36 protein-coding genes and 3 pseudogenes (1 of these 39 running past the window's edge) are annotated in these 57,671 nt (G+C 70.5%); 22 read left to right on the top strand and 17 right to left on the bottom strand.

What is annotated here, in order from left to right; all coding sequences use genetic code 11:
• Together A5680_RS21030 and A5680_RS21025 are read left to right on the top strand one after the other, a co-directional pair.
• Window positions 1–119, top strand: the final stretch of a protein-coding gene (locus tag A5680_RS21030) for an NAD(P)H-dependent glycerol-3-phosphate dehydrogenase (protein WP_055403307.1). Its footprint begins 901 nt before the window's first position; the window shows 119 of its 1,020 coding nt (coding positions 902–1,020); its start codon lies off the left edge, out of view; it ends in the stop codon at window positions 117–119.
• Window positions 120–193: 74 nt separating this feature from the next.
• The gene (locus tag A5680_RS21025) at window positions 194–1,306 is read left to right on the top strand and encodes a D-alanine--D-alanine ligase family protein (protein WP_055403306.1); all 1,113 of its coding nucleotides are present in this window, start codon (window positions 194–196) and stop codon (window positions 1,304–1,306) included.
• Between the two features lie 106 nt (window positions 1,307–1,412).
• Here A5680_RS21025 and A5680_RS21020 read toward each other — a convergent pair whose 3' ends face one another.
• Entirely contained in the window at window positions 1,413–1,985 is a 573-nt protein-coding gene (locus A5680_RS21020) for a DUF3515 domain-containing protein (protein WP_067822749.1), read from the bottom strand.
• A gap of 142 nt (window positions 1,986–2,127) precedes the next feature.
• On the opposite strand from A5680_RS21020, the gene A5680_RS21015 reads away from it, so the two are divergent.
• From A5680_RS21015 to A5680_RS20995, 6 genes are all read left to right on the top strand, one after another.
• Window positions 2,128–3,090, top strand: a complete 963-nt coding sequence (locus A5680_RS21015) for a thiamine-phosphate kinase (RefSeq protein ID WP_067822745.1) — start codon at window positions 2,128–2,130, stop codon at window positions 3,088–3,090.
• 29 nt (window positions 3,091–3,119) lie between these two features.
• Window positions 3,120–3,803: a uracil-DNA glycosylase gene (locus A5680_RS21010; RefSeq protein ID WP_067822742.1), complete on the top strand. Its 684-nt coding sequence runs from the start codon at window positions 3,120–3,122 to the stop codon at window positions 3,801–3,803.
• A 5-nt stretch (window positions 3,804–3,808) separates the two neighbouring features.
• A complete protein-coding gene (locus A5680_RS21005; protein WP_067822805.1) occupies window positions 3,809–4,729 on the top strand; it encodes an NADP-dependent oxidoreductase in 921 nt (306 codons plus the stop codon).
• A 104-nt stretch (window positions 4,730–4,833) separates the two neighbouring features.
• Entirely contained in the window at window positions 4,834–6,198 is a 1,365-nt protein-coding gene (locus A5680_RS21000) for an HNH endonuclease signature motif containing protein (RefSeq protein ID WP_067822739.1), read from the top strand.
• The gene (locus tag A5680_RS25915; protein WP_156675195.1) at window positions 6,170–6,415 is read left to right on the top strand and encodes a hypothetical protein; all 246 of its coding nucleotides are present in this window, start codon (window positions 6,170–6,172) and stop codon (window positions 6,413–6,415) included. The genes A5680_RS21000 and A5680_RS25915 overlap by 29 nt, the downstream gene beginning before the upstream one ends.
• A gap of 12 nt (window positions 6,416–6,427) precedes the next feature.
• Complete coding sequence (locus A5680_RS20995; protein ID WP_067822736.1) at window positions 6,428–7,078, top strand: nitroreductase; 651 nt, start codon at window positions 6,428–6,430, stop codon at window positions 7,076–7,078.
• Window positions 7,079–7,081: 3 nt separating this feature from the next.
• Here the strand turns inward: A5680_RS20995 and A5680_RS20990 are convergent, their stop codons facing one another.
• Genes A5680_RS20990 through A5680_RS20980 form a run of 3 tightly spaced genes read right to left on the bottom strand, consistent with a single transcriptional unit; the run spans window position 7,082 to window position 9,638 of the window.
• Window positions 7,082–7,909, bottom strand: coding sequence for an oxidoreductase (locus A5680_RS20990; protein WP_067822733.1), 828 nt, complete (start codon window positions 7,907–7,909; stop codon window positions 7,082–7,084).
• Window position 7,910: 1 nt separating this feature from the next.
• Window positions 7,911–9,155, bottom strand: coding sequence for a DUF1214 domain-containing protein (locus A5680_RS20985; protein WP_067822730.1), 1,245 nt, complete (start codon window positions 9,153–9,155; stop codon window positions 7,911–7,913).
• A 39-nt stretch (window positions 9,156–9,194) separates the two neighbouring features.
• Entirely contained in the window at window positions 9,195–9,638 is a 444-nt protein-coding gene (locus A5680_RS20980; protein ID WP_055403298.1) for a nuclear transport factor 2 family protein, read from the bottom strand.
• A gap of 97 nt (window positions 9,639–9,735) precedes the next feature.
• Between A5680_RS20980 and A5680_RS20975 the strand changes: the two genes are divergently transcribed.
• Window positions 9,736–10,626, top strand: coding sequence for an SDR family NAD(P)-dependent oxidoreductase (locus tag A5680_RS20975; protein ID WP_067822802.1), 891 nt, complete (start codon window positions 9,736–9,738; stop codon window positions 10,624–10,626).
• 2 nt (window positions 10,627–10,628) lie between these two features.
• The gene (locus tag A5680_RS20970; RefSeq protein ID WP_067822727.1) at window positions 10,629–11,450 is read left to right on the top strand and encodes a mycofactocin-coupled SDR family oxidoreductase; all 822 of its coding nucleotides are present in this window, start codon (window positions 10,629–10,631) and stop codon (window positions 11,448–11,450) included.
• A gap of 126 nt (window positions 11,451–11,576) precedes the next feature.
• Here the strand turns inward: A5680_RS20970 and rpmB are convergent, their stop codons facing one another.
• A complete protein-coding gene (rpmB, locus tag A5680_RS20965) occupies window positions 11,577–11,771 on the bottom strand; it encodes a 50S ribosomal protein L28 (RefSeq protein ID WP_067749870.1) in 195 nt (64 codons plus the stop codon).
• A gap of 254 nt (window positions 11,772–12,025) precedes the next feature.
• Between rpmB and A5680_RS20960 the strand changes: the two genes are divergently transcribed.
• From A5680_RS20960 to A5680_RS20950, 3 genes are read left to right on the top strand one after another with little or no spacing between them, the layout of a single operon-like run.
• Window positions 12,026–13,717 carry a DAK2 domain-containing protein gene (locus A5680_RS20960; RefSeq protein ID WP_055405549.1) on the top strand — a complete coding sequence of 564 codons (1,692 nt, stop codon included), beginning with the start codon at window positions 12,026–12,028 and terminating at the stop codon, window positions 13,715–13,717.
• 2 nt (window positions 13,718–13,719) lie between these two features.
• Window positions 13,720–15,939 (top strand): ATP-dependent DNA helicase RecG, encoded by a 2,220-nt coding sequence (gene recG / locus A5680_RS20955; RefSeq protein ID WP_067822724.1) that lies wholly within the window; start codon window positions 13,720–13,722, stop codon window positions 15,937–15,939.
• A complete protein-coding gene (locus A5680_RS20950) occupies window positions 15,936–16,649 on the top strand; it encodes an HNH endonuclease family protein (protein ID WP_055405551.1) in 714 nt (237 codons plus the stop codon). Before recG ends, A5680_RS20950 begins: the two co-directional genes overlap by 4 nt.
• A 3-nt stretch (window positions 16,650–16,652) precedes the next feature.
• Here the strand turns inward: A5680_RS20950 and A5680_RS20945 are convergent, their stop codons facing one another.
• Window positions 16,653–17,495 carry an aldo/keto reductase gene (locus tag A5680_RS20945; RefSeq protein ID WP_197281299.1) on the bottom strand — a complete coding sequence of 281 codons (843 nt, stop codon included), beginning with the start codon at window positions 17,493–17,495 and terminating at the stop codon, window positions 16,653–16,655.
• A gap of 6 nt (window positions 17,496–17,501) precedes the next feature.
• Window positions 17,502–17,680 (bottom strand): annotated as a pseudogene (locus A5680_RS26365) (oxidoreductase); the annotation flags it as partial.
• Between the two features lie 247 nt (window positions 17,681–17,927).
• On the opposite strand from A5680_RS26365, the gene A5680_RS20940 reads away from it, so the two are divergent.
• The 6 genes from A5680_RS20940 (at window position 17,928) to A5680_RS20915 (ending at window position 22,957) form a co-directional block, all read left to right on the top strand.
• Window positions 17,928–19,043: an alpha/beta hydrolase gene (locus tag A5680_RS20940; protein ID WP_067822721.1), complete on the top strand. Its 1,116-nt coding sequence runs from the start codon at window positions 17,928–17,930 to the stop codon at window positions 19,041–19,043.
• Window positions 19,044–19,116: 73 nt separating this feature from the next.
• Window positions 19,117–19,881, top strand: coding sequence for a DsbA family protein (locus A5680_RS20935; protein ID WP_055404737.1), 765 nt, complete (start codon window positions 19,117–19,119; stop codon window positions 19,879–19,881).
• A 56-nt stretch (window positions 19,882–19,937) separates the two neighbouring features.
• Window positions 19,938–20,510 (top strand): vitamin K epoxide reductase family protein, encoded by a 573-nt coding sequence (locus A5680_RS20930; protein WP_369817846.1) that lies wholly within the window; start codon window positions 19,938–19,940, stop codon window positions 20,508–20,510.
• A gap of 10 nt (window positions 20,511–20,520) precedes the next feature.
• Complete coding sequence (rsmD, locus tag A5680_RS20925) at window positions 20,521–21,075, top strand: 16S rRNA (guanine(966)-N(2))-methyltransferase RsmD (RefSeq protein ID WP_055404739.1); 555 nt, start codon at window positions 20,521–20,523, stop codon at window positions 21,073–21,075.
• 77 nt (window positions 21,076–21,152) lie between these two features.
• Window positions 21,153–21,635, top strand: a complete 483-nt coding sequence (gene coaD, locus A5680_RS20920) for a pantetheine-phosphate adenylyltransferase (RefSeq protein ID WP_055404740.1) — start codon at window positions 21,153–21,155, stop codon at window positions 21,633–21,635.
• Window positions 21,636–21,703: 68 nt separating this feature from the next.
• Entirely contained in the window at window positions 21,704–22,957 is a 1,254-nt protein-coding gene (locus A5680_RS20915; protein ID WP_067822716.1) for a trans-acting enoyl reductase family protein, read from the top strand.
• A 1-nt stretch (window position 22,958) separates the two neighbouring features.
• Here A5680_RS20915 and A5680_RS20910 read toward each other — a convergent pair whose 3' ends face one another.
• Both A5680_RS20910 and A5680_RS20905 read right to left on the bottom strand, forming a co-directional pair.
• Entirely contained in the window at window positions 22,959–23,651 is a 693-nt protein-coding gene (locus tag A5680_RS20910; RefSeq protein ID WP_067822713.1) for a flavodoxin, read from the bottom strand.
• Window positions 23,652–23,733: 82 nt separating this feature from the next.
• Window positions 23,734–24,906: a permease gene (locus A5680_RS20905; RefSeq protein ID WP_082970441.1), complete on the bottom strand. Its 1,173-nt coding sequence runs from the start codon at window positions 24,904–24,906 to the stop codon at window positions 23,734–23,736.
• Window positions 24,907–25,210: 304 nt separating this feature from the next.
• On the opposite strand from A5680_RS20905, the gene pks2 reads away from it, so the two are divergent.
• The gene (pks2, locus tag A5680_RS20900; RefSeq protein ID WP_067822710.1) at window positions 25,211–31,480 is read left to right on the top strand and encodes a type I polyketide synthase; all 6,270 of its coding nucleotides are present in this window, start codon (window positions 25,211–25,213) and stop codon (window positions 31,478–31,480) included.
• 9 nt (window positions 31,481–31,489) lie between these two features.
• Here the strand turns inward: pks2 and A5680_RS20895 are convergent, their stop codons facing one another.
• From A5680_RS20895 to A5680_RS20860, 8 genes and pseudogenes are all read right to left on the bottom strand, one after another.
• A complete protein-coding gene (locus A5680_RS20895; protein WP_067822795.1) occupies window positions 31,490–32,755 on the bottom strand; it encodes an acyltransferase in 1,266 nt (421 codons plus the stop codon).
• A 16-nt stretch (window positions 32,756–32,771) separates the two neighbouring features.
• The gene (locus tag A5680_RS20890) at window positions 32,772–33,575 is read right to left on the bottom strand and encodes an ABC transporter permease (protein ID WP_067822707.1); all 804 of its coding nucleotides are present in this window, start codon (window positions 33,573–33,575) and stop codon (window positions 32,772–32,774) included.
• Entirely contained in the window at window positions 33,572–34,387 is an 816-nt protein-coding gene (locus A5680_RS20885) for an ABC transporter permease (protein WP_067822704.1), read from the bottom strand. The genes A5680_RS20890 and A5680_RS20885 overlap by 4 nt, the downstream gene beginning before the upstream one ends.
• A complete protein-coding gene (locus A5680_RS20880) occupies window positions 34,384–35,385 on the bottom strand; it encodes a daunorubicin/doxorubicin resistance ABC transporter ATP-binding protein DrrA (RefSeq protein ID WP_067822701.1) in 1,002 nt (333 codons plus the stop codon). Before A5680_RS20880 ends, A5680_RS20885 begins: the two co-directional genes overlap by 4 nt.
• 10 nt (window positions 35,386–35,395) lie before the next feature.
• Complete coding sequence (locus tag A5680_RS20875) at window positions 35,396–39,802, bottom strand: type I polyketide synthase (RefSeq protein WP_067822698.1); 4,407 nt, start codon at window positions 39,800–39,802, stop codon at window positions 35,396–35,398.
• Window positions 39,799–45,180: a type I polyketide synthase gene (locus tag A5680_RS20870; RefSeq protein WP_067822695.1), complete on the bottom strand. Its 5,382-nt coding sequence runs from the start codon at window positions 45,178–45,180 to the stop codon at window positions 39,799–39,801. Before A5680_RS20870 ends, A5680_RS20875 begins: the two co-directional genes overlap by 4 nt.
• Entirely contained in the window at window positions 45,177–51,665 is a 6,489-nt protein-coding gene (locus A5680_RS20865; protein ID WP_067822691.1) for a type I polyketide synthase, read from the bottom strand. Before A5680_RS20865 ends, A5680_RS20870 begins: the two co-directional genes overlap by 4 nt.
• A pseudogene (locus A5680_RS20860) lies at window positions 51,662–53,449 on the bottom strand (beta-ketoacyl reductase); the annotation flags it as partial. The gene A5680_RS20865 and the pseudogene A5680_RS20860, both read right to left, overlap by 4 nt.
• A 55-nt stretch (window positions 53,450–53,504) precedes the next feature.
• Between A5680_RS20860 and A5680_RS20855 the strand changes: the two are divergent.
• Both A5680_RS20855 and A5680_RS20850 read left to right on the top strand, forming a co-directional pair.
• Window positions 53,505–54,977: pseudogene (locus A5680_RS20855) on the top strand (beta-ketoacyl reductase); the annotation flags it as partial.
• Window positions 54,974–57,671 (top strand): type I polyketide synthase (locus tag A5680_RS20850; protein WP_156675192.1); only part of this gene is annotated, 2,698 nt, incomplete at its 3' end. The pseudogene A5680_RS20855 and the gene A5680_RS20850, both read left to right, overlap by 4 nt.

The following is a 57,671-nucleotide window of genomic DNA, read 5'->3' as shown; positions in this document are numbered from 1 at the left end:
CGTCGAGTTACGACGTGGAGATGCCGCTCACCGACGCCGTGCACCGGGTCTGCCACAAGGGGCTGTCGGTGGACGAGGCGATGGCCCTGCTGCTGGGCCGCAGGACCAAGCCCGAGTGATCATCGACCGAAAACCCCAGCTAGCGACCCGCCGCCCGGCCCGAGCGCCGCGCAACCGGTAGCCTCTTTAGGTTGTGAGTGCCAGCGGGAACCGCGTGCGCGTCGCCGTCGTCTTCGGCGGGCGCAGCAACGAGCACGCCATCTCGTGCGTGTCCGCGGGCAGCATCCTGCGCAACCTCGACCCGCAGCGGTTCGAGGTGGTCGCGGTCGGCATCACCCCGGAAGGGTCCTGGGTGCTCACCGACGGTGACCCGGACGCGCTCGCCATCACCAACCGGCAACTGCCAGAGGTCACGGCTCAGTCGGGCACGGAGCTGGCCCTGCCGGCGGACCCGGGCCGCGGCGGCCAATTGGTCTCCCTGTCGCCCGGGGCCGGTGAGGTGCTGACGTCCGTCGACGTGGTGTTCCCGGTGCTGCACGGTCCCTACGGCGAGGACGGCACGATCCAGGGCCTGCTGGAACTGGCCGGGGTGCCTTACGTCGGCGCGGGCGTGCTGGCCAGCGCGGCGGGCATGGACAAGGAGTTCACCAAGAAGCTGTTCGTCGCCGAGGGGCTGCCGGTGGGCCCGTACGCGGTGCTGCGCCCGTCGCGCTCGACCCTGCGGCCCGAGGAGTGCGAGCGGCTGGGCCTGCCGGTGTTCGTCAAGCCCGCCCGGGGCGGCTCCTCGATCGGGGTCACCCGGGTGTCGAGCTGGGACGAGCTGGCCGCCGCCGTCGCTTTGGCACGCCGCCACGACCCGAAGGTGATCGTGGAGGCGGCGATCACGGGCCGCGAGCTGGAGTGCGGAGTGCTCGAAATGCCCGACGGCACAATCGAAGCCAGCACATTGGGCGAGATCCGGGTGGCCGGGGTGCGGGGACGTGAGGACTCGTTCTACGACTTCGCCACCAAATATCTCGACGACGCAGCCGAATTGGACGTGCCGGCCAAAGTCGACGACGACATCGCCGACGCCATCCGGCATTTGGCGATCCGGGCGTTCAAGGCCATCGACTGTCAGGGTCTGGCCCGCGTCGACTTCTTCCTCACCGACGACGGGCCGGTGCTCAACGAGATCAACACGATGCCGGGGTTCACCACGATCTCGATGTACCCGAGGATGTGGGCGGCCAGCGGCGTGGACTATCCCACCCTGTTGGCGACCATGGTGGAAACGGCGTTGGCGCGCGGGGTGGGTTTGCGCTAGTGGCGATCGCGAGCGCGGCGTGGCCGGGCGAAGCGGGTCGCCACCATTGGATTAGTGGCGATCGCGAGCGCGGCGTGGCCGGGCGAAGCGGGTCGCCACCAAATGGCTAGTGGGCTGGCCCCGGGTTGATCGGCACCGCCGCAATGGTGTGATCGATCAATTCGGAGAGTTGCTGAATGGGCGTCGGGCCCGACCCCGACGGCAGCGTGAGCGCCACATACACCGGCCGGTCCACGGCATACCAGGTGGATCGGCCCGCGTCACCGGCGGATTGCTGCTCGGGACGCACCTCGAACCACTGCACCCGGTCGACGACCTGAATCGGGGACCCGACCACGAACTCGGCGGGGCGGTCGAGCCCGCAGCGCAGCACCACGGGCTGACTGTCGGGCCCGGCGCGCCACGCGGTGGCGCCCTGGGGCGCCGGCTGCGCGATGGGCGCGCGTTGATAGTCGCCGAGTCGCTGCGGCAGGGCCCCGGCCAGTGCCCGGCACGCGGGGCTGTCGGCCTGCGGCGCCGGGGCGGCCGCCAGGGCGACCGGTTGCGGCGGCGCCTGGCGGTTGGCCGCGATCACCAGTATCGCGCCGATCGCCACGACGGCCACGGCGACCGCGGCGATGATCAGCGCGGTCGGCGGTCCCTCGTCCCCGGCGGGGCCGGTATCGGCGTCGGTCGTCACCGCCCGCGCACCTCCTATCTCTGGCACGACGGCGCGGGGCTCTACACTGGCGCGGGCCGCTCGCGCGGGCAGTTACTGAACTTACCGCAGGTCGGAGAGCGGATAGCGGGCCGCACGGGCCCGGACGCGCGGAGGAGGTGGCGTGCCCGACGACGCATCGAATCCCACCCTGCAGCAACTCGGTGAGTTCACCGTCATCGATCGGCTGGTGCGCGGCCGCCGACAGCCGGCCGCGGTCGCGGTCGGGCCCGGCGACGATGCGGCCGTGGTGCAGGCCCGGGACGGGCGCCTCGCGGTGTCGACCGACATGCTGGTGCAGGACCGGCACTTTCGCCTGGACTGGTCGACGCCCCACGACGTCGGCCGCAAGGCCATCGCCCAGAACGCCGCGGACATCGAGGCGATGGGCGCGCGCCCAACGGCGTTCGTGGTCGCGTTCGGCGGGCCCGGTGACACCCCGGTAGCGGAGGTGGACGCGCTGGTCGGCGGGATGTGGGACGAGGCCCAGCGCATCGGCGCGGGCATCGCCGGCGGCGATCTGGTCAGCTGCCCGCAGTGGGTGATTTCCGTGACGGTACTGGGCGAGCTGGACGGCCGCGCGCCGGTGCTGCGGTCCGGCGCCAAGGCGGGCTCGGTGATCGCGGTAGCCGGTGAACTGGGTCGCTCGGCGGCGGGGCTTGCCTTGTTCGGCAAGGGGATTGAGGGTTTCGACGCGCTGCGCCGGCGGCATCTGGTTCCCCAGCCGCCCTACGGGCAGGGGGTGGCCGCGGCGGCCGGGGGAGCCCAGGCGATGATCGACGTCTCCGACGGCCTGGTCGCCGACCTGCGCCACGTCGCCGAGGCGTCCGCGGTGACGATGGACCTGTCGACCGCGACGCTGGCGGCGGACCGCGACGCACTGAGCGCCGCGGGCGCCGCCGTCGGCGCCGACCCGTGGCCGTGGGTGCTGGGCGGCGGCGAAGACCACGCCCTGGTGGCCTGTTTCGCCGGACCCGCACCGGCCGGATGGCGCATCATCGGGCGGGTGCTCGAGGGCAAGCCCGATGTGGTTGTCGACGGGCGCGAGTGGACGGGTTACGCCGGCTGGCAGTCGTATGACCGTTAGGGTGGCGCGGTGAGTGAAATGGGGCCGCGATGACGGCGCGCCCGTTGGCGGAACTCGTCGAGCACGGTTGGGCGGCCGCGTTGCAGCCGGTGGCCGATCAGGTGGCCGCGATGGGCCAGTTCCTGCGGGACGAGATCGCGGCCGGGCGCAGGTACCTGCCGGCGGGTCCGAACGTCTTGCGGGCGTTCACCTTTCCATTCGACGATGTCCGGGTGTTGATCGTCGGGCAGGACCCGTACCCGACGCCGGGACACGCGGTGGGACTGAGCTTTTCGGTGGCCCCCGACGTGCGCCCGCTGCCGCGCAGCCTGGCCAACATCTTCGACGAATACGCCGCCGACCTCGGTCACCCGGCGCCGTCGTGCGGCGATCTGACGCCGTGGGCCGAGCGCGGCGTGATGCTGTTGAACAGGGTGCTCACCGTGCGACCCAGCAATCCGGCCTCGCATCGGGGCAAGGGCTGGGAGGCGGTGACCGAGTGCGCCATCCGCGCGCTGGCCGCGCGCTCGCAGCCGCTGGTGGCCATCCTGTGGGGTCGCGACGCCTCGACGCTCAAACCGATTCTCGCCGAAGGCAATTGCGTGGCGATCGAGTCGCCCCACCCCTCACCGCTGTCGGCGTCGCGGGGGTTCTTCGGGTCGCGTCCGTTCAGTCGCGCCAACGAGCTCTTGACGGGCATGGGCGCCGACCCGATCGATTGGAGGCTGCCGTGACCGAGATGACCGCATTGCGGGCCCACCACCGGGGCGGCCCGGAACAACTCGTCGTGGAGCGCGCGCCCGTACCGGCCCCGGCCGCGGGCGAAGTCCTGGTGGCCGTCTACGCCGCGGCCATCACGTTCGACGAGTTGACGTGGGATGAGACCTGGACCCGGGTGAACCAGACACCGGTCATCCCGTCCCACGAGGTGTCGGGCGTTGTCGGCGAGGTGGCGCCGGGCGTGACGGATTTCGCGCCCGGCGACGAGGTGTACGGGCTCATCGACTTCGACCGCGACGGCGCCGCCGCCGAATTCGTCTGTGTGCCGGCGGCGGACCTGGCCGCCAAGCCGTCGACGGTGTCGCACGCCGTCGCCGCCGCGCTGCCGCTGGCCGGTCTGACGGCCCTGCAAGCGTTGGTCGACCACGCCGGCGTGCGGTCCGGCGAGGCCGTGTTGGTGCACGGCGGCGCGGGCGGCGTGGGCGCGCTGACGATCCAGCTGGCCGCGATGCTGGGCGCGCGCGTCACCGCGACGGTGCGCAGTGACGCCGGCGATCTCGTCCGCGGATACGGGGCCACCCGCGTGATCGACGTCCGCACCGAGGCGTTCGACGACGCGCTCTACGACGTCGTGATCGACACCGTCGGCGGCCAGACGCTGGAGCGTTCGTATCCCGTGCTGCGCCGCGGCGGGCGGCTGATCACCCTGTCGGCGCCGCCGCCCGCAGGTCGAGACGACGAATATGGCATCACGGCAACGTTTTTCATCGTCACACCCAATCGCGATCAGCTCGCCGAGCTCGCCGCGCTGGTCGACAGCGGACGGTTGCGCGTGGATATCGCGCAGACGTTCCGCCTCGACAGGGGGCGGGAGGCGTTCGAAAGCCGCAACCACCCGGGCCATCGCCCCGGCAAGACGGTCATTGTCGTCCGCGATTAGCGCGGTTCCTATTGCGCGGTTTCTTTGTAATCCCTTGTGCCACTTTGGTTTCACTAGTCACAGAGCGGGCATTTTTGTCGGTGGGTGTTCCTAGAGTTTGAGGCATGGGTGTCAGCAGTCGTGAGGAGATCGTCGAGGTCATCGACGCGCTCGGTGGCGACGCTGACCGCTTGTGTGAGCTGTCCTTTGACGTCCTCACCACGCCGGAGCGGCTGCGCGCCTTGGAGCGGGTGGAAAGCGTGGCACGCCGGCTGCGGGCGCCTCAGCATGCGTTGATCAATCAGCTTTCCGCGCAGGCCAGTGCCGAAGAGTTGGGTGGCTCGCTGCGTGTGGGGCTGGCCGACCGGTTGCGGATCACCAAGGCCGAGGCGGGCCGGCGCATCGAGGAAGCCGCCGACCTGGGCGAGCGCCGGGCGTTGACCGGTGAGCCGTTGCCGCCGAAGTTGAGCGCGACCGCGGCCGGTCAGCGCGAGGGGCTGATCGGCGAGGGGCACGTCAAGGTGATTCGCGGCTTCCTGGCCCATCTGCCGGCCGAGGTCGACGCGTTGACCCGGCAGACCGCCGAAGCCGACCTGGCTGTCAAGGCCGCCGGCTATCGGCCCGACGAATTGGCCACCTACGCAAAGCGGTTGATGGATTGGCTGCACCCCGATGGGGAATTCAGCGACGCCGAGCGGGCCCGCAAGCGCGGCATCACCCTGGGCGCACAGGAGTGCGACGGCATGTCGCGCCTCAGCGGCCTGGTGACCCCGGAGTTGCGGGCCGCTATCGAGGCAATGCTCGCCAAGCTGGCCGCCCCGGGCGCGTGCAACCCCGAGGATGAGACGCCGATCGTCGACGCGACACCCGACCAGGACGCGGTGCGTCGCGATATTCGCAGCCGGGCCCAGCGCAACCATGATGCCTTCCTGGCCGCGCTGCGCGGCCTGCTGGCCTCCGGTGATCTGGGTCAGCACAATGGCTTGCCGGTGTCGATCGTGGTCACCACCACGTTGCAGGATCTTGAGGCGGCCGCCGGCAAGGCGCTGACCGCCGGCGGCACCTTGGTGCCGATGGCGGATGTGATCCGCTGGGCCGGCCACGCTCACCACTACTTGGCGATCTTCGACAAGAGCAGGTCGTTAGCACTGCACCACACCAAGCGGTTGGCTTCCCCGGCGCAGCGAATCATGTTGTACGCCAGAGACCGTGGGTGTACCAAGCCGGGGTGTGATGCGCCGGCATACCACAGCCAGGTCCACCACGTCACGGGCTGGCAAGCCACCCGCCGCACCGACATCGACGACCTGACCCTGGCCTGCGGGCCCGACAACCGACTCGCCGAAAAGGGCTGGACCACCCGCACCAACGCCCGTGGCGAAACGGAATGGCTCCCGCCCGCGCACCTGGACCGTGGGCAACCTAGAACCAACAACTTCCACCACCCCGAAAGATTCCTCCGTGACACCGACGACGACGAACCCGTTTGACGTAACGACCCGTTTCGCGCGGCTTCGCCGCCCTCACGATCGGCGCGGCCTGTGGCGGCGACCCGTATCGCCCGGCTTCGCCGCGCTCACGATCGCCGTGGCCTGGTGGCGGCGACCCGTTTCGCGCGGCTTCGCCGCGCTCACGATCGGCGTGGCCTGGTGGCGGCGACCCGTTTCGCCCGGCTTCGCCGCGCTCACGATCGCCGCGGGCGCCTGACACCATGAAGCGATGTACGACTTGGAAGACACCATCCGGGAGCGGCATTCGACGCGGCTGTTCCTGCCCGACCCGGTGCCGCGCCACCTGGTGCGGGAATCGCTGGAGCTGGCCATGCGCGCGCCGTCGAACTCCAATGTGCAGCCATGGCACCTGGTCTTCGTCGCCGGCGCCGCCCGCGACCGGTTGGTGACCGCGATGCTGGAAAAGGCCCGCGCCGAACCGCCCCGGGTACCGCAGCTGCCCGCCGAGTTCGCCCATTTCCGCAGCGACACCGGCGCGCACGTGTACGGCTCGATGGGCATCGCCCGCCACGACAGCGAGGCGCGGCGCATCGCCGTGCTGCGCAACTGGGAGTTCTTCCGCGCCCCGCTGGGTGCCATCGTGTGCATGCATCGCGACCTCGGCTACGCCGACAGCATGGGAGTGGGTATGTTCCTGCAGACCTTGCTGCTCGCCCTGACCGCGCGCGGACTGGGAACCTGCGTGCAGGTGGCGATCGCCGGTTACCCCGACGTGGTGCGCGAGCAGCTGAACATCCCGCCGGCGCTGAACATCCTGTGCGGCCTGTCCATCGGCTACTCCGACCCCGATTTCCCCGCCAACAAGTTACGCATCGGGCGCGACGCGGTGGACGAGCACGCCGTGTTCCTCGACGAGTGAGGACTAATCCGCGAAGTTCACGTCCTTCGTGACGGATTTCCACTCTTCGATCGATGACGAGAGCGCGGCGATCTTGTCGCGCATGGCTTTGAGCACGTCGCGACCCAACAGCAGCCGCAGCGGCGGCTCGTCGAGGGTGGTCACCATGAGCACGGCTTCGGCGACCTTGCGCGGGTCGCCGGGGAGATGATCGGCGAACTGCTTGATCAGATCCTTGCGCGCCGCGACGTCGACGTAATCGGCTATCGGCGTGGCCGACTCCTTCATCGATCGCGTCGCCCAATCGGTGCGGAAGGCACCCGGCTCGATCGCGGTCACCCTGATGCCCAGCGGGCGCACCTCGGTGGCGAGGGCCTCGGTGATCGCCTCGAGCGCGAACTTGGTCGACGAGTAGTAGGCGTTGGGCGGGTTGGCCACCAGGCCGGTCATCGACGACATGTTGATGATGTGCCCGGAGCCGCGCGCACGCATGCCCGGCAGCACCGCCTTGATCATGTTGACCGCACCGAAGTAGTTGACCTCGAACAGCTTTCGGACCTCGGCGTCCTCGCCCTCCTCCACGGCGGACAGGTATCCGTGACCGGCGTTGTTGACCAGCACATCGATGCCGCCGAACGCGTCGTCTGCGGCCGACACCGCGGCCGCGATCTGCTTCGGGTCGGTGACGTCGAGCGCGACGGCCAGGGCGCGATCCCCGAACTCGTCGGCGAAGTCCCGCACCGCGTCGGCGCGCCGCGCGGTCACCACCGTGCGGTGTCCCGCTTCCAGTGCCGCGCGGGCGATTTCGCGGCCGAAGCCGGTGGAGCAGCCGGTGACAAGCCAGCGCGCCATCTCAGGCCGGCCCTTCGGGCAGGCGCCGCAGATACGCCGTCCGCCGGTCGGCGAGTTGAGCGGCCCGCTCCTGCGGGCTCACCCGTGGCAGCTCGGGCAGCTCGGTGTCGAGCCGGTCCAGCTTGACGACCCGCCCGCGCGCGCCGAGGTCCTCGCGGGGGCCCGACTCGCCGAATTCGGCCATCCGCAGGGTCAGGATCCCTTCCCGCAGGCCGTCGGAGTCGATCCAGTTGGCCACGCCGGGGTCGGTCGGCGCGATCACGTAGGTGTACGTGCCATCCTCGTTGGGAACCGACTGCGCCTTGTTGAGGCTGCCGGTGCGGTCGAGGATGTTCAGCGTGGTGCCCCAGATGTTGCTCAGCGGAACCGTGAAGTATTCGGCGCCACCGTCGTTGAGGTCCACCACGAACACCTCGTCGGGGGCGAGATCGAGGCGGCCCATGACGTACACCTGGTTGCGCATCGCGCCGGCCTTGTCGGCCGACCACGCCAGGTCGAAGTGGTTGGGCGGCATCTTGTAGACGCCGTGGCTGAGCTTGCCGGTGAAGTTGGCGAAGTGCGCCATCATCGCCGCGGTGGCCTCGGCCTGCTCGTCGCGCGTGCGCGCGGGCGCTAGCGGGGGACCGCCAAGCCGTTGCACCTCAATGTGATTGGCGTCGTCGCGCCCCCAGTCCAACAACACGTCCCGGATGTAGAACTCGTGCGCCGCCGGGGTGGTCCGCACGTGGTTGGGCCGGCCACCGGCGGGGTCGGCGTCCACCGTGATCGTGTAGCTGCCGTCGGAGTCGACGTGCATGGTGCGGCCGTTGAGCACGTCGACGGTGCCCATGTTGGCGTCCCAGAGCGTGAAGTAGTTCTCGGTCATGCGGTGCTCGCCCACCCGGCCGTGAATTTCGTAGCGTTCATCGCCGGAGATCGGGATCACCCGGTAAACGCTGTCGGGATTGTCGATGCCCCAACGAGATCCGGGGATGCGGCGGCCGTCGACCGGGTGCGCCAGCCGGGTGATGCAGCTGACCTTCGGCCGCAGCTTGTCCTGGTTGGACGACCACACCGCGGCCGAGAACATCACCTCGGCGAACGCGGCGTCGAACCGCTCCCGCATCGCCTCCGACGCGTTCGCCCGGCCCAGCCAGGTCTGCGCCACCGCCTGGTAGGCGGACCTGACGGTGGGGTGTTCGATCAGCTCGAGGGCGGCCAGTTCCTGTTCGTGCTGGGAGGCCGTGGCGACGGGATCATCGGGCATTTGATTTTCCTAAAGGCTTGTCGTATAACACGAACCGTTTCAGAACTTCAGATGCTGACTGACGTCGCCGACCTGGTCGACGAACATTGTGCGGCTGTCGAACCGCCAGGCGCCGTCCACCCGCTGGAACGTGTCCTTGTAGTGCCCGGTCACGATCACCTGCAGCGGCAGGTCGGGGGTGGCCTGGGTGACGCAGTAGTAGGACGTGCTGCGGGCGGTCCCCGCGGCCTCGTCGATATACAGCTGCACGTTGGTCGTGTTGTGCTTGGTCTTCGGCGTGCCGTCGGAGTAGATGCGGGTGGCCATCTCATACATCTCGCGCACCCGGGTGGCGCCGGCGAACACCGTCTCCGGCGGTCCGTCCTCCACGCCGCAGATCCGGCCGTGCTCGAAGAGCCTGGCCACCCCGTCCAGGTCGCCGCCATCGAGAAGCTCGGCGTAGGTGTAGATCAGGTTGGTGATTTCCGTTGCGCTGTCACTCATGTGAAACCACCTGTCGGGCCCGTCTCCGCCGCTTCCGCGAACAATGGTGGCAGAACCGGTCCAATTTACATAGAACCGACCATTACTCTTGATCGCCGTGACCCTATCTTGGACGCCGGCCCGGCTCGGCAACCTGACCGGCAAACGAGTCGTCGTGACGGGCGCGACCAACGGCGTCGGGCTCGGGACCGCCCGCGCCCTGGCCAACGCCGGCGCGCACGTGATCATGGCGGTGCGCAACACCGAGCTGGGCGAGCAGCGCGCCGCCGATATCGGCGGATCCACTGCGGTCGCGCGGGTCGACCTCGCCGATCTGTCGTCGGTGCGCGCGTTCGCGCAGTCGGTCGACGACGACGTCGACATCCTGATCAACAACGCCGGCGCGCTGACCGAGCGCCGCACCGAAACGGTCGACGGCTTCGAGAAGACGCTGGGCACCAATCTGCTCGGGCCGTTCGCGCTGACCAACCTGCTGCTGCCCCGGATCCGGTCGCAGATCATCAACGTGGGGTCCGACGCGCACCGATCGGCGACGCTGCGCCTGGACGACCCACACCTGCGCCGACACAAGTGGACCAGGCTCGGCGCCTACGGGCAGTCGAAGCTGGCGGTGATGCTGTGGGGCCTGGAGCTCGACCGCCGGCTGCGCGCCGCCCGATCGCCCATCGTCAGCCAGCTCACCCATCCGGGCTGGGTGGCCTCGAATCTGTCGCAGGTCGGCGACTCGCCGCTGATGGCGGTGGCCCACAAAGGGGTCAAGGCGGTGGCCGACCGGCTGGCCAACGACATCGACCAGGGCGCGGCGCCCACGCTGTACTGCATCAGCGAACCGATTCCGCCGGGCAGCTACGTCGGCGTCAGCGGCAGGTTCGGCCTGCGCGGCGGCCCGGTGCTCGCCGGCCGCTCGCCGGTCGCCTGCGACTACGAGGCGGCCGCGCGCCTGGTGGCCTTCGCCGAACAAGAGACCGGCACGACACTGGAGGTGTAGTCATGGGTGAACTCGACAACAAGGTCGCCGTGATCACCGGCGCGGCGCGCGGCCAGGGCCGCAGCCACGCGGTGGCCTTCGCCGAACAGGGCGCCGACATCATCGCGGTGGACATCTGCGCCGACATCGACGCGATTCCCTACCCCCTGGGCAGCAAATCGGATCTCGACGAAACTGCGCGTCTGGTCGAAGCGGCGGGCGGCAAGGTGGTGCCGGTCGTCGCCGACGTGCGGGACCTGCCGCAATTGCAGGCCGGGGTGCAAAGCGCAATCGACGTTCTCGGCGAGATCGACATCGTCGTCGCCAACGCCGGGGTGGTGGCGATCGGGCTTACCGACATCGAGTCCGAGCCGGTGTTCACCACGATCGTGGACACCAACCTCAAGGGCGTGTGGCACACGATGCTGGCGACGGTGCCGTCGATCATCCGCAAGGGCGTAGGCGGTTCGGTGGTGCTCATCAGCTCGTCGCAGGGTCTGACCGGCAAGGGCGGAGACGGGAGTGCGGCGATGTTCGCCTACGCCGCGTCCAAGCACGGTGTCGTCGGGCTCATGCGGTCGGCGGCGAATGCCTATGCGCCGCACAAGATTCGGGTCAATTCGGTGCACCCGGCCGGTGTCACGACGCCGATGATTCTCAACGACTTCGTGGTCAACCGGATGCTGGCGAACCCGAACCCGGCCGTCGCCCAGATGCTGCTGCCCGACGTGCCGCTGGTCGAGGCGCAAGACGTGACCGAAGCGGTGCTATGGCTGGTGGGCCCCCGCGCGCGTTACGTGACGGGCGTGTCGATACCCGTCGACGCCGGGCACGTCGTGATGTAGCCCGGACTAACGTCTGGCTAGCCCCGATGGGGCGACCCGCAGCGCCCGGCAACGCCGCGCTTGCGATCGCCCCTGCCCCGATGGGGCGACCCGCAGCGCCCGGCAACGCCGCGCTTGCGATCGCCCCTAGCCCCGGACGACCTTGCCGGCCTTAATGCAGGACGTGCAGGCGTTGAGACGCTGCTTGTTGCCGCCCGGGCGGGTGACAACGTGCACCGTCTGGACGTTGGGGTCCCACCGGCGGCTGGTGCGGCGGTGGGAGTGCGACACCGACTTGCCGAAGCCGGGGCCTTTCCCGCAGATGTCGCACACAGCGGCCATGGTTCAAGCTCCTCAAATCTCGGGGGTCCGGCTCGGCGGTCTGACACGTGGCCGGGACAGCCCGGTTGACCGGGCCCAACCAGGATAGGCGATCGGCGTGGCAACCGCCAAAACGATCGGGACCGCTGTCGCCCCGTCTGGCTAGGCTCAATGGGCCGGATCGCCCCGCCGGCGGGTGGTGGTCACGGGCGGCCGCGCCCGGTGTCACCGGGCTACGCTGGCGCCCACGCTGGTTGTGAAGGAGGTGGGTAACACTGGGACCGTCGGAACGCCTGCTGGACGCGACCACCTTGCGGGATTGGGCGCACACCGCCGTCAGCGACCTCATCACCCACATCGACGAGATCAACCGGCTCAATGTCTTCCCGGTGGCCGACTCCGATACCGGCGCCAACATGCTGTTCACCATGCGATCGGCGCTGGCCGAGGCCAACGCCGGGCTGAATTCGGAGGGCGGTTCGGCGTGCGTCGCGCGGGCCGCCGCCGCGATGTCGGCCGGCGCCCTGAACGGCGCCCGCGGCAATTCCGGTGTGATTTTGTCGCAGATCTTGCGCGGCGTCGCCGACGTGACCGCGTCCGCGGCGGCCGACTCCGGCGGTGAGCTGCCCCACATCGACGCCCCTACGCTCGGCGCGTCGCTGCGCCGCGGTGTCGAGCTGGTCATCGCCTCGATGGGCGGCCAGGAAATCCCCGGGACCATCGTGTCGGTGCTGCGGGCCGCAGCCGACGCCGTCGGGGAGTGCGTCCAAGCCGGGGACGGGCTCACCCCGGCGCTCATCGCCGCCGGGGACGCGGCGGTGGTCGCCCTGGAAAAGACACCCGAGCAGCTCGACGTGCTTGCCGACGCGGGTGCCGTGGACGCGGGGGGCCGCGGCCTGCTGGTCCTGCTGGACGCCCTGCGCGCCACCGTCACCGGGCAGGCGCCCGCCCGGAGCGTCTACGAGTTGTCGCCGCGCGCACCGCAACCGCAGGGCGCCGCCGAACGCCCCGCGCCGCAGTTCGAGGTGATGTACCGGCTGGACGGATGCGAACCGGCCGCGGCGGACGCCCTGCGGGACCGGCTCGGGGAGCTCGGCGATTCGGTGGGCATCGCCGCCGCGCCGTCGCCGGCCCACCGCACCTACTCGGTGCACGTGCACACCGACGACGCCGGTGCCGCGGTCGAGGCGGGGCTGGCCGCGGGGCGGCTGAGCCGCATCGTGATTTCGGCGTTGAGCTCCGGCGCCACCGGGCTGCCGGCCGGCGGCTGGACGCGGGAACGCGCGGTGCTGGCCGTCGTCGACGGCGACGGCGCCGCCGAGTTGTTCGGCGGCGAGGGCGCCTGCGTGCTGCAGCGGGACGCGGGCGGGGGCGACCCGGTCACCACCATCAGCGCGCACCAGTTGATGCGGGCGGTGATCGACACCGGCGCCGCGCAGGTGATGGTGCTGCCCAACGGCTACGTGCCCGCCGAGGAGCTGGTGGCCGGGTGCACCGCGGCCATCGGCTGGGGCATCGACGTGGTGCCGATCCCGACGGGATCGATGGTGCAGGGGCTGGCCGCGCTGGCCGTGCACGAAACCGGCCGGCAGGCGGTGGACGACGGCTACACCATGGCCCGCGCCGCGGGTGCCGCCCGGCACGGCTCGGTGCGCATCGCGACCGAGAGCGCGTTGACCTGGGCGGGGCGCTGCCAGCCCGGCGACGGCCTGGGCATCGCGGGGGACGAGGTGCTGATCGTGGCCGCCGACGCCATCGCGGCGGCCATCGGCCTGCTCGACCTGTTGCTGGCCTCGGGCGGTGACCTGGTGACCGTGCTGGTGGGCGCCGGCATCGAAACGGACGACGACGTCACGGCCGTGGCCGACATCCTGGAAGAGCACATGCACGACCATCACCCGGGGACCGAGCTGGTCACCTACCGCACCGGGCATCGCGGGGACGCGCTGCTGATCGGGGTCGAGTAGCCGTGGCCACGCTGCGCGACCGGCTGGACTTCGTGGTGGGCGCCAAGGCCGCCGATCAGCTCGACGAGGAGCTGGGCATCCGCACCGTCGACGACCTTTTGCGCCACTATCCGCGCAGCTACACCGAGGGCGCGACCCGCTGGGACTCCGACGACCAGAAGCCCCCGGCCGGCGAGCACATCACGATCGTCGACACGATCGCCGAAACCAAGACGTTCCCCATGAAGAAGACCCCGAACCGGATGTGCCACCGCATCACCCTCGGCGCCGGCCGCAACAAGGTGACCGCGACGTTCTTCAACGCGAACTACCTGAAGAAGGACCTGACCAAGGGCACCAAGGTGATGCTCTCCGGCGAGGTCGGCTTCTTCAACAACGTCATGCAGCTGACCCATCCGGCGTTCCTCATCCTCGACTCCCCGGACGGCAAGAACCGCGGCACGAGCTCGCTGAAGAACATCGCGATCGCCTCGCAGGCCACCACCGGCGAGGTGCAGATGGCGGCGTTCGAGCGGGCCTTCTTCCCGATCTATCCGGCGACCACAAAGCTGCAGAGCTGGGACATCTTCCGGTGCGTGCGCCAGGTGCTCGACGTCCTGGATCCGGTGGACGACCCGTTGCCCGCGGAGCTGCGCGACCATCACGGCCTGGTCTCCGAGGACCGGGCGCTGCGCGACATCCACCTGGCCGAAGAGGAGGCGGCGCGCAGGCGGGCGCGGGAGCGGCTGACCTTCGACGAGGCGGTCGGGTTGCAGTGGGCGCTGGCGGCCCGGCGGCACAGCGAACTGTCGGAGTCCGGGCCCGCGGCGCCGGCGCGGCCCGACGGCTTGGCCGCGGAACTGTTGGGGCGCTTACCGTTCGAGCTGACCGCCGGCCAGCGCGAGGTGCTGGATGTGTTCGCGACGGAGCTGGCGTCCACCCGCCCGATGAACCGGCTGCTGCAGGGCGAGGTCGGTTCGGGCAAGACCATCGTCGCGGTGCTCGCGATGCTGCAACTGGTGGACGCCGGCTACCAGTGTGCGTTGCTGGCGCCCACGGAAGTCCTTGCCGCCCAACATCTCCGGTCGATCAACGACGTACTCGGCCCGTTGGCGATGGCCGGCCAGCTCGGTGGTGCCGACCACGCGACCCGCGTCGCGCTGCTCACCGGGTCGATGACGGCGGCGCAGAAGAAGCACGTCCGTGACGAGGTGGCCAGCGGTCAGGTCGGGATCGTCGTCGGCACCCACGCGCTGCTGCAGGACGCGGTGGAATTTCACCACCTGGGCATGGTGGTGGTCGACGAGCAACATCGCTTCGGCGTCGAACAGCGAGACCAGTTGCGCGCCAAGGCCCGTCCCGGTGTCACGCCGCACCTGCTGGTGATGACGGCGACGCCGATACCGCGCACGGTAGCGCTCACCGTCTACGGCGACCTGGAAACGTCTACGCTGCGCGAACTTCCGCGCGGCCGGCAGCCGATCACCAGCAACGTCATCTTCGTCAAGGACAAGCCGGCGTGGCTGGAGCGGGCCTGGCGGCGCATCAGCGAGGAGGTCGCCGCCGGCCGCCAGGCCTATGTGGTCGCGCCGCGGATCGACGAGACCGACGATGCGGACAAGCAGGAGCAGAACACCAGGCCGTCGGAAACCGCCGAGGGTCTCTACGCCCGGCTGCGTTCGGGTGAGTTGGCGAAGGTGCGCCTGGGCCTGATGCACGGCCGGTTGTCCGCCGACGAAAAGGACGCCGCGATGGCGGCGTTCCGCGCTGGTGACATCGACGTGCTGGTGTGCACCACCGTCATCGAGGTCGGTGTGGATGTGCCCAACGCCACCGTGATGCTGGTGATGGATGCCGACCGCTTCGGCATCAGCCAGCTGCATCAGCTGCGTGGCCGCATCGGCCGCGGCAGCCATCCCAGCCTGTGCCTGCTCGCCAGCTGGGTTTCGCCGGAGTCGCCCGCGGGCCGCCGGCTGTCCGCGGTGGCCGCGACCCTGGACGGGTTCGCGCTGGCCGACCTGGACCTCAAGGAACGCCGGGAGGGAGACGTGTTGGGCCGCAACCAGTCCGGCCGCGCGATCAACCTGCGCCTGCTGTCGCTGGCCGACCACCGCGACGTCATCGAGGCCGCGCGCGAATTCTGCGTCCGCAGCTACGCCGACAACCCGGCCAACCCCGAATTGGCTTTGCTGGCAGCGCCTTTCGTCACCGGTGACCGGATCGAATACCTGGACAAGTCGTGAACCGCAGGGTGCTGCTGTGGCTGTCCGCGGTCGCGGCGCTCGCGCTGCTGGTGGCCTACCAGACGGTGGGGTCCACGGCGGCCAGGCACGCCGCCGAATACGCGGCGCGCGCCGACGTCCCCACGGTGCAACCCGGCTCCGACGTGCTGGCGGGCATCCCGGTGCTGCCGGTGCGGGCGCACCGGTACGACTACCGGCGGCCGGCGTTCGGCGACGCGTGGGACGACGACAACGACGCCCCACTGGGGCACAACGGCTGCGACACCCGCGACGACATCCTCAACCGCGACCTCGTCGACAAGACGTACGTCGTCACCAAACGGTGCCCGGACGCGGTGGCCACCGGCACCCTGCACGATCCCTACACCAACAAGACCATCGCGTTCCAGCGCGGCCCCAAGGTCGGGGAGGCGGTCCAGATCGACCACATCGTCCCGCTCGCCTACGCCTGGGACATGGGCGCCTACGGGTGGCCCGACGCCGAGCGGCTGCGCTTCGCCAACGACCCCGCCAACCTGCTGGCCGTCGACGGACAGGCCAACCAGGACAAGGGGGACGCGGCGCCCGCGCAATGGATGCCGCCGAACGCCGCGTTCGCCTGCCAGTACGCCATGCAGTTCATCGCCGTGTTGCGCGGCTACTCGTTACCGGTGGACCAGCCGTCGACGGGGGTGCTGCGTCAAGCGGCGGCCACCTGCCCGGCGGGCTAGTAGCTAGCCCTCGAAGGTGTTGGGATCCGGCCGCAACCGGGTGCCGTCGTTGAGCGCGTTGATCGCGTCCATGTGCTCGGCGGCCAGCTCGAAGTCGAACACGTCGAGGTTCCCGGCGATGTGCTCCGGGTTGGCCGAGCGGAAGACGACCGCGTTGCCCAGCTGCAGGTTCCACCGGAGCAGCACCTGGGCCGGCGTCTTGCCGTATTCGCCGGCGACCGAGGTCACGGTCGGGTTGTCGTGCAGCTTGCCGAGCGCCAGCGGGGTGTAGGCCTGGGTGACGACGTTGTGCTCGGCGTTGGTCTTGCGCACGTCGGCCTGGTTGAGCAGCGGGTGCAGCTCGATTTGATTGACCGCCGGCGTGACGAACGTCAGGTCGATGACGTCGGTGACGTGCAACTCGGTGAAGTTCGAGACGCCGATCGACCGCGCGAGCCCGTTGCCGCGGCACTGGATCAGCCCGCCGAAGGAATTCACGTATTCGCCCCGGGACGGCACCGGCCAGTGGATCAGGTAGAGGTCGAGGTAGTCGAGGCCGAGCCGTTCCAGGCTCTCCTTGCAGGCCTCCTCGGAGCGCAGGAACCCGTGGTCGGCCGGCGCCAGCTTGGTCGTGACGAACAGCTCGGCGCGCGGAATCCCGGAGGCCGCGATCGCGCGGCCGACGGCGGCTTCGTTGCCGTAAGCCGAGGCGGTGTCGATCAGCCGGCAGCCCATTTCGAGCGCCGCGGAAACCGCGCGTTCGGTCTCGTCCTCCGACAACTCCGCGACGCCAAGTCCGAGCACCGGCATCGTGTTTTCGTCATTAAGAGCTATCGAGGGCACGGCAGCGCCCGAATCGCCAGCCAATGTCATTCACCTGCCTGTGAAGTTGAAGGTGCGTGGACCCGGCCGGGTGCCGCCATCGAGCGAGGAGATCGACGCCATTGAATCGGCGCTGAGTTCGCGGCGCTGAGTTCGAAATCGAACACGTCGAAGCTGCTCGCAATCCATGAGGCGGTTACCGGCTTGGGGATCACGATATTACCGAGCTTGGAAAATACCACGTCACCGACACCGGGGCGGGGCGCGGTGATATCGGGACGTGGCCTGTATTTCGCAAATTCGTCACCACGTAGAGTTGGTCGCACGGGTTATGAAGCGGCCGGTAATCGGTGTGCGGCCAGGCGCTGACCGTGCTGGGCGGTGGCCGCCGGGAGGCCGGAAGACGCCGAGGCGAGGGCGCGGACCGCACATCCGTCCGTCGTCGAGCTTTACCACGTTGCATTCGAGGGAGTGCCCATGACCAAGAGCGTGCCCGCGCCGGACCTTCACCTCGGGCCGAAACACGCGCCGATGCGCCTGGCCAGTCGCATGCAGGGCGCGGTCTCGACGATCGGCGTCAAGGTCATTCCCTGGATCCCCACGCCAGCCAAGCGTGCGCTGTTCGGTGGGCGCGCGGTGACCATCGACGGCAACACCCTGGACCCCACCCTTCAGCTGATGCTGGCCGGTCTGCGCGCCGTCGGCATCGACGGCCTGGTCGCCGACGACGACGCGGCCACGTCCCGCGCTCAGCTGCGCCAGCTGTTGCTCGAGCTTCCCGGCCCACAGATCCACGTTGACGTCGAGGAACTGGCGCTGCCCGGGCCGGCCGGCGAGATCCCGGCGCGGCACTACCGTCCCGCCAACGGCGCGTCCGCGCCCCTGCTGGTCTTCTACCACGGCGGCGGATGGGCGATCGGCGACCTGGACGGCTACGACGCGCTGTGCCGGTTGACGTGCCGCGACGCCGGCATCCACGTGCTGTCGATCGACTACCGGCTGGCCCCGGAGCATCCAGCGCCCGCCGCGGTCGAGGACGCGTACGCCGCCTTCAGGTGGGCGTACGACCACGCGGAGGAACTCGGCGCCGCACCCGGCCGGGTCGCGGTGGGCGGGGACAGCGCGGGCGGCAACCTGGCCGCCGTCGTCAGCCAGCTGGCGCGCGACGAGGGCGGGCCGGCCCCCGTGCTGCAGTGGCTGATCTACCCGCGAACCGACTTCAGCACGCACACCCGCTCGCTGAGCCTGTTCGCCCGCGGCTTCCTGCTGACCAAACGCGACATCGATTGGTTCGAGTCCCAATACCTGCGTGGTTCGGGCATCGACCGGGCGGATCCGCGGGTGTCGCCGCTGCTGGCCGAGTCGTTGGCCGGGCTCGCCCCCGCGTTGATCGCGGTCGCCGGGTTCGACCCGCTGCGCGACGAGGGGGAGAGCTACGCGGCGGCGCTGGACGCCGCCGGCACCGCGGTCGACCTGCGGTGCATGGGGTCGTTGACGCACGGCTTCGTCAATCTGTTCCAGCTCGGCGGGGGCTGCGCCGCCGCGACCACCGAGTTGATTTCGGCCCTGCGCGCCCACCTGAGCCGGGTCTGACCTGTCGCGCGCGCGGCGCCGGTAATCTAGAGGCGCCTGACGTCCACCCGAACACCGAAGGATCGCGCAAACTGTGGCCGACAAACCCAAACGCCCCCCGCGCTTTGACATCAAGTCGGCCGACGGTAAATCGGGCCGACTCGTGCAGATCGGCGGGACCGCCATCGTCGTCATCTTCCTGGTCGCGCTGGTCTCCTACATCGTGGTGACGCACCACAAGAAGACCGCGGCCATCGGCGCCGGCGACACCGTGCGGGTGACGTCGAGCAAGCTGGTCACCCAGCCCGGGACCAGCAACCCCAAGGCCGTCGTCACGTTCTACGAGGACTTCCTGTGCCCGGCCTGCGGCAACTTCGAGCGCACCTTCGGCCCGACGGTCTCCAGGCTCATCGACGTCGGCGCGATCGCGGCCGACTACAGCATGGTGTCGATCCTCGACAACGCCAGGAACCAGAATTATTCGTCGCGGGCCGGCGCCGCGGCCCTGTGCGTGGCCGACGAGTCCATGGACGCGTTCCGCCGGTTCCACACGGCCCTGTTCACCACGGACCTGCAGCCCAGCGAGCGCGGCAGCAGCTTCCCGGACAACGCCCGGTTGATCGAGATCGCCCGGGAGGCCGGCGCCGCCGGCAAGGTGCCCGACTGCGTCAACAGCGGCAAATACATTGCCAAGGTCACCGGCGAGGCGGCGGCCGCCAAGATCAACGCCACGCCGACCATCAAGATCAACGGGGACGATTACGACCCGTCCACACCGGATGCGCTGGTCGCCAAGATCAAGAGCATCGTCGGTGACGTGCCCGGCATCGACGGCGCCGCCGCCCCCCCGGCCGCGTGACCACGCCGGCGCCCGCCGAAACCGCCGACCCGACACCGGAATCGCGTCCCGAGGCCCTGCCGGCGCCCAGTGCGTGGTGGGTGCTGATCGCCGGCGTGATCGGCCTGGCCGCCTCGGCGACGCTGACGGTGGAGAAGATCGACCTGCTGCTCAACCCGGCGTACGTGCCGTCGTGCAACTTCAACCCGATCCTGTCGTGCGGCTCGGTGATGGTCACCCCGCAGGCGTCCGTGCTGGGGTTCCCCAACCCGCTGCTCGGTCTGGTGGGGTTCACCGTGGTGGTCGTCACGGGCCTACTGGCGGTGACGAAAGTTCAGTTGCCGCAATGGTATTGGATCGGGTTGACGGTCGGGGTGCTGCTCGGCGCGGCGTTCGTGCACTGGCTGATCTACGAGAGCCTGTACACCATCGGGGCGTTGTGCCCCTACTGCATGGTCGTCTGGGCGGTCACCATCACGCTGTTGGTGGTGGTCGCCTCGATCGTGTGCCGCCCGGCGCTGCAGCGCCGGGGCCGCGGCGTGGTGTGGGTGCTCTACCAATGGCGGTGGTCGATCGTCGCGCTGTGGTTCACCGCGGTGTTCCTGCTGATCCTGGCGCGGTTCTGGGACTATTGGTCGACGTTGCTGTAGGTGCCGGCAGGTGACCCGGATCATCGGCGGCGTGGCCGGCGGCCGGCGCATCGCCGTCCCGCCGCGGGGAACCCGGCCGACCACCGACCGCGTCCGCGAGTCGCTGTTCAACATCCTGGCCGCCCGAGGGGATTTGGCGGGCGCCGCGGTGCTGGACCTCTATGCCGGTTCGGGCGCACTGGGATTGGAGGCGCTGTCCCGGGGGGCGGCGTCGGCGCTGTTCGTGGAGTCCGATCACCGCAGCGCGGCGGTCATCGCGCGCAACATCGAGACGCTGGGCCTGACCGGTGCGACGGTGCGCCGCGGCGCGGTCGCGACCGTGTTGGCGGCCGGCACCGCGAGCCCGGTCGACCTCGTTCTGGCCGACCCGCCCTACGACGTCGACGCCGCCGAGGTCCAGGCCGTGTTGGCCGCGTTGGTCGCGCACGGCTGGGCGAGCGTCGGCACCGTGGCGGTGGTGGAGCGCCCGGCGGCCGGAGCGCCGCTGGCCTGGCCGGCCGGCTGGTCGGTGTGGGAGCCGCGGGGGTACGGCGACACCCGGCTGGAGATGGCCGAGCGGGTGTGAGGCGGACGTGTACCGTCTTTCGTCATGGGCGCCGCTCCTTTTGATCCCTGCGTTCTGCGTCGTCGTCGGCGCGCGTCATGAGCGGCGCGGTATGCCCGGGGTCGTTTGATCCGGTGACGTTGGGCCACATCGACGTCTTCGAACGGGCGTCGGCCCAGTTCGACGAGGTGGTGGTGGCGATCCTGACCAACCCCGCCAAGAAGGGCATGTTCGACCTCGACGAGCGGATCGCGATGATCAACGAGTCGACCACGCACCTGCCCAACCTGCGGGTCGAGGCCGGGCAGGGCCTGGTGGTCGACTTCGTCAGGGCGCGGGGGATGACCGCGATCGTGAAGGGCCTGCGCACCGGCACCGACTTCGAATACGAGCTGCAGATGGCGCAGATGAACAAGCACATCGCCGGTGTCGACACCTTCTTCGTCGCGACGACACCTCGCTATTCGTTCGTCTCGTCGTCCCTGGCCAAAGAGGTCGCGATGTTCGGCGGCGACGTTTCCGAGCTACTGCCAGAACCGGTCAACCGCCGCCTGCGCGAGAAGCTCGCCGGCAAATCCTGAAGCCTTGGGGCGCAACAAGATCCGGTGACGGCGGCTCTGCGCCTCGGGGCGGGTGAGGAGATCGAGCGATGGGTTCGGCGGATCGCGAGTTCGACATCGTCCTCTACGGCGTCACCGGCTTTTCCGGCGAGTTGACCGGCCGTTACCTGGCCGGCGCGGCCGGCGGGGCCCGCATCGCGCTGGCCGGTCGCTCGCCGGACCGGCTGGCGGCCACCCGGAGCGCGCTCGGCACGGCCGCGCGGGATTGGCCGTTGATCGTGGCCGACGCGTCGGACCCGACGACGCTGGACGCGATGGCGGCCCGCACCCGGGTGGTGGTCACCACGGTCGGGCCCTACACCCGCTACGGGTTGCCGGTGGTGGCGGCCTGCGCGAAGGCCGGGACGGACTACGCCGACCTGACCGGCGAGGTGATGTTCGTGCGCGACAGCATCGACCGCTACCACCGGCAGGCCGTCGACACCGGCGCCAGGATCGTCGTCTCGTGCGGATTCGCCTCCCTGCCTTCGGATCTGAACGTCTATCAGCTCTATCGCCGGGCGGCCCGCGACGGCGCAGGGGAGCTGCGCGACACCACCTTCGTGTTCCGCTCCTTCTTCCAGGGTGGCGGCTCCGGAGGAACCGTCGCCTCGGAATTCGAATCCATGCGCACCGCGTCCGGCGACGCGCAGGCTCGCCGGCTGATGAACGACCCGTACACCCTGACCACCGACCGAAGCGCCGAACCGGACCTCGGTCGGCAACCGGACTTCCGGTGGCGCCCGGGCGGCCGGATCGCGCCCGAGCTCGCCGGCTTCTGGCTGGGCGCCCTGGTGTGGGCGCCACACAACACGCGAATAGTGCGACGCAGCAACGCCTTACAGAACTGGGCCTACGGCAGGCGGTTCCGCTACTCGGAGACCATGAGTCTCGGCAGGTCCGCCGCGGCGCCCGTCGCGTCCGCGGCCGTCACGGGTGCGCTCCGGACCGGCTGGGCCTTGGGCACCAGGCATTTCGGGCGGGTGCCCCGGCGATGGCTGCAGCCCCTCGCCAAGCCCGGCACGGGGCCCAGCGAGGCGATGCGGGAGCGCGGCCACTTCACGGTCGAGACGTACACGACCACGACCTCGGGCGCCCGCTATCTGGGCACCTTCTCCCAGCAGCGGGACGCGTACGACGCGACCGGCGTGCTGCTCGGCGAGAGCGGCCTCGCGCTGGCCCTCGACCGGGATCGGCTCAGCGACCTCACGGGGGTGCTCACGCCTGCGGCGGCGATGGGCGACGCGCTGCTGGCGCGGCTGCCCGCCGCCAGGGTGTCGATGAACACCATCCGGCTGAGTTGAGTCAGGACGCCACGGCGTCGGCGGCCAGCCGATCGGCGAGCGATCGGGCGAAGATCCGCGTCTGTTCCAGCTGGTATGGCTGGACGTTCGTTGCCGGGATGCGCAGCCCGAAATAACGGTTCCGGTAGCGGCCCGACCGCAAATAGCTCATCAGCGAAAGCCCCGAGGCGATCTGGCCGCCGAGGTACTCGAAATGGACCCCGCCGGCATACCTGCCGCCCAGCCTCTCCCCGAGCCTGCGGACCGCCGCGAAATTGCCGCGCCAGTACCGGCGGCAGACGCAGAACGCGGCGAATGGCTTGCCGGCGAGCAGGATTCGCGCCTCGTCCGACTTCAGGAAAGTACGCATCGGCATGTTCATGGTGAACCACCATGTCGAGGATCCAATGCAGATCAGGTCGTAGCTTGCGTCGCGAACCTCGTCCGGCGTCTGGATCTCGCCGGTCGCCCGGCGCAGCTGGGCGGGCAGGACGCTGAGCAGGTCAAGTGCCGCGTGGCGTAACGGGAAGAGGGAGAAGCGTTCGGCGTAGCGCCGATCGGTGAAGGTGATCGGAGCCCGGTGCACCTCCCAGCCCCGCTCGCCGAACACCCCGGCCGCCGCGTCGAGCACCGCTAGCGTCTGCCCGGTGAAGGTGTAGTAGAGGAGCAGCACCCGGCGCCGCGGGCCGTGGCCGTCGATGGATATCTCCGTCATTTCGTGCGACTCCTTCTTGGCCGTTGCCGATCACTTCGCCAGATCATCGCCCCCGAAGCCGCCGGAGACAATCCGTTGGCCGCTAGTGGCACTCGTGGTCGTGCCCGCTGTCGGGCGAGCCACCCATCATCCGCGCCATCGGGATTCCGCCCGTAGTGACGAACCGCACGACGAGCACGGCAGCGATGGCCAGGAAGGCGATATTGAGCCAGGTGGAGTAGTTCCAAGAGATCGTGGCTTCCATCACCGTGGCGTTGCGCTGCTTGGGGATGAGACTCGCTGCGCCGAAGATCAATTCGACCAAATAGCCGGCCGCCACCATCGCGGCGTAGAACGTGCCGAGCAGCGTGAGCATCATCCGGGTGCCGTAGTACTTCCGGTAAATGTTCAGGATCGGCAGGATCAGCAGGTCGGCGTAGATGAACGCGATGACACCGCCGAAGCTGATGCCGCCGTTCCAGAGCACCGCGGCCAGTGGCACGTTGCCGATAGAGCAGACGAACGACACGATCGCCACGACCGGTCCCACTATCGGTCCCCACAGCGCCGACAAGCCCGGGCTGTCGGCCAAAAAGAAGCCACGCCAGAATGATTCGGGCACCCACGCCGCTATCGCACCGGCGATCAACAGGCCCATAACCAGGTCCCGCAGGATCGCCAACCACTCCATCACGAACACGTGCGAAACCGAGGTGAAGCCCTCCCCGGACAAGAGCCGCTGCGCGAACGTGCCGTCCTTCTTGATCGACATGTCCATGGCCGCGTGGCCCTCCATCGATCCGGCGATACCCCGCTCGGCCTGCGCCCGGGCCTCGTCGATCAGCCGCGACCGCACGAACAACCGGAACAGCACGGCCAGCACCACGATCATCAGCGGGCCGCCGACGAACTCCGCGGCGGTGAACTGCCAGCCCATCAACAGGGCCAGGATGATGCCCAACTCGACCACCAGGTTGGTGGAACCGATTTCGAAGGCCATCGCGGCGGTGAAGCTGGCGCCCTTGCGGAACAACGAGCGGGCCAGGGCCACCGCGGCGTACGAGCACGAGGACGACGCCGCCCCGAGCCCGGCGGCCACCGCCAGGGTGCGTGGTCGATCGTCGCCCAGCAGCCCGACGATGGTCGAGCGCCGCACCACCGCCTGCACCACCGCCGACAGCGCGAAGCCCAGAATCAGCGCCCAGAGGATTTCCCACGTCATCGACCCGGCGAGGCCCAACGCGTGCCCGATCGCCGACAGCGCCCTGTGTGTCACCCGGTCCTCGCTTCGTGGCTGGCGTTTTTCTGTTCACAATATACCCTATGGGGGTATATCGCAACCGACGGCCCGCGGCGATAACCGCAGGTCATCGCCGCGGGGTGGGGGAGGGCGGCCGAAATCGGTGCATTCCCCCCACCCCGATTGCTTCGAGCGTCTAAGCTTGGCGCTTCGTTGGGTTCCGCGTCGAGACCCGCTCGGGTTGGGGGGCGCGAGCGATGCTGCGCTGCGCCCTCAAATTTCACTAGCGCCGGTGATACTCGCAGCATCGCCGGTTGGCCTGAGACGAGGTACAGCGGCGATGGAACCACGCGTCACCCCCATTGCGGTCATCGGAATGGGATGTCGGCTTCCGGGCGGGATCGACTCCCCCGAAGCGTTCTGGCAAGCGCTGTTGCGGGGCGACGACCTGGTGACCGAGATCCCCGCGGACCGATGGGACGTCGAGGACCACTACGACCCCGAGCGCGGGGTGCACGGGCGGTCGGTCTCGCGTTGGGGCGGCTTCATCGACGACGCCGGCGGCTTCGACGCCGCTTTCTTCGGCTTCGGTGAACGCGAGGCGACCGCGATCGACCCGCAGCACCGGTTGCTGCTGGAGACGTCCTGGGAAGCGATCGAGCATGCGGGCATCGCGCCGCCGGAGTTGAGCGGCTCGCGCACCGGCGTGTTCGTGGGGATGTGCCAGCAGGACTACACGCTGATGAGCGGCGACGCCGGGGTGATGGAGGACGCCTACGGCTACACGTGCACCCCGTTTTCCATGGCCTCCGGACGGATCGCCTACGGGCTGGGGCTGGTGGGGCCCGCGGTCACGCTCGACACCTCCTGCTCGTCCGGGTTGCTGGCCGTCCACCTGGCCTGCTCGAGCCTGAACACCGGCGAAAGCGATCTCGCCCTGGCGGGGGGCGCCATGCTGGTGCTGGACCCCCGCGTATCGGCGTCGGCGTCCGCACAGGGCATGCTGTCGCCCACCGGCCGCTGCCACACGTTCGACGCCGCCGCCGACGGGTTCGTCCGCTCCGACGGCTGCGCGGTGGTCGTGCTCAAGCGCCTGCCCGACGCGGTGCGCGACGGTGACCGGATCCTCGCGGTGGTCCGCGGCACGGCGGTCAACCAGGACGGCCGTTCCGAGACCATCACGACGCCGTCGTCGGATGCGCAGGCCGCGGTGTACCGGGCGGCGCTGGACGCGGCGGGCGTCGACCCCGCGACCGTCGGCATGGTGGAAGCGCACGGCACCGGAACCCCGAAGGGCGACCCGCTCGAATTCGCCAGTCTCACCGAGGTTTACGGGGCCGGCGGCAACCGCGTCGCCCTCGGCTCGGCCAAGAGCAACGTCGGGCACACCGAGGCCGCCGCGGGCGCGGTCGGGTTGGTCAAGGCGGTGCTGGGGGTGCGCCACGGCGCGGTGCCGCCGATGGCCCACTTCCGGCGCCTGCCCGACGAGCTGGCCCGCATCGAAACCGGATTGTTCGTGCCACAGGAGGTTACGCCGTGGCCGGACAAGGGCCAGGGACCGCGGCGCGCCGGGGTGACCTCGTTCGGCATGTCGGGCACCAACGTGCACGCCGTCATCGAACAGGCACCCGAACCTCCCGCCGACGATGCGGCCGCGGAACGCCCTGGGCCGCTGCTGTTCCCGTTGTCCTCCACCTCCGCCGACGAGCTGCGCCGCACGGCGCGGCGGCTGGCCGACTGGCTGGACTCCAACACGGTGTCCGCCACCGACCTGGCCTACACGCTGGCGCGGCGGCGCGGGCACCGGACCGTGCGCACCGCGGTCGCCGCGGACGGCCTCGAGGAGCTGGGCAGCGCGCTGCGCGAAATCGCCCGCGGCGAAACCCCTTACGCGCCCGCCGCCGGTCACGACGACCGCGGGCCAGTGTGGGTGTTTTCCGGACAAGGCTCGCAGTGGGCGGGGATGGGCGCGGAGCTGCTGGCCAAGGAGCCGGCGTTCGCCGCCACCGTCGCCGAGGCAGAGCCGCTGATCGCGGCGGAGTCGGGTTTCTCTGTCACCGAGGCGATGTCGGCCCTTCAGACGGTCACGGGCATCGAGCGGGTCCAGCCGACGCTGTTCGCCTTCCAGGTCGCGCTGGCCGCCGCGATGCGGGCCTACGGCGTGCGGCCCGGGGCGGTCATCGGCCACTCCATGGGCGAGATCGCGGCGGCCGTGGTCGCCGGGGCCCTGTCGCTGCACGACGGGGTGAAGGTGATCTGCCGGCGGTCCAAGCTGATGGCGCGCATCGCGGGCGCGGGGGCGATGGCATCGGTGGAGTTGCCCGCCCAGCAGGTGCGCGACGAACTGGCCGCCCGGGCCATCAGCGACGCGGTGGTCTCGGTGATCGCCTCGCCCAACTCCACCGTGATCGGCGGAGCGACGCGGACGGTGCGCGATCTGGTGGCGCAGTGGGAGGCCCGCGAGGTGATGGCCCGGGAGGTGGCCGTCGACGTCGCCTCGCACTCGTCTCAGGTCGATCCGATCCTCGCCGACCTGGCCGACCAGCTCACCGACCTCACGCCTGCGGCCCCGGAAGTGCCGTATTACTCTGCGACGCTTGACGATCCACGATCGCGACCGGCGTTCGACGCCGGCTACTGGGTGAACAACCTGCGGCAGTCGGTCAAGTTCGCGGCCGCGGTGCAGGCGGCGCTCGACGACGGCCACCGCGTCTTCGGTGAACCGGCCCCGCATCCGCTGCTGATCCGGGCGGTCGAACAGAACGCGGCCGCCTCCGACGTCACCATCGCCGCGCTCGGCGCCATGCGCCGCGACCAGCCGGTGCCGCACGGTCTGCGGGAGTTCCTGGGGGACCTGTACAGCGCCGGCGCCGCCATCGACTTCGCCGCGCTGTATCCGGCCGGCCGGCTGGTGGACGCGCCGCTGCCGACGTGGACCCACCAGCGGCTGCTCATCGAAGCCGACGGGGCGCGGTCGCGCGGCCGGTTCACGCTCGACGCGCACCCGCTCCTGGGCGCGCACGTGCGGTTGCCGGAGGAACCCGAACGCCACGCGTGGCAGGGCGAGGTCGGCACCGCGGCCTTGCCGTGGCTGGCCGACCACCGGGTGAACGGGGTTGCGGCCTTCCCCGGGGCCGGATTCTGCGAGATGGCGCTGGCGGCCGCCGCCGCGGTGCTGGGGCCGGAATCCGAGGTCCGCGACGTTCGCTTCGAACAGATGCTGCTGCTGGGGGACCGGACGCCGGTGAGCGCGGTGGCCTCGGTCACCGACGCCGGCGTGGCCGACTTCATCGTGGAGACCGAGCGCGACGGGGAGCGGATCCGCAGCGCGGCCGCGGTGCTGCGCGCGGGCGACCCGGCCGATCAGCAGCAGCGACGCGACGTCGCCGCCCTGCTGGCCACCCACCCCCTAGTGAGTGATGGTGCCGCGCTGCGCAAGTCGTTCGCCGAGCGCGGCGTCGACTACGGTCCCGCCTTCACCGGCCTGGTCTCGACGCGTACCGCCGAGGGCAAGAGCCGCAGCGTGGTGGCCGAGGTCGCGTTACCGGGCGCGGTCCGCGCCGAGCGGGGCGGCTACGGCGTGCACCCCGCCCTGCTGGACGCCTGCTTCCAGACCGTGCTGGCGCACCCCGCCGTGAACGAGGCCGCGCGGGAAAGCCTGCTGCCCTTGGGCGTTGCCCGCCTGCGTCGGTACGGCCCGACGCGCGGCGCGCGCTACTGCCACCTGCGGCTGGCCGCGGCGACGGGGTCTTCGGTCGACGTCGATTTCGAGTTGCTCGACTCCGACGGCGCGGTGCTGCTGGCGGTGCAGGGCCTGCGCATGGGGATCGGCGGCGGCGGGGCCGACCGGCTGATGGCCGAGCGGCTGCTGACCGTCGACTGGCAGCGGCAGGCGCCGCCGTCGGCGCCCGACCGGGTCGTCGGGGGATGGCTGTTGATCAACACCGCCGAGGCCGACCTGCTCGAATCCAGGCTGACGGATGCACTGAAATCGGCAGGCGCGCAATGCGACACGCTGAACTGGCCGGAGTTGTCCGACCACCGGGCCAACGCCGAGCGGCTGGCCGCGGCGGTGCGCGGCGGACTGGAAGGCGTGGTGATCGTGTGCCCGCCGCCGGCCGGGGAGCCCGACGAGCAGGGCCTGCTGCAGGGCCGGGAACAGGTGCGCCACGTGGTGCGCATGATCCGCGACCTGCCGGAGATGTCGGCGACGCCGCCGCGGCTGTATGTCGTCACCCGGCGGGCGCAGATCGTGCTGGCCGAGGACGAACCGAACCTGGTGCAGGCCGGGCTGCGCGGGCTGCTGCGCGTGGTCGGCGCCGAGAACCCCCAACTGCGGACCACCCAGATCGACCTGGAGAGCGACGACGACGTCGAGCGGGTGGCACACGAACTGCTGTCCGGTTCGGCCGAAGACGAGACCGCCTGGCGGGGCGGTCAGTGGCACACGGCGCGGCTGCGCTGCACGCCGTTGGGTCCCGACGAACGCAGGCTCACCACCGTCAACCATGAAACCGACCGGATGCGCGTCGTGGTGCGCCACCCCGGTGATCTGCAGACGCTCGAGTTCGTCGCCCTCGACCGCACGGCCCCGGGCCCGGGCGAGGTCGAGGTGGCGATCGACGCGTCCAGCGTCAACTTCGCCGAAGTGCTTGCGGCCCTTGGCCGTTACCCCGACCTGGAGGGCGAGCCGCACCAGCTGGGATTCGACCTGGGCGGTGTGGTCACCCGGGTCGGCGAGCGCGTCACCGAGCACCGGGTCGGCGACCGGGTGGGCGGTTTCTCCGGCTTCGCCAACGGCAGCTGGGGCACGTTCGTCACCTGTGACGCCCGGCTCGTCGCCACCGTGCCGCCCGACATGACCGCCGGCCAGGCCGCCGCCGCGGCGACCGCGTACGGCACCGCTTGGTACGGCCTGTGCGAATTGGCCAGAATTTCGGCGGAGGACAAGGTGCTGATCCATTCCGGCACCGGCGGTGTCGGTCAGGCCGCGATCGCGATCGCGCGCATGGTGGGGGCCGAGGTCTTCGCCACCGCGGGCAGCCCCGAGCGGCGAGCGCTGTTGCGGGACATGGGCGTCGAGCACGTCTACGACTCGCGCAGCACGGCGTTCGCCGACGAGATCCGTCGCGACACCGACGGGTACGGGGTCGACCTGGTGCTCAACTCGCTGACCGGGTCCGCCCAGCGCGCCGGGCTGAACCTGCTCGCCTACGGTGGACGGTTCGTGGAGATCGGCAAGCGGGACATCTACGACGACGCCCGCCTTGGTCTGTTTCCGTTCCGCCACAACCTCACCTTCTACGCCGTCGACCTGGCGCTGCTCACCAAGACGCACCCGCGGCGGGTGCAGGAGTTGCTGCAGGCGGTCTACCAGCGGATCGCCGACGGTGATCTGCCACAACCGAATTGCACCGAATACCCGATATCGGAGGCGGCGACGGCGATCCGGGTGATGAGCGGCGCCGAGCATACCGGCAAGCTGGTGCTCACCGTGCCGCGCCACGGGCAGACCCGCGCGGTGCTGCCGCCGGAGCAGGCGCCGGTGTTCCGCGCGGACGGCGCCTACATCGTCACCGGCGGCCTGGGCGGGCTGGGATTGTTCCTGGCCTCCGAGATGGCCAAGGCGGGCTGCGGGCGCATTGTGCTGACCGCGCGGTCCACCCCCACGGCCAAGGCGCGCCAGGCCATCGAACGCCTCCGCGCCGCCGGGACCGATGTGGTGGTGGAAAGCGGCAACATCGCCGAGGCCGACACCGCGGCCCGGGTGGTGGCCGCGGCCACCGCGACCGGACTCCCGCTGCGCGGGGTGCTGCACGCCGCCGCGGTGGTCGAGGACGCCGTGCTCGCCAACATCACCGACGAGCTGATCGACAAGGACTGGGCGCCAAAGGTCAACGGGGTGTGGAACTTACACCACGCCACGGCCGGCCAGCCGCTGGACTGGTTCTGCGCCTTCTCGTCGGTGGCCGCGCTGTTCGGTTCGGCGGGTCAGGGCGCGTACGCCGCGGCCTCCAGCTGGTTGGACGCGTTCACCCACTGGCGCCGCGGGCAGGGACTGCCCGCGACCACGATCGCGTGGGGCGCGTGGGGCGAGATCGGCCGCGCCACGTTCCTGGCGGCCGGCGGCCGCACCACGATGATCGCCCCGGACGAGGGTGCGCGGGCGTTCGAGACGCTGCTGCGCTACGACCGGGGGTACACCGGTTACGTCCCGACGACCGGCGCGCCGTGGCTCGCCGCGCTGGTGGACCGCAGCCCGTTCGCCGAAGCGTTCCGGGCCGCCGGAGAACAGCACGCAGGCGAGGGCGCCACGCTGCGCGCCGAACTGCGCTCGCTGTCACCCGACGAGTGGCCGGCCCGGCTCCGGCGCCTGATCACCGAGCAGACCGGGTTGATCCTGCGCCGCACAATAGATCCCGATCGCCCGTTCGCCGATCACGGTCTGGACTCGCTGGGCAACCTCGAACTGCGGACCCGCATCGAGGCCGAAACCGGGATCCGGATCACCCCCAAGGTCGTCGCGACCTACAACTCCGCGCGCTCGTTGAGCCTGCACCTGACCGAGACGCTGGTGGCCGAGGGGGCCGGTGCGCCCACGCCGTCATGAAATGACGGCTCACTCCATGGCCCAGCTGTCCTCCTCGACCAGCGAGCAGAGCCGCGAATGGATTGCCGCCAAGGTCTTTTCGCGCCCCGGCAGGTGCGCGTGGTGCTCGATGAACAACCGGTTCGCGAAAGTTCCGACGCTGTAGAGGTCCACCGGTGCGCGGGTGGGGAAGTAGAGCTCGCTCTGGAAGTCCTCCAGCTCGATCTCGTCGGGGACGCGCAGCGGCGGGATGGTGCCGGTGTCCGTGCACAGCACGACCGGGGGGAGCCCCGCGGGAGTGCCCTGATACTGCAGGTTGAAATGCAGCGCGGATTGCTGGATTACCCCGTCCGACAGGTCGGTGCGGAAGGAGTTCACGATTCCGCGGGCCAGATCCACCAGATCGGTGTCGGCCCTGATCTCGGCGAGGTAGGTGGCCACGCCCAGCGGCAGCGTGCTGCCGGTGAGACTCACCGGCGGTGAGAGCAGGTAGCGCAGATCGACCGGGTAGATGTACGGAATCGGGATGTGGGGCGTGTCGCGCAATTCCCACTCGGCCAGCAGGATGGCCGCGGCCACCACGGAGTTGAGGCTGAGCTGATTGGTCAAACCGAACTCGACCAGCTCGGCCGTCTCTTCCTCGGTGAACCGTATCCGCGCGATCGGAATAGGTTGTATCGCATCCGGATTCGGCATCACGGGCGGCTTGTCCTGGGCCGGCAGGTCGTAGGCGAACATCGCCTTGAAGAGCTTCTCCAGCCCGGACCGCTGCTGTTTTGTCACGCCGCGCTGTTCCAGCAGGAGCTCCAGCGCTTCGGGCGCGGGTTGCGGCGTGATCGGCGGCGGCGCGCCGGTGGTGACGACATCGGTGTAGAGGGAGAAGAGCTCTTCGAGCAGACCGAACGCGTGGTGGGCGTCGGCCAGGCTGTGGTGGGTGTAGAGCGTGAGTTCGGTGCGTGCGCCGCTGCGCTTCAGCCGAAGATTGAGCAAGGTCTGGTTCTGGTCGAGGCGCATGCCGGCCGTCGCCGGTGCGGCATCCGGTTCGGTGTCGTCCTCGACCACCCAGATGCCGGGGTGCATCAAGTCTTCGGCGACGATCTGGTAGCGCCCGTCGTCGCCCTTTTCCAGGCGGCCGGTGAAGACGGGGTGGGACTCCAGCAGCGCGTCGAAGGCGTCGGCCATCGCGTCGAGGTCGACGGGGCCGGCGACGAAAGCGGTGAAGGCGAAATAGGTTTCGTTGACCGCGAACACCTCTTCGCTGCGCGTCAGCTTGCGGATGACGGATCCCGGAAACATGCCCACCACTTCCTCGTCAGCTCGTGCTGGCGCGTCGATAGCCGGCCAGCGCCGGCACGATGCAGACGGCGGTGATGCCGCCGGCCCACAACAGCGTGGCGATCATCGGCCAGCGCACCGGCCCGCCCAGCGACAGGCCGCGCATCGCCTCGATCGCGTAGCTCATCGGCTGGTGCGCGACCACCGGCTGCACCCACTTCGGAAATTGATCCACCGGCAGGAAGCCGGTCGAGAACACCACGGCGAGAACGTGCCCGAGCGTGACCGTTTCGAGCAGGAAGTTGTTGGCGGTGTACAGCGCCACCATCGTGATCAGGGTGGCGAACGCGAGCCCGAAGATCATCGGGACGACGAACCAGGTCAGGCTCGCGAGCAGGCCCTGCCGGAAGCGGAAGCCCAGCATCATCCCCACGGCCAGCACGACCAGGGTGGTGATCACGATCCGGATCAGCTCGGCCGCGATCCGCGAACAGACGCCCGACGCGCGGTGCACGGGCACCACCCACAGCCGGCGCAGCAAGCCGTTGGAGCGTTCGCCGATGAGCCCGATCGCCCCGATCGCGGCCCCATTTATCGTGGCGGCCAACGCATTCAGCGGAACCGTTCCGTACAGCGCGCTGTGGCCGGTGACCTGTGAAATGACATTGCCCAGAATGATGTTCAGCGTCAACAGGAACAGGATCGGCAGGACGAGTGCCTCGATCACGGTAGTCAGATCGCGCGCCCAGCCCAGCAGAATCCGCCGCGTCTGAACCCAGGTTTGCGACGCCAGCGCGCGTGCCGAGTCCTCGTGGTAGCGGGGCGAATCCAGCAGCGTCATCGCGACCGCCTGGCCAACACGATCGCCGACGCCGGAATCAGCAGCGCGCTCAATCCGAACAACCACGCCAGCGTCGGCGCCAGCACCGGCCAGGTCACCGATCCGCCGTACGGGGCGGCGTCCCCGGCCAGCGCGCGCAAGGCGATCACGAACTGTGACACCGGCTGGTTGCGGACGATCGGCTGGATCCAGTGCGGAAACTGCTGCGCCGGCTGGACTCCGGTGGACAGCAGGCCGAAGATCAACGGCGGCAGGATGAGCAACGGGGTCATGGCTTCGGGGTTGCGGGTTCCGGTGCCGACCAGGTCCGCCGCGAAGGACAGGATCGATCCGACCGCCACCACCAGCAGGCAGAAGGCCGCGACGTAGATCGCCGAGCGGTGAAACCGGAACCCGATGACATAGCCGCAGACCACCGCGACCGCCACCGAGACGGTGCAGCGATACACCGCGGCCGAGATGCGGGCGCCCACCGGGGCGAACGGGGCCATCGGCATGGATCTGAACCGCCGGTTGATGCCCTGCACCGAGTCGGTCGCGGCCCGAAACGCCGTCGACATGGCGGCGAAGGTGATGGCCTGCAACGCGATCAACGGCATGACGTATTGCGCGTAACTGCTGGACAGTCCCTTGGTCGCGGTGCCCATGATCTGGTGCAGCGGGATGTAGAAGCCGGCCGTGAACACCACCGATGATGCGACGGTCACGAGTAGCTCGCCGTTGCGCAGGGTCGGCGCGATGAAGCGAACGGTGAGGACCCACCACTGCGTCAGCGTGGACAGGTGGCGTTCGGGGCTGGCGGTCGCGGTCACCCGACGGCCTGGGTCGCGACGGGGGCGCGCGCGGCGGGCGATTCGTCCGTCAGCGCAAGGAACACGTCGTCGAGCGACGGGCGCCGCAGGGCGACGTCGGCCACCTCGATGCCGGCGGCGGCCAGTCGCCCCACGGCCTCGATGAGGGTGCGGGCGCCGTCCGGGGCGGGGATCGCGATCCGATCCGAATCGGGCGTGAGCGCGGCCCGGATCTTGTCGGGCACCAGCGGGCCCAGGACGTCGGCGATCGCCCGCAGATCGGTCAACCGGCGCGGCACGATCTCGCAATAACTGCCGCCGGTGCGCTCCTTGAGCTCGTCGGCCGTCCCCTCGGCGATGACCCGCCCGTGGTCGATCACCACGATCCGGTCGGCCAGCGCGTCGGCCTCCTCGAGGTACTGCGTCGTCAGCAGCGTGGCGATGCCGCCGTCCTTGAACTTGCCGACCAGGTCCCAAATGCTTTGCCTGCTGCGCGGATCCAGCCCGGTGGTGGGCTCGTCCAGGAAGACGACCTCGGGGCGGACCACCAGGCCGCAGGCGATGTCGATGCGGCGGCGCATGCCGCCGGAGTAGGTCTTGACGCGCCGGTCGGCGGCGTAGGCGAGATCGAATTCATCGATGAGCTGCCTGGCGCGGGCGCGCGCCGCCGACTTGTGCAGGCCGAACAGCCGGCCGAACATCACCAGGTTTTCGCTGCCGGTGAGCATGTCGTCGATCGCCACTTGCTGGCCGGTGAGCATGATCGAGCGGCGCACACCGGCCGGTTCGGACACCACGTCGTAGCCGCCCACCACCGCGCGGCCGCCGTCCGGCCGGCTCAGCGTCGACAGGATGTCCACCAGGGTGGTCTTGCCCGCGCCGTTCGGCCCGAGCAGCCCGAGCACCTCGCCGCGGCCGACGTCGAAGCTGACCTCGTGCAGGGCCACGAAGTCGCCGAAGGTCTTGCGAACCCGGTCGACGACGACCGCCTTATCGGTCGCTGTCCGTGCGTCGATCACTCGGCCCCCCTCAACCCGCGTCCAGGGCCGACAGGTCCACCAATGCCAATTCCACCGGCTGCCCGCCCATGTCGGCGTCCCCGGCGGCGATGGCGTCGCCGATCAGCGCCCGCAGCGCCAGCGGGAAACACCGCGCCAGCGCCTCGGCGCGCGCCCCCTGCACCCGGCGGGTGTCGTACCACCAATCGAGGTGCAGCACGCCGGAGTGCCGGTAGACGCGCAACTCGATGGCATGACCCAGGCCCGGAATCGCGTCGCGCACGGGCATGGCCGCGTCGGAGTCGAATTGCACCGGCGCATCGATGGGCGGCAGCTCGGGAACCACGCCGATGTAGCGGAAGTGAACATCCGCGGGGTGCGCGGCCGACAGCGCCCGCGCGGTGGGCGCGTAGAGATACCGCAGCAGCCCGTAGCCGATCCCATAGTGCGGCACGGATTTGAGGGTGTCGCGAACGGCCGTCAGCAGCTCGGGGGCGCCCGTATCGTCGGGCGTGGCGCAGCGCAGCGGCACCGGATAGATCGTGGTGAACCGCCCGATTGTTCTGCGCAGGTCGACATCCGGGCGCAGCACCGAACGTCCGGCCCCTTCCAGGTCGACGGCGACCACGCCGGCGCCGACGGTCTCGGCGATGGTCCGGCTCAGCGCCGCCAGCAGGATCTCGTCCACCGACCACCCGAGCGCGCGCCGGGCGTCGTCGACCTCGGACGTCTGCTCGACCGTCAGCGCCGTCGACACCTTGGCTAGGTCGTCAGCGCGCGGCGGTTCGGTCGCCTCGGCGTCGGCCGGCCGCAGGGTCGGCCGCATCGCGCCGTCCAACCAGAAGTCACGCGTCTCGAGGACCGCCGGGTGCGTCGCGAGGGCGTCGACCCGCAGGGACCAATCCCGCCACGAGGTGGTCGCCGGGGGCAGCGAGATCTCCTCGCCCGCAACGCGTTGCGTGAAGGCGGTGAAGAGGTCAGTGACCAGGATTTCGCGGGAGGTGGTGTCGGCGACGATCTCGTGCAGGGACAGCACCAGATAGCACGCGCCGTGCGGGCCGCGGATGTGGCTCGCCGTCAGCGGTGCGGACAGATCGCCGTGGGCCGAAAGCTCGGCCACGATGTCGAGCAGCGCCGCGCGCTGCGCCTCGGGCTCGGTGTCGGGCAGCGTCCGGGAGGAGAGCCGGTCGAATTCCCGTGGCGCCGCGATGCGCTGCTCCCAGATGCCGGCCCGCTCGACGAGCTCGAGGCGCAACGCGTCGTGGTGATTGGCCAAGGCGGTGAGGACCGCGCGGACGTCGTCGACGCCGACACCCGCGTCGAGGCGCAGGATCAGCGGGATCCGCCAGCGGCCCGGCTGCCGCACGCCGGTCTCGAGGAACCGCGCGACCCCCGGCGGGATGGCCGGGAACGAGGCGGCCTCAGGCGGTTTCGCCAACGAGCCCGCGGCGTATTTGGCGTCGACGTGGGCCGCCAGGGTGGCCAAGGTCGGGTTGCCGTACAGATCCTGCGGCGTGACGTCCAGCCCGGCGTTGCTGGCGTTGGTCGCGATGCCGATCGAGATCAGCGAGTCGCCGCCGAGGTCGAAGAAATTGTCGTTGCGGCCGATCGAGTTCAGACCCAGGCATTGCATCCAGATCTGCCGCAGCGTGGCCTCGGTGTGCGACTGCCCGTTCGCCGACGCGTCGCCGTGGGCGGCGCCGTTGGTGGCGGCGACCGGCGCCCCGGGCGCCTCGGCGGGGCGCTCGAGCCAGGCGAGCGGTTTGGGATCGACCCAATGCCGTTCGCGGGCAAAGGCGTAACCGGGTAGGGAGACCCGAGTCGGCGTCGGCCCGGTCAGCGGTTCCCAGTCGACCGGCACCCCGGCCGCCCACAGTTGGCCGAGCCCGAGCAGGAAGGTGTCCCGGTCGTCGGTGTTCTGGATCGGATGCCGCATCAGTCGAACCGCGCGGTGGCCGTCCGACCACTTCGGGTGCCGCATCGCCGAGCCCGTCAGGCTGCCCCCGGGGCCGACTTCGACGAGGACCCGGTCGGGATCGGTCAGCAGCGCGTCGAGTTCGTCGGCGAACTTGATCGTGGAACTGATTTGGCGCGCCCAGCTGGCCGGGTCGGTGACCTGCTCGTCCGTCATCCACGTCCCGGTGAGGTTGCTGAGCAGGGGCGTATCCGGGCGGCGAAGCTCGACACCGGACAGGAATTCACCGAATTCGGCGGCCATGGAATCCATTGCGCTGGAATGGAATGCGTGGGTGGCCCGCACCCGCCGGGCGGTTATGCCGCGCTCGCGCAGCCGCTGGGTGAAGGCGCGAATCTCGTCGTTGGGGCCGGCGACCACGCAGTTGCCGGGATCGTTCACGGCCGACAGGTCGACCCCGGGGGTGAGGAACTCCGCGAGGTCGTCGGGACCCAGCGCGACGGCGACCATGGCACCGGGCGGGGACTCGTGCATCAGGCGGGCGCGCAAGGCCACCAGCTTGATCGCCGTCTCGAGGTCGAACACCCCGGCCAGCGTGGCCGCGATGTACTCACCGGTGCTGTAGCCGATGTACGCCCCCGCGCGTAGCCCGTAGTGTTCGGCCAACCGCGCCAGCGCGTATTCGACCGTGAACAAGGCGGGCTGGGAACGGTCGATCCGCTCCAGATCGGTTGCGGCGTCGCCGAATATCAGCGCCTTCAGATCGGTGCCCATCTCGTCGCCGAATCCCGCCGCGCACGCGTCGAAATGCTCGGCGAACACCGGCTCGGTGTCGTACAGGCCCCGGGCCATGCCGACGTGCTGGGCGCCCTGGCCCGGGAACATGAACACGACGCGATCGGCGGCGGCCGCCTCACCGTCCAGGGATTGGCCGACGAAGGCGTTGTCGTGCTCGCTCGCCCGCAGCACCGTGGCCGCGTGCTCGCGGTCGTGCACCACGGCCGCCATGGTGAGCCGGTGCCTGCGGCGCCCGGTGAGGGTGTGGGCGACGTCGGCCAGTTCGGGGCCGCCCGGGGCGGCCAACGCGTCGGCGAGGGCGGCGCGCGAGCCGTCAAGCGCCGCCGCGGTTTGCGCCGAGACCAGCAATACCTGGGGACCCGCGGGCGCCACTCGCTCGGGGGCGGGGGGCGCCTCTTCCACCACGACGTGCGCGTTGGTGCCGCCCACCCCGAACGAGCTGACCCCGGCCCTGCGCACGCCGTCCCACTCCCACGCGTCGTAGGTGCTGGTCACGGTGAACGGGGTCTCGTCGAGACGCAGCTCGGGGTTCGGGCTGGTGAAGTGCAGCGTGCCGGGAATCGCCTTGTGCTGCAGGCACAGAATGGTCTTGATCAGACCCACCACACCGGCCGCCACCTCCAGGTGCCCGATGTTGGACTTGACCGACCCGAGGACGCAGGGGCCCGGGCGGGGGGTCTGCGAGACGGCGAAGGCGGATCGCAACCCCTGGACCTCGATGGGATCGCCCAGCGGCGTGCCGGTTCCGTGTGTTTCGACATAGCTCACGGTCGCGGAGTCGATGCCGGCGACCGCGTGGGCTTCGGCGATGACGTCGGCCTGCGCGGCCGGATTCGGCGCCGCGTAGCCCATTTTCATCGATCCGTCGTTGTTGATCGCCGATCCGCGGATGACGGCGTGCACCCGGTCGCCGGCGTCGAGGGCGGCCTGCAGGGGCTTGAGCGCGACGATGGCCACGCCACTGCCGAAGACGGTGCCGTCGGCCCGCACGTCGAACGGGCGGCAGTGGCCGACCGCGGACACCATGGCTCCCGGCGAGTTCCAGTACCCGACGTGGTGCGGGACCGACAGCGACACCCCGCCGGCCAGGGCCATGTCGCACTCGCCGCTGAGCAGGCTCTGGCACGCCAGATGGACCGCCACCAGGGACGACGAGCATGCGGTCTGGACCGTGAGACTGGGCCCGCGCAGATCGAATTGGTGCGAAACCCGGGTCGCCAGGAAGTCCTTGTCGTTCTGCAGGAACAGGTTGAACTGCTCGAAGTTGAGGCCCGTCCCCATGAAGGCGTCCTGGGCGCGGTGCGACGAGAGGTTGTGCAGCAGATAGCCGCTGGGGGAGCTGGTCCCGAAAACGCCGATCGAGCCGTCGAACTCGGCGGGGTCGCAGCCGGCGTCCTCGAACGCGTGCCACGCGCACTGCAAGAACAGCCGGTGCTGGGGATCCAGCATCCGGGCGAACTGCGGGGGGAACCCGAAGAACTCGGCGTCGAACTCGTCCACCCCGTCGACGAGGGGGGCGCGCCGCACGTAGGCCGGGTTCGCCAGCACCTCGTCGGGGATGCCTGCGGCCTTGAGCTCCTGCTCGGACAGCGTGGCGATCGACTCCTTGCCGTGGCGCAGGTTGTCCCAGAATGTTGAGACGTCGTTGGCGCCGGGGAACCTGCCGGCCATGCCGACCACCGCGATCGCGTTGGGCGGCAGGTCCGTTGACCCGTTGGTGCTCATGCTTGATGTCCTCGCTTCCGCCGCAGTGCGGCTTGTTGGCGCGCGGCCGCGCGCTGCTGCGCCCGGTCGCGAACCGCGTCTTTCTGCTCGTCCGCCTGCCCGTCGCCGGCCAGGCCGAGCTGGCGAACCAGGTCGGCCGTGAGGTCGTGCAACGAGGCGCCCTGTAGCAGGAGGGCCACCGGCGGTTCGACCCCGAAGTCGGCGCGGGCGGAGTTGCGAATTCGCACGGCCATCAGGGAATCCATTCCCAACTCGATGAGGGGTACGCCGGGGTCGATGGCCGAGCTGTCGGCGTACCCCATGACCGCGGCGATGCGCGCGCGCAGCCGCTCGGTCATCAGGGCTTGCGCCGCACCGGGTTCCAGTCCGGTCAGCGCTTCGGGACCGGCCCAGTCGCCGCCGTCACCCGCGGCTTCCAGCTCGGCGACCACGTTGGTGAAGTAGCCGAGGTTGCGGATCTCCGGGAACGCGATCAGCGCCCGGTCGGGCCGCAGCCGGCCCACGCCGGTGTGGCACCTGCCGCTGGCCAGCAGCGGCTCCATGGCCGCCGTGCCCTCGGCGGGCGTGATGGGATCGAGCGCGCCGCCGGTCAACGCGCGGGCGAGCCCCACCTCCGCCCACGGGCCCCAGTTGATCACCGCCGCAGGCAATCCCGCCGCCCGCCGCCAATCGACCAGCGCGTCAAGCCACGCGCTGGCGCACGCGTACGAGGTCTGTCCCGGCCCGCCCAGCATGGAGGCGGTCGAGGAAAACCCGAGCCACCAATCCAATTCGCAGTTCGTGCTGGCCTGATGCAGGCGCAGCGCCCCGATGACCTTGGGCGCCCACACCCGTTCGACGCTGTCCTTTGTCATGGAGAACACCAGGCTGTCGTCGAGCACGGCGGCCGCGTGCAACACGCCGCGCAGGTTCGTCTCGCCCGCGGCCGCCACCAGCTCTTCGGCGACGCCCTCGGCCGCGACGTCGCCGGTGACCACCACGATCTCGGCGCCGCGCTCCAGCTCGGCCAGGACCGCGCGCTGCTGCTCCGACGGTTCGCTGCGGCCGTTGAGGACGAGCCGCCCCGCGCCGCCGTCCACCAGCCACCGCGCCATGACCAGGCCCAGGCCGCCCAGTCCGCCGGTGACGATGTAGGACGCTCCGCGGCGGACGACGTCTCGGATGGTGGGTTCGCCGATGACCGCCCGGGTGAGCCGCTCGACGTGGCGCTGGCCGCGCCGCCACGCGACGATGTCGTCCATCGGGCCCGAGATCGCCGCGGCCAGTTCGGTATTGAGCGCCCCCGGGTCCCCGTGGGCCTCGAGGTCGACCAGCGTGGTGCGCAGCTCGGGATGCTCGTAGGCAAGGACCCGCACCAGGCCCTTCAGCGCGCCGACCCCGGGCTGGCCGGCCTCGTCGTGCACGGCGAGGCCGCCCTCGGTGATCAGCCAGAGCCGCGGTGATTGACCGTGCCAGCCGCCGACGATCGCGCGGACGACGGTCGAGACCGCCCATACCGTTTCGCGGGCCTGGTCGATGCCGCCGTCCGTGACGCCGGGGCTGGGTGCCGCGAACACGACCACGCCGACGGGCGGGTGCGCGGGGTCGCCCGCGGTGTCGGCGAACGCGGCGAGCACGGCGGCCTCGTCGTGCAGGTCGGCGGTGACCAGCCGGCGTGCCGGTGAGCGCCAGCCCGCGGCGAAGGCCTCCGCGCGGTCGGCGGCACCGCCGTCGGTGAGCACCAGCCAGCTGCCGGGGGTCTCGTCCCGCCCGGCGGCGATCGGCTCGGTCACCCAGGTGGTGTCGAAGACCTTCTGCGACAACGGAAGCGGCACGCTGCGGCGTTCGACGCGACGCAGATAGATGTCGTTGATCTCCGCCGTGACCGTCCCGGCGTCGTCGGTCAAAATGATCCGGCCGAGCTTGCCCACGCCGCCCTCGTCGAGATTGCTCAGCTGGGCCCGGCAGCGGGCCCGCCGGCCCGGGTCACCGTAGACCCGGATGGCGTCGAAGGACACCGGAAGATAACTGGCCTCGGCGGAGCCGGCGAGTTCGTCGTCCGGCATCGCGGCGGCCAGGCTTTGTAGCGCCGCGTCCAGCAGGACCGGATGCAGCCGGAAACCCGGATGCCGGGGCGCCTCGTCGGGCAGGACGATCTCGGATTCCACGAAACCGCCGGGCAGCCGGTGGATCTCGGCGAGCGCCGCGAAGGCGGGGCCGTGGTATTGGCCGGCGTGGCGCAGCACGCCGTACAGGTCGGCGGGGTTGATCGCCGGTCCGGCGTCTCCGATGGGTGGGGGCGCGTCGGGAGGGGCGTCCGACGCCCGGGTCTCGGCGTGCGCGGTGGCGTGCCTGGTCCAGCCGCCGCCCGACCGCGAGTAGATCTCGATCCGGGTCTTGTCGTCGGCGCCCCGGGTCAGCTGGGTGGTCAGCCGCGTGTGGTCGCCGAGGTTGAGCATCTGCTCGACTTCGAGCTGGTTGATCGACACGCTGCCAACGGGGACGGCCAGCGCTTCGCTCGCGGCGGCCAGGGCGATCTCGGCGAACGCCGCGCCCGGCAGCACGGCTTGCCCGAACACCTTGTGGTCGGCGAGCCAGGGGGACACCGCGGTGCCGGCGTCGGCCTGCCACACGTGATCGTGGCTGGACGGCACTTCGACGTGGGTCCCCAGCAGCGGGTGGCCGGCGACCGACTCCGACATCCCGGACCGGTCGGCGACCCAGAATTGGGTGTGCTGCCACGGCGTCACCGGGAGCTCGGCGAGGCGACCGCGGTCCGTGGCGGGCGGGTGAGGCGAGACGGCGGCCAGCTGGCCGTGGAAGGTGATCGTGTCGTCGGTGTCGCGGTGCAGGGTGCCAACGGCGTGCGCGGCGGCGCCGAGGGTGTCGGCGATGGCGTGGGTGAGCAGCGGGTGGGGGCTGATCTCGATGAAGGTGTGCTTCTCGGCGCCGGCCTGGCTGACGGCTTGATGGAAGCGCACCGGGTTGCGCAGGTTGTCCGCCCAATAGTCGGCGTCGAGCAACGGGCCGGGCGCCGGACTCGTGGTGCTGATCATCGGGATGGTCGGTGTTTTGGGCGCCAAATCGGCCAGCGCCGAACGCAATTCGGGCAGGATGGGATCGATGATCGGGTGGTGGGAGGCCACGTCGACCTCGATGCGGCGCGCCAGCAGGTTGCGGGCGGCCACGGCCGCGATGACCGCGTCCACCTGATCGGGTGGGCCGGCGATCACCGATTGGCGCGGCGAGGCGTGCACGGCCAGCGTCACCTGCGGGTGGTCGGTGATCAGTTCCCCGGCCGCCTCGGCGTCGAGTTCGAGCAACGCCATCGCGCCCTGCCCGGACAACCGGGCCATCAGCGCCGACCGGGTGGCGATCACCCGCAGCCCCTCCGCCGGGGTGAGCGCCCCCGACACCACCGCGGCGGAAACCTCACCCATGGAGTGCCCGATCACCGCGTCGGGCTCGATCCCGTAGTGGCGCCACAGCGCGGTCAGCGCGAGCTGGACGGCCACCAGCACCGGCTGGATGTTCTGGATGCCGGCGACCGCTCGCCCCTCGGCCAGCGTCTGGTGCAGCGAAAAGCCGGTCTGGGCAACGAAATCCGGTTCCAGCTCGGCGATCGCCGCCGCGAAGGCGGGCTCGTCGGCCAGCAGCCGGCGGCCCATGCCGGCCCATTGCGCGCCCTGGCCGGAGTAGACGAACACCGTGCCGGGGCGGCGGGTCGATTCGACCGGGCCCTGCACCCCGGGCGCCGGGGCGCCGGCGACCAGGGCGCGCAACCCCGCCACCGCGGCGGCGCCATCGCGGGCCACCACGGTCGCGCGCCAAGGGTGTTGTGCCCGGCGGGAAGTCAGCGTGTGCGCGACGTCGGCCAGCGGCGTCGCCGCGCCGGGGCCGCCCAGCCAGTCGGCGAGCGTGGCGGCCATCGCCGCCACCCGCTGCGGGGTCTTGCCGGACACCACCAGCGTCGACACCGTCGGCGCGGGGCGCGCCTGCGGGTCCGCCGGGGCGGGCGGCTGCTCGACCACCACGTGCGCGTTGGTGCCGCTGAGGCCGAACGAGGAAACCGCGGCCCGGCGGATGCCGGCCGTCGGCCATGCGGTGCCCTCGGTCGGCACGAACAGGCGGGTCGACGACGCGTCGATCGCCGGGTTCCACCGGGTGAAGTGCAGGTTCGGTGGGATGACTCCCCGGTTCACGGCCAGGATGGCTTTGATGAATCCGGTGACCCCGGCGGCGGCCTCGAGATGCCCGAGGTTGGTCTTGACCGCCCCGAGCGCGCAGCCGCCCTCGCTCTGACCTTTCGCAAGCCCGTACGTCGCGGCCAGCGCCTCGAACTCGATCGGATCGCCCAGTACGGTTCCCGTGCCGTGGGTTTCGACGTAGTTGACGCTGTCCGCCGTGACGTCGGCCTGGCGCAGGGCGGTCGTGATCACGTCGCGCTGCGCCGCCGCGTTCGGCGCGGTCATGCCGTTGGACCGGCCGTCCTGGTTGATGGCCGAACCGCGGACCACGGCGAGTACGCGATCGCCGTCGCGGGTGGCGTCGGACAACCGCTTGAGCACCACCACGCCGCAGCCCTCGCTGCGCACGAACCCGTCGGCCAGGGCGTCGAAGGTCTTGCACCGGCCCGTCGGTGACAGGGCCGACCACTTGGACAGGGCGATGCTGGTGAACGGGGACAGCGACAGGTGCACGCCGCCGGCGAGTGCAGTGTCGCTTTCCCGCAGCCGCAGGCTCTGGCAGGCCAAATGGATCGCGACCAACGACGACGAGCAGGCGGTGTCGACGGCCACCGCCGGGCCGCGCAGCCCCAACAGGTAGGAGATCCGGCCCACCGCGGCGCTGTGCGGGTTACCGGTGCTCAGGTACGCGTCGATCTCGGCACGCCGCTCGAGGTTGAGGATGGTGTAGTCCCATGCCGACACGCCCATCAGCGCGGCGGTTCGGCTGCCGCTCAACGAATCCGGGGGCATGCCGGCGTGTTCGAGCGCTTCCCACGCGACCTCGAGCAGGATGCGCTGCTGCGGGTCCATCGCGATCGCTTCGCGGGGGGTGATGCCGAAGAAATCGGCGTCGAAACCCGCGACGTCGTCGACGAAACCACCCCACTTCGTCGTCATCCGGCCCGGCGCCTGCGGGTCGGGGTCGTAGAACGCGTCGGCGTCCCACCGGTCGGGGGGCACCTCGCCGACGGCGTCGCGGCCGTCGAGCAGCAGCTGCCAAAAGCTCTCCGGCCCAGACACTTTGCCGGGCAGCCGGCAGCCGATGCCGACCACGGCCACCGGTTCGGCGATGTCGGTTGGGAACGCCGTGCCCGCGCGCACGAGCTCACGGGCGAGGACCTCGCGGGCTTTGGGCGACATCTGCGCCGCGCGTTCGGCGATGCTCGTCATTGCTCGCCGCCCCCCGTCGCGGTCTCCAGCTCGCTCGCCGCCACCAGATCGGACAGCAATTCCATCTCCTCGTCCGATAGCTCGGCCTCCCCGTCGGGGTGACGCTCCTCGTCGGTCGGTGACGCGTAACCCAACCGCTCGCACAGTGCGCCCGCGAGGTCGGTGATCGTCGGGTACGCCCAGACCAGGGCGGCCGGCAGCGTTGTGCCCAGGCTGGATTCGAGCCGGTTGCGCAATTCGAGCGCCATCAGCGAGTCGAGGCCGAGCGACTCCATCGGGCGGCCGGGATCGATCGGGTCGGCCGAGCGCAACACCGCCCGGATCTCGTCGGCGATCACGGCCGCGAGGCGGGCCGGGCGCTCACCGGCGTCGGTGGCGTCCAGCTCGGCACGGATGGCACCCCCACCGGCGCGCCGTTCGCCGGCCGAGTCGTGCAGGTGGGCGAAGAGCGACGAACCGGCCGCGGCGGGGAAGGACTGGAACCACTGCCGCGCGTCGAGGCTGAACACTCCGGTGCGCGCGCGGTCGGCCGCCAGGGCCAGCTGCATCGCTTCCAGGCCTTGTTCGACCGTGATCATCGCGACGCCGAGGTCGGCGAAGAACTGGGCACGGCCGACCTCCGCCCATGGGCCCCAGTTGATTCCGACGGCGGGTAGCCCGGCGGAGCGCCGGTGGGCGACCAGGCCGTCGACCCAGGAGTTGGCGGCTGCGTACGCGCCCTGGCCGGGCGCGCCCAGCAGGGAGGCCACCGACGAGAACGTCAACCACCAGTCGAGATCCAGGTGCGCGGTGGCCCGGTGCAGCAGCCAGCTGCCCGCGACCTTCGGGGTGAACACGCGCCGCACGGCCGATTCGGACATGTTCAGCACGATCTCGTCGTCGAGGATCATGGCGCTGTGCAGGACTCCGGCGGGCCGCAAGCCGGCGTCTTCGACCGCCCGCACCAGTCGATCGGCCGTGCCGGGCTCGGCGATGTCGCCGGTCACCACCTCGATGCGGCCCCCCGCGGCGGTGAGCTCCGCGATCGCGGCGGCGACGTCGGCGGCGGGGGCCGAACGTCCGTTCAGCACAACCAGTCCCGCGCCCTGCTCGACCAGCCACCGCGCGACGACGAACCCGAGGCCGCCCATGCCGCCGACGATGAGGTAGCCGCCGTCCGGGCTGACCAGCGGGTGCGGTGGTGGTGCGGCGACCGCGTCGATGCTGCCGCCGGCCGGTATCGAGACGACGATCTTGCCGGTGTGCCGACCGGAGGCCATCAGCGCGAACGCGTCGGCCGCGTCGCGCAGACCGAACTCGGTGACCGGCAGCACCTGCAGGGCGCCCTGCGACACGTGCCGCAGGATGTCGGCGAGCATGCGGCGGTAGCGCGCCGGTTGCAGTTTGAGGTTCAGGTCGAGGTCCACCACGGCGAAGGAGGCGCTCTTCGCCAGGGCGGCCAACCCCAGGCCGGCGTCGGCGTGGACGTCCTTCTTGCCCAGTTCGATGAACCGGCCGCCGGGGGCGAGGAGCTCGACGCCGCGTTGAATGGCTTCGCCCGGAAGGGAATTGAGGATCACGTCCACGCCGCAGCCGTCGGTGATGTCGCGTATCTCGTCGGCGAAATCCACGCTCCGCGAGTCACCGACGTACTCGACGCCAAGGCCGCGCAGCATGTCGCGTTTCGCGTCCGAGCCGGCCGTCGCGTAGATCCGTGCCCCGACCATCCGGGCGATCGAGACGGCGGCCAGTCCGACACCGCCGGTGGCGGAGTGGATGAGCACGCGTTCGCCGGGGGCGAGCCGCCCGACCTCACACAGGGAATGCCAGGCGGTCAGGTAGGCGATGCCGAACGCGGCCGCCTCGCCGTCCGGCAGCGCGTCGGGCACGGGCGCGACGAGGTCGGCAAGCGTGGTCACGTGCGTGGCGAAAGTGCCGGGGCCGAAGGCGATCACGCGCTGCCCGATCCGGACGGAGTCGACGTCCGGGCCGACGGCGGTGACGAGGCCGACGCACTCGCCACCGATCACGGGCGGGGCCCCGCCCAGCCCGGGGTACACGCCCATCGCCTTGAGCACGTCGCTGAAGTTCAGGCCCGCCGCGACGACGCGAACCTCGACCTGACCGGGCCCCGGCGGAATCCGCTTGACCGCGTGGATGTTCAGGGCGTCCAGGCGTCCGGGCTGGTCGGTCTGCAGCCGCACGGCGCCACCGGCGTCCAGGTCCACCGCGGTGCGGCGGGGTTCGGGCGCGAGGGCACCGGTTCCGGTGGTGGGCGCGGGCACCACCCGGTTGACATAGCGCTGCCCGCCGCGCAGGGCGATCTCGTCGTGGTCCGACCCGGCGAGCAGCTCGGCGGCCAGACCGGCGAGCGAATCCACGCCGTCGGAGTCGGCGTCGATCAGCGTGGGCTTGAATTCCGGATGCTCGAAGGTGAGCACCCGTGCGATGCCGCGAATCCCCGTCTGCGCCAATGTGACCCGATCGGCGGGATCGAGCTGCTGGGCGCCGCGGGTGACGACGAACAGCCGAGGGCTGTTGCGGGCGCCCATCCGCGTCACCGTCTTCGCGATGTCGGCGATCAGCAGCGTGCGCGCCTGCGCCAAATCCAGCTGGGCCTTCTCGGGCAGCGATTCGTCGACGGGCCGCGGCGGGCAGATCAGGGCGATGGCGTCCCACGGGGTGCGGGTGACGGTCGCGCGCAGCCGCGCCGCGTCGGTCGGGGAGACCAGCTCGAGCTCGTCGACGCCGTCGCGCAGCGCCGACCGCAGCGCGGGCGGCAGCGGGTCGCCGTTGTCCGTGTCCCCGATCATCAGCAGGCCGCCGAGCCGCCCGGCCGGCTTGTCCAGGGCGGCGGGCTCCCACTGCAGCGCGAACAGGCGGGCGCTGAGTTCCGTTGCGCCGCCGCCAGACCTGAGCACCGCCATCTCGACCTCGTCGATGACGAGCAGCACGCGACCGTCCCGATCCGTCAGCACGACGTGGCCGACCAGCCGGTCCGGATTGTCGGTGGGGGCGAGCGAGCCGAACGAGCGCACGCCGTCGGCCACGTTCCCGTACACGTGGATGCCGGCGAAACGCACGGGAAGAACCAGGGTTTCGCGGGCGCTCTGCCCGTCGGCCAGCTCGGTCGCGGCGCGCGTGGCCCCGAGCGCCTGCACCGCGATGTCCATCATGACCGGGTGCAGCACCAGGTTGCGGGATCCCGTCCTGGCCGGCGCGGGCAACCGCACGTCCGCGCGGGCGGCACCGGACTGGGTGACGGCCAGGCCCTCGATCCCGCGGAAGGCCGGCCCGTGTTGTTGCCCCGCCATGCGCAACCGCGCATAGAGCTCGTCGGGGTCGAGAGCGGTCGCGGCGGGTTCGTCGGCCGGCGGCTGGGGTAGCGCGTGTTCGGTTTCCCGGGTGAGGGTGGCGGTGGCGTGTTTGACCCACCCGGAAGCGGCGTCGCGCGTGCGCATTTCGACGCGGCACGCCCGCTCGTCCCCGGTGAGTGTCGTCACCAGAACGGCGCCGTCACCGACGTGCAGCATGCGGTCCAGGCTGAGATCGCGGATCATCCAGGGCCCGGCGTCGGGGTTCGCGAACGCGTCGATCGCCGCCGCGAGGGCGATGTCGGCGTAGGCCGCACCCGGCAGCACGCAGAGATCGTCGATGACGTGATCACCGAGCCACAGCAGGTTCGGCCCGAGCTCGCTTTCCCAGATCCGGGTGCCACTGGTCGGATCGGTGACCCCGGTGCCGAGCAGGGGGTGGGTGTCCGGCGCGTGGTGCCCGCCGGCGGTGGGGGAGATCCAGTGCCGGGTGTGCCGCCACGGGGTGGTGGGCAGCGCGGGGTGCGGTTCGGGCGGGTGGGGCGTTTGCGGTGGGCGGCTGACGTGGGCGGTGTTGAGGTTGGTGTGGAAGGTCAGGGTGTCGTGACCGTCGCGCTGCAGGGTGCCGATGGACAGGTAGCCGGAACCCCCACGGCCGGACAGGGTTTCGCCGATAGCGTGAGTGAGCAAGGGGTGGGCGCTGACTTCGATGAAGGTGTGATGCGCGGCGCCCGCGGCTTCGATCGCCTGCTGGAAGCGGACGGGGTTGCGCATGTTGGTGGCCCAGTGTTCGGCGTCGAAGACCGGGCGGCTGTCGAGGTCCGCGTAGGTGGTGGACAGGATCGGGATGGCCGGTGGGCGTGGGGCGAGGTCGGCCAGTTGCGATCGCATCAGGGGCTGCAGGGGGTCCATCGCCGAATTATGCGGGGCCACTTCGATGTTGACCCGCCCGGCGAAGTGGTTGCGGGCGCGGACCCTGGTGATGAGCTCGTCGATCTGCTGGGTCGGCCCGGCGATGACGGTTTGGCGTGGCGAGCCGTAGATCGCCAAGCTCACCTGCGGATGGTCGGCGATCAGCGCCTCGGTGGCGGTGGCGTCGAGCTCGAGCGCGGCCATAGTGCCTTGCCCGGACAGCGGCGCCATCAACGCCGAACGCGTCGCGGTCACCCGTAATCCCTCGGCGGGGGTGAGCGCACCGGCGACCACCGCGGCGGCCACCTCGCCCATGGAATGGCCGATGACGAGGTCGGGGGTGATCCCGTAGGACCGCCACAGCGCGGTCAGCGCGAGCTGCATCCCGATCAGCCCCAGCTGGATCTGTTCGATGCCGACGAGCTCCTTGCCGGTGGCGATCACGTCGTGCAGCGAAAACCCCGCCTGGGCCACGAAATCGGGTTCCAGCTCGGCGATCGCCGCGGCGAAGGCCGGTTCGTCGGCGAGCAGCCGGCGGCCCATGCCGGCCCACTGCGAGCCCCGACCGGAATACACGAACACCGTGCCCGGCCCCACCGCCCCCTCGCGGCAACCCACCAGGCCAGGGGCCGGCTCACCGGCGGCCAGCGCCCGCAATCCCGCGACCGCCTGGTCCCGATCGGCGGCGGCCAGCGTGGCGAAGCTGGCGTGCCGCGGCCGGTGGTGGTTGAGCGTGTGCGCCGCGTCGGCCAGCGCCACCTCGGCGCCGGGGCCGTCCAGCCAGTCGGCCAGCACCGCGGCCGTCGCCGCCACCCGCTGCGGCGTCTTGCCCGACACCACCAGGGTCGACACCACCGGCCGGTCCGCACTCGGAGCCGGAACCCGTTCGGGTGCTTGCTCTATCACCACGTGCGCGTTGGTCCCGCTCACGCCGAACGACGACACGCCGGCCCGGCGGGGTTGCCCCGTCGCCGGCCACTCCATGTCCTCGGTGCCGATGGTCAGCCGCGACACATCCGCACTGGCGTGCGGGGTCAGCGTGTGGAAGTTCAGGTTACGCGGGATGCGCGCGTTCTTGACGGCCAGCACGGTCTTGATGAACCCGGTGATGCCGGCCGCGGCCTCCAGGTGCCCGAGGTTGGTCTTGACCGCCCCCAACACCAGCGGGGGCCGGCCGTCCCGGTCGGCGAAAACCTTGCTCAGCGAGTCGAGTTCGATCGGGTCGCCGAGCGGGGTGCCCGTGCCGTGGGCCTCGATGTAGTCGATGTCGGACGGCGTCAACCTGGCCGACGTCAGCGCCTGGCGGAGCAGCGCCTGCTGCGCCGGGCCGTTGGGAACGGTGACCCCGCTGCTGGCGCCGTCCTGATTGACCGCCGAACCGCGCACCACCGCGAGGATGCGGTTGCCGTCCCGTTGCGCGTCGGACAACCGCTTGAGCACCACCACCCCGCAGCCCTCGCTGCGCACGTACCCGTCGGCGCCGGCGTCGAACGTCTTGCATTGCCCGTCCGGCGACAGCATGCCCCACCGCGAGCAGGCGATGCTGGTGCCCGGGCTCAGCAACAGGTTGGTCCCGCCGACCAGCGCGGTGTCACTTTCGTTCCAGCGCAGGCTCTGACAGGCCAGGTGGATGGCCACCAGCGACGACGAGCACGCGGTGTCGAGGACGACGGCGGGGCCGCGGGCACCGAGCAGATACGCCATCCGGCCCGCGGCGAAGTTCGCGGAGTTGCCGGTCAGGACGTAGGCGTCGAGTTCCTCCGGCCGCATCGCTTCGGAGAGGGTGAGCATGTAGTCGTAGGCGGTGACGCCGACGAAAACCGAGGTCTGGGTGCCGCGAACGGTGTGCGGGGGAATGCCCGCGTCTTCCAGCGCCTCCCACGCGACCTCGAGGAACAGCCGCTGTTGCGGGTCCATCGCCGCCGCCTCGCGCGGGGTGATGGAGAAGAACTCCGCGTCGAATTCGTCCGGCTCCCAACCGGATAGGAAGCCGCCTTCGCGGTTGCAGATCGTCCCCGGGACCGTGTGGTCGTCGGTGTAGAGGGCGTCGGCGTCCCAGCGTTCGGGCGGCACCCGCACGATGCCGCTGCGCCCGTCGCGCAGCAGTTGCCAGAATTGGTCCGGGTTTCCCACCCCGCCGGGCAGCCGGCAGCCCATCCCGATGACCGCGATCGGTTCGGTGCCCGCCTTCTCGGCGATCTCCAGCCGGGCGCTGAGATCGTCGATCTTGTGCAGCGCCTCGGTGATGATCGCCCGGCGGTCCGGTGTCGAGGTGGTCATCGCGTTCCTCTTAGTCTGTCGGAAAGTTGTTCCAACAACTCGGCTTCGGAGAGTTCGTCGTAGACGTCGGCGTCGGGTTCGGTGTCCGGCGCGGTGAGCTCGGGCAGCATCGTCGCCAGCTGGTCGGCGAGCGCGTACACCGTCGGGTAGTCGAAAATGACCGAGGCAGGCAGCGGTTCGCCGAGGCTGTCCGACAACGCGCGCTGCAGCGTCACGCTCATCAGCGAGTCCATCCCGAGCTGGAAGAAGCCGGTCGAGGGGTCCAGGGACTCGCCCGCGGGCAGCCCCATCACCTTGGCCGCCAGCGCGCCGACATGATCGAGCAGCATGTCGTGCCGGCGCTGGAGCGGGCACTTGCCCAGGGCAACCCGGAATTCGCTTGCCGACGTTGACGTTTCGCCCGGTGCCGGCAGCAGGTCGTCGACGATGCGCAGCGAACCGCGGGTCCGGTAGGCGGCCGCCAGCAGCGGCCAGTCCGCGTCCACCACCACCGAATGCACGCCGGCGGCCTGGCTCATGACCCGCGGCAGCGCGCCGATGGCGACCTCGTCGTCCATCGGCAGCAACCCGGATCCCATGCTGACCTGGCCGAATTGCTGTTCGGCGTCGGCCAGCGACTTCCACAGTCCCCAGTTGACGGTCGTCCCCGCCAACCCCATCACGCGGCGCGCGTATGCCAGGGCGTCCAGGTAGCCGCTGGTGGCGGTGTAGTGGGCCAGCCACCGCGAACCGGTTAGACCGGAGATCGAGGAGAACAACACGAAGTGGCGCACCGGCGTCTCCAGAGACAGCCGGTGCAACACCGCGGCGGCGTCGAGCTTGGGCGCGAACATCGCGGTGACGTCGTCGTTGGTCATCTCGTCCAGCAGGACGGGCTGCCCGGCGAACGCCGCCAGGTAAATGCCTTCCAGCGGCGGCAGATCGGCGCCGAACCGGTCGAACAGCCGCCTCATCGCGGCTTCGTCGGTGGCGTCGGCGGCCACGGTGACCAATTCGGTTCCCGTGGTGGCAAGGTTTTCGGCCAACTCGCGCAGTCGCTGGCCGGGATTGCGCGACACCGCCACGACGGTCCCGGCGCCCATGCGGGCCAGCTGGCGGATCAGGTGCGGGCCGATGTTGCCGGTGGCGCCGATGACCAACTGGCCGGCGCCGGCGTCCAGCGTCACCGATTCGGTGGGCAGCGGGCGCCGGTGCAGCCGGGGCACGTGGCGCGCTCCGGACCGGTAGACGACCTGGTCGTCCCCGTCGGTCGCGGCCGCCTCGTCCAGCACCCGGCGCACCAACGGCTGCGCCGGCACCGAGCTGTCGAAATCGATTATGCCGCCCCAGATTTCGGGGTGTTCCAGGGCGAGGGTGCGGCCCAATCCCCAGAGCACCCCGTGGCTGGGGTTGGCGCGGTCGCCCTCGGTGATGGGTTGGGCGTTGCGGGTGACGATGAACAACTTGGCCGGCGACCCCGCGGCGGCCATCGCCGCGGCGATCCGGCGCGCCTCATGAAACAGCCGATAGGCCAACGGGACTGACGCATCGGAGGCGGGCGGTGCGTACACCACTCGGTCGACACCGTCCAGCGCGCCGAGGAAGGCCGCGTCGTCGGTGCAAGCCCACCCGTCGACGCGGGAACCCGTGATGCGGCTCAGTTCGGCGGCCAGATCGGTGTCGCCCAGCACCAGCCACCGGTCGCCGCCCGCGGTCGACGATCCTCCGTCGGCGAGGGGCCGCGCGGGCCACGCCACCTCATAGGACCAGTCATCGAGCGGACGGTGGTTGCCGTTGCCGTTGCCGGCACGCGCGCCGGACGGGGCCCGAGAAGCCTTGCGCGACAACGCCGGTGGGGTGGCCGCCGCGACGTCGCCGGCCAAGTTGTTCATCGTCACCCGCAACGCCCAACCCATCACCGAGGGCGACCGCGCCAACCCCAGCCACGGGGTGCTCTGGGGATTGGGCCGCACCCTCGCCCTGGAACACCCCGAAATCTGGGGCGGCATAATCGATTTCGACGCCTCGGTGCCCGCCGAGCTCGCAGCGCCGCGCGTGTTGGCCGAGGCGTCCGGCGCCGACGGGGAAGACCAAGTCGTCTACCGCCGGGGTGACCGTCACGTCCCGCGCCTGCAGCGCCGCGCCCTGCCCATCGAACCGGTCGCGTTGGACGGTGGCGCTTGCCAGCTCGTCATCGGCGCCACCGGCAACATCGGCCCGCACCTGATCCGCCAGCTGGCCCGCATGGGCGCCACGACCATCGTCGCGGTGTCGCGCAATCCCGGCCAGCGACTCCGCGAGCTGGCCGAAAGCCTTGCCACCACGGGGATCAACCTCGTCACCGTCGCGGCCGACGCGGCCGATGGCGCCGCGATGGCCGAGCTGTTCGGCCGGTTCGGCGCCGACCTGCCGCGCCTGGAAGGCATCTATCTGGCCGCCTATGCCGGACGCCCGGTGCTGCTCGACGAGATGACCGATGACGACGTCGCCGCGATGTTCGCGCCCAAGCTCGACGCCGCCGCGGTGCTGCACCGGCTGTCGCTGACCACCCCGGTGCGCCACTTCGTGTTGTTCTCCTCGATCTCCGGCCTCACCGGTTCGCGGTGGCTGGCCCACTACACCGCCACCAGCGGCTACCTGGACGCCCTGGCATACGCCCGGCGCGCCCTTGGCCTTCCGGCCACCACGATCAATTGGGGGCTGTGGAAATCCCTGGCCGACAGCGACGGCGACGCCGGCCAGGTGAGCGTGGGAACCGGACTGGTACCCATGGACGACGACGTCGCCATCGCGGCGCTGCCGTTGGCGATGAACCCGGCGGCCGGTCCGCACCCGGTGGTGGTGGACGCGGACTGGCCACTGCTGGCCGAGGCCTACCGGATGCGCGGCTCGCTGCGCATCGTCGACGACCTGTTGGCCGACTCCGAGGGCGCATCGGTGATCCCGGCGCGGGATTGGTCACATCTGACGTCGGCACAGGTGCGCGCGGAGTTACAAAGCGGGCTGCGCGCCATCGTCGCCCGCGAGTTGCGCATTCCCGAACCGGAGCTGGAAAACGACCGCCCGCTCGCCGAGCTCGGCCTGAATTCCCTGATGGCCATGGCGATTCGCCGGGAGGCCGAAAACCTGGTCGGTGTCGAAATCTCGACGATCATGCTGTTCAACCATCCCACCGTCTCCGCGTTGGCCGACCAGCTCACCAAGATGGTCGCGCCCACCACGGAATCCGGACACGACGAGATCGCGGCGTTATCCGCCTCGGCGGGAAGCACGTTGGACAGCCTGTTCGATCGCATCGAGTCGTCGTCCGTCACCGCCGAGGAGCCCGCTTGATGCGCAGTCTCTTCAGCCGCGTCTCGGGCATGACGGCGCAGCAGCGCACCGCCCTGTCCGAAGAATTCGCCCGCGCCGCACGCACGGTGACCGCGGAACCGGTCGCCGTGGTGGGAATCGGGTGCCGATTCCCGGGCGGTGTGACGGGACCGGACAGCTTCTGGGAGTTGTTGGTCGAGGGCCGGAATGCGATTTCGGGGATCCCGGCGGACCGGTGGGACGCGGAGGCGTTCTACAGTCCCGACCCCCTGACGCCCGGTCACATGACCACCAAGTGGGGCGGGTTCGTGCCCGACATCGCGGGCTTCGACGCGGAATTCTTCGGCATCACGCCGCGCGAGGCCGCGTCGATGGACCCGCAGCAGCGGATGACGCTCGAGGTCGCCTGGGAGGCCCTCGAACATGCCGGCATCCCAACGGATTCGCTGGCCGATACGCGAACCGGCGTGATGATCGGCGCCTACTTCAACGAATACCAGTCCATGCTGGCCTCCAGCCCCGAGCGCGTGGACGCCTACACGGGAACGGGAAATTCGCACAGCATCACCGCCGGCCGGATTTCGTATCTGCTGGGTCTGCGCGGCCCGGCGGTGGCGGTGGACACCGCATGTTCATCGTCCTTGGCGGCGATCCACCTGGCCTGCCAAAGCCTGCGATCCCGCGAGAGCGACCTGGCCCTGGCCGGCGGGGTCAGCGTGACCCTGCGTCCCGAAACCCAGATCGCCATCTCGGCATGGGGTCTGTTGTCACCGCGCGGACGGTGCGCCACCTTCGACGCGGCGGCCGATGGGTTCGTGCGCGGTGAGGGCGCGGGCGTGGTGGTGCTCAAGCGGTTGACCGACGCGGTGCGCGACGGCGATCGGGTGTTGGCCGTCGTGCGCGGCTCGGCGGTCAACTCCGACGGGCGCTCGAACGGCATCACCGCGCCCAACACGGCCGCCCAGTGCGATGTTATCGCCGACGCGCTGCGCTCGGCCGACCTGGCGCCGGAAAGCGTGAACTACGTGGAGACCCACGGGACCGGAACGGCACTGGGCGACCCGATCGAATTCGAGGCGCTGGCAGCCACTTACGGCCGCGGCGCGGGCTCCTGCGCGCTGGGCGCGGTCAAGACCAACATCGGCCACCTGGAGGCCGCGTCCGGGGTGGCCGGCTTCATCAAGGCGGTGCTGGCGGTGCAGCGCGGCCAAATTCCACCGAATCTGCACTTCTCCCAATGGAATCCGGCCATCGACGCGTCGTCGACCCGGCTCTTCGTGCCCGTCGAAAACATCGAATGGCCGTCGGATTCGGGTCCGCGCCGCGCGGCGGTGTCCTCGTTCGGGCTGGGCGGGACGAATGCGCACGCGATCATCGAACAGGGCCCGGAACTGGCGCCGGTCGACGACGCCGATCCCGTGGGTGGGGTGTCGACGTTGGTGGTGTCGGGTAAGACGGCGCAGCGGGTGGCGGCCACGGCGGTGGTGTTGGCCGAGTGGATGGACGGTGCCGGGGCCGGGGTGGGGCTGGCGGAGGTGGCCCACACGCTCAATCATCACCGCTCGCGGGCGGCGCGTTTTGGCACGGTGGTGGCCCGGGATCGGGGCGCGGCGGTGGCCGGGTTGCGGGCGCTGGCCGCCGGCCAGCACGCCCCAGGGGTGGTGGCCCCGGCCGAGAATGTCGGGCCGGGCACGGTGTTTGTGTATTCCGGTCGCGGTTCGCAGTGGGCCGGCATGGGCCGTCAGCTGTTGGCCGAGGAACCCGCCTTCGCCGCCGCGCTGGCCGAGCTGGACCCCGATTTCGTGGCCCAGGCCGGGTTTTCGCTGCACGAGGTGATCGCCACCGGCACCGAGCTGGTCGGTATCGAGCAGATCCAGCTCGGGGTGTTCGGCATGCAGCTGGCGCTGAGCGCGCTGTGGCGCTCCTATGGCATCACCCCCGATCTGGTCATCGGCCACTCGATGGGCGAAGTCGCCGCCGCCGTGGTCGCCGGCGCCCTGACCCCCGCCCAGGGCCTGCGCGTGACCGCCACCCGTTCGGCGCTGATGGCCCCGCTGTCCGGCCAGGGCGCCATGGCCCTGCTCGAACTCGACGCCGCCGCCACCGAAGACCTCATCGCCGCCCACCCCCAGGTCACCCTGGGCATCTACAACTCCCCCCGCCAAACCGTGATCGCCGGGCCCACCGCACACATCGACGCACTCATCACTACCGTGCGCGCCCAGAACCGGTTCGCCAGCCGGGTCAACATCGAAGTCGCCCCGCACAACCCGGCCATGGACCCCCTGCAACCCCTGATGCGCGAACAACTGGCCGACCTGACCCCCCAACCCCCCACCACCGCGATCCTGTCCACCACCTACGCCGACCCCACCACCGCGCCCACCTTCGACGCCCAACACTGGGCCACCAACATGCGCAACCCCGTCCACTTCCAACAGGCCATCACCCACGCCGGCACCACACACCACACCTTCATCGAAATCAGCCCCCACCCCCTCCTCACCCAAGCCATCCTCGACACCCTGCACACCGCCCAGCACGGAACCAAATACATCAGCACCGGCACCCTGCAACGCGACACCGACGACACCATCACCTTCCGCACCAACCTCAACACCGTGCGCACCACGCACCCACCCCAGACCCCGTCGGCGCCGGACGCCTCGGCCAACACGCGCGGCGCTGCGAGCTCGGCGGGCACCGAGGCGTCGA

Source organism: Mycobacterium sp. E2989 (assembly GCF_001667595.1).
Taxonomy (GTDB): domain Bacteria; phylum Actinomycetota; class Actinomycetes; order Mycobacteriales; family Mycobacteriaceae; genus Mycobacterium.
This window is presented reverse-complemented; position numbering and strand designations above follow the sequence as displayed.

Bases quoted from the DNA above. Each gene is read 5' to 3' on its own strand.
- A5680_RS21010 (WP_067822742.1), top strand. From the start codon at position 3,120: ATGACGGCGCGCCCGTTGGCGGAACTCGTCGAGCACGGTTGGGCGGCC.
- A5680_RS21005 (WP_067822805.1), top strand. From the start codon at position 3,809: ATGACCGCATTGCGGGCCCACCACCGGGGCGGCCCGGAACAACTCGTC.
- A5680_RS21000 (WP_067822739.1), top strand. From the start codon at position 4,834: ATGGGTGTCAGCAGTCGTGAGGAGATCGTCGAGGTCATCGACGCGCTC.
- A5680_RS20995 (WP_067822736.1), top strand. From the start codon at position 6,428: ATGTACGACTTGGAAGACACCATCCGGGAGCGGCATTCGACGCGGCTG.
- A5680_RS20990 (WP_067822733.1), bottom strand. From the start codon at position 7,909: ATGGCGCGCTGGCTTGTCACCGGCTGCTCCACCGGCTTCGGCCGCGAA.
- A5680_RS20985 (WP_067822730.1), bottom strand. From the start codon at position 9,155: ATGCCCGATGATCCCGTCGCCACGGCCTCCCAGCACGAACAGGAACTG.
- A5680_RS20980 (WP_055403298.1), bottom strand. From the start codon at position 9,638: ATGAGTGACAGCGCAACGGAAATCACCAACCTGATCTACACCTACGCC.
- A5680_RS20970 (WP_067822727.1), top strand. From the start codon at position 10,629: ATGGGTGAACTCGACAACAAGGTCGCCGTGATCACCGGCGCGGCGCGC.
- rpmB (WP_067749870.1), bottom strand. From the start codon at position 11,771: ATGGCCGCTGTGTGCGACATCTGCGGGAAAGGCCCCGGCTTCGGCAAG.
- A5680_RS20940 (WP_067822721.1), top strand. From the start codon at position 17,928: ATGACCAAGAGCGTGCCCGCGCCGGACCTTCACCTCGGGCCGAAACAC.
- coaD (WP_055404740.1), top strand. From the start codon at position 21,153: ATGAGCGGCGCGGTATGCCCGGGGTCGTTTGATCCGGTGACGTTGGGC.
- A5680_RS20915 (WP_067822716.1), top strand. From the start codon at position 21,704: ATGGGTTCGGCGGATCGCGAGTTCGACATCGTCCTCTACGGCGTCACC.
- A5680_RS20910 (WP_067822713.1), bottom strand. From the start codon at position 23,651: ATGACGGAGATATCCATCGACGGCCACGGCCCGCGGCGCCGGGTGCTG.
- pks2 (WP_067822710.1), top strand. From the start codon at position 25,211: ATGGAACCACGCGTCACCCCCATTGCGGTCATCGGAATGGGATGTCGG.
- A5680_RS20895 (WP_067822795.1), bottom strand. From the start codon at position 32,755: ATGTTTCCGGGATCCGTCATCCGCAAGCTGACGCGCAGCGAAGAGGTG.
- A5680_RS20890 (WP_067822707.1), bottom strand. From the start codon at position 33,575: ATGACGCTGCTGGATTCGCCCCGCTACCACGAGGACTCGGCACGCGCG.
- A5680_RS20875 (WP_067822698.1), bottom strand. From the start codon at position 39,802: ATGAGCACCAACGGGTCAACGGACCTGCCGCCCAACGCGATCGCGGTG.
- A5680_RS20870 (WP_067822695.1), bottom strand. From the start codon at position 45,180: ATGACGAGCATCGCCGAACGCGCGGCGCAGATGTCGCCCAAAGCCCGC.
- A5680_RS20865 (WP_067822691.1), bottom strand. From the start codon at position 51,665: ATGACCACCTCGACACCGGACCGCCGGGCGATCATCACCGAGGCGCTG.